Below are 49,311 nucleotides of genomic sequence, written 5' to 3' on the forward strand. Positions count from 1 at the left end.
CGCACGTGGTGAGTGCAGCTCGCCGACGGTCCGACGATGTAGTCGTAGCCCGCGAAATTGCGGGCGAACACGCGCTCGGTGCCGGCCGCGTCGACCTGCGCGCCGCTGTTGCCCATGGGCTGACCGCAGCAGGTCTGGTCCTGCGGATAGTCGACGTCGATGCCGAAACGCTCTAGCAGTTCGAGCGTCGCAATGCCGACTTCCGGGTAGAACGCATCGATGAAACAGGGGATGAACAGCGCGACTTTCATGGGTAAACCAGACGGGTTATAGGGGACGTCGTGCGACGGCGATGCGGAATTCACACACCTGTCGCTATTGGTAAAGTTGGTCTGACCATCAAATATAAAAGGGACGCAAGGCGCTGTCAAACCTCGTCCGCACGCCGACCTGCCGGTATACGATGGCGGTTTTCTGATGGAATTGCGATGACACATACATTGTTGCGGGCGTCGTTCATGGCCGTGTCAGCGGCATGGCTGGCCGGGGTCGCGCCGCTCGCGCACAGCGAGGAAGTCGGGAGCGTCAATACGAACTTCCATCTGACGGGCTCCGATCGCGTGGTGGTCGAGGCGTATGACGATCCGGACGTGGCCGGCATCACCTGCTACGTGTCGCGGGCGCGCACGGGCGGCATCAAGGGGACGCTTGGCATCGCGGAAGATCCGACCGAGGCGTCGATTGCCTGCCGGCAGGTCGGCGCGATCCACTTCAACGGGCCGCTCAGGCAGCAGTCGGACGTGTTTTCCGAACGCATGTCGCTGGTCTTCAAGACGCTGCACGTGGTGCGGGTCGTCGATCCGAAGCGCAATACGCTCGTGTATCTGACGTACAGCGACCGCGTCGCCACGGGCAGCGCGAAAAACAGCGTCACAGCCGTACCGATGCCGGCCGGCACGACAATTCCGGTGAAGTAACAAGTCGGCCCATCGAATGGACGCTCGCGCTAGACTGACGGGTCCAGCTGGACTTTTCCCATGACTTCGACCGGTTCTTCCACCCGCTTTCGCGATTCCCCCCGCTACTGGCGCACGCCGCTCATCCCCGGTGCGGAGATGCTCACGGCCGAGTATTACGATCAGGCGTTCACGCCGCACTGGCACGACGCGTACGCGATTCCGGTGATCGAAGCGGGCGCGGAAACCTACCGTTATCGCGGGTCGACCCATGTCGCCGAGGCCGGCAGCGTGCCGGTCATCAATCCTGGCGAGCTGCACACTGGCTCCCGGGCCGTCGATGCGGGCTGGCGCTACCGCGTGATGTACGCGCCGGTCGACTTCCTCCAGAGAATCGCCGACGACCTCGCCGGCAGGCCGCAACCGTTGCCGTGGTTCGATCCAGGCGTGATTCGCGATCGCGATCTCGCGTACCGCCTGCGGCACGCGCATCAACTGATGGAAGCCGGCGACGACCTGCTCGCGGCCGAAACCGCGATGATCGACGCATTGTCGACGCTGCTCGCCCGCTACGGCAGCACGCAGCCCGAAACGCAAAGAATCGCGGCGAACGATCCGCGCGTCGCGAGGATGCAGGCACAACTGGGCGCCGACCTCGCGGCGCCGGTGCAACTGTCGGATCTGGCGGGCGCCGTCGGGTTGTCGCCCTTTCACGCCGCGCGGCTCTTCGCGCAGGCGACGGGCATGCCGCCCCACGCGTGGCGCAACCAGATCCGCCTGCAACGCGCGCTGGGACCCCTGCGGGCGGGTGCCTCGGTCGCGGACGTCGCCGCCGCCAGCGGCTTCGCCGACCAGAGCCATTTCACACGCCATTTCCGGCGCATGTTCGGCGTGCCGCCGGGGCGCTGGCAGTCGGCATAAGTGGCCCGGATGGCGTCCGGCACGCCTGCCCCCTTGCTCAACGCGGCCTGGAACCCGGAACGCCGCCCGTAGCAAGAACGTACAAGCCCATTTCGCCCAGGACGACTACGCTCCGTGTTCAAAGGAGAAGTCAGATTGAGCCAGTCCAGCCATTTCAGTGAATTCGTCGCGGGGGCCCGCGACACGATCCCCATGATGGTCGGCGCCGCGCCGTTCGGCGTCATTTTCGGCACGCTCGTCACATCGGGGCCGCTGCACCTGTGGCATGGGCAGCTGATGTCGCTCGCCGTGTTCGCCGGGTCGGCGCAGTTCATCGCGGTCGGTCTCATGGCGGGCAATGCGAGCTTCATCGTGCTGTGGGCGACGACGTTCGTCGTGAACCTGCGCCACGTCCTCTACAGCGCGACGCTCGCACCGTACGTCGCGCACCTGCCGCTGCGCTGGCGCGTCGTGCTCGGCGGCCTGCTCACCGACGAAGTGTTCGCCGTCGCGTGGACGCACTACCGGCGTCACGCGCCAGGCGAGATCGGCCCATGGCATTTCCTGGGCTCCGGCGTCTCGATGTACGTCAACTGGCAAATCTGGACGCTCGCGGGCCTGCTGTTCGGCGCGGCGTTTCCCGGCCTGCAGTCCCTCGGGCTCGATTTCGCGATGGTCGCGACGTTCATCGCGATCGTCGTGCCGCAGCTCATCGCGTTCCGCTACATCGCCGCAGCCGCGACCGCGGGCGCGCTCGCCTTTTTCTGGCAGGGCTGGCCGTACAAGCTCGGTCTGCTCGGCGCCGTGATCGCGGGTGTCGCGATCGGCGTGGCGCTGTCGCGGCCGGAAATGCAGCGCGCGCGCCGACGCACCGCGGAGGCCTCGCAATGAGCTACGTCCTGGTCATTCTCGGCATGGCGCTGATCACCTGGCTCATTCGCACGACGGTTTTCATCGTCGGCGACCGGCTGGTGTTTCCGCCGCTCGTGCGCACCGCGCTCGGGTTCGTGCCGGTCACCGTCCTGACCGCCATCATCGTGCCGATGGCGGTGTCGCCTCATGGCGGCGGCGCGGAACTGACATGGCGCAATCCGCAACTGGTCGGCGCATTGGCTGCCGTCCTGGTGAGCGCGCTCACGCGCCGGCCGCTCCTGACGATCGCTGTCGGGCTGGCCGTCTTCTTTTTGTGGCAAGGCGTCGTGCTGAGGTAGCGCCGGCGGCGCGGGCAGTTTCCACGGCCGGGCGCGCGCTGGCTCTTCCCGCCAGCCCGCATCGCTTTTATAACGCCAGTTCCACAGCACTCGCCCGGAGCCCACCTGCGCACCGGGGCCAGACCGCCCCGCCTTGTCTCGTGGCCTTCCTCCATCAATCCGGCTCAAGTTTTGGCGACGTCCGCCGATAAACAGTCGACGTCCCCTTGCCGGACCGGCGCGATCGCCGGTTTCGCCAGAAAACAGGGACCAGCCGCGCAATGTGTCTGGCGGATCGCCCATCGGCGGGCCGCCGGCGACGCCAGACAGACGCAGCGCGGGACGACCACTCGGGACAGAAAGCTATGGGTCACATCACCCTTTCACTGAAAGACGAAACCATTGCGTCATTGCGCAAGGATTTCGACGCGTTTCTGCGCGTATCGCTGAAGCTCGATCCGCAGTTCGCGACGCCTTCGTTCGAGGATTTTCTGCGCGCCAAGCTGCTGGACAATATGGTCCCGCTGACGGAGCACGCGGTGCAGCGCATGTTGCAGGGCGGCCAGTACGCATGGGCCAAGCGCACACTCGACAAGGAATTCCCCGACGTCGTCGCGATCCTGATGCGTCAGGCGAACGAGTTCGGCTTCGGCTTCGCGGCGCGCTCCGAATGGACGCCCGAAGAGCTGGCGAAGCAGTGCCGCGACTGGGCGGCGGCCATCGTCACCGAAGCACAGGGCGACCCGACGCTGGTCGATCCGCTCGCCGCGCAGATCAAGTCGGCGGCGCAGGACATCCAGGCGCTCGAAGAGATAATGCAGACGCCCGCGTGGCGGCTCGCGGAATCGCTGCGCCAGCGCGTGTACGAAGCGAAGATCGGCTGCGAAACGAGCGTCGGCAGCATGGCGCGTGAAAAGCTGGGCGAACTGCGCGGACTGCTGCGGCTCGGCATTTCGCACGGCTCGTTCCAGAAGCAGGAAGCGCAGCAGATCATGGAATACCTGCGCCTCCTGAAGCCGGATATCTTCGTCGAAGAACCGTACGACATGTTCACGCGGCTCGCCGCGTGGCTGCGCAATATCTTCACCCCGCCGCCGCGCACCCAGCAACGGCAGTCGCGCTAAGCGTGACCGCGGTCGGAGCGCCCGTAACTGAGCCGCCGCTGAGCCGTCACTGCGCCGCTGCAGGCCCGCGTCGATCACACGCCCGCGGCGCTGGGCGCATCGCTCAATCCCACATCTTTCTCAGCTTCGCCGCGATCTCGATCTTCGCGTGGGCCGCTGCCGCAAGCCCGGCGGCCGTCGGCGCGGCGGGCACCGGCACATGCGGCCATGCGTGCGCGTCGAAGAGCGGCAGCAGATGCGCCGGAATGAACCGCGTACGCTGCGCCCACACGTGACGGTCGCCGAGTTGCGTCTGGTTGTGCACGTAGAAGCGCTGCGGCACGACGATATGCAGGTCCTCCTTTGCACGCGTCATCGCGACATAGAGCAGGCGCCGTTCTTCATCGAGTTCGGCGTCGTTGCCCGTCGCGAGATCCGACGGAATGCAGCCGTCGACGCCGTTCAGCACGAACACGTTGCGCCACTCCTGCCCTTTCGCAGAATGGATCGTCGACAGGATTAAATAGTCTTCGTCGATCAGCGGCACGCCCGATTCATCGCTGGTGGCGTCGGGCGGATCGAGCGTCAGCTCGGTCAGAAAGCGCTCGCGCGACGCATAGGTGCCCGCGATGCTTTCCATCTGCAGCAGATCGCCCTGACGGATCGAAGCATCTTCGTGATTGCGCTCCAGATGCGGCTCGTACCAGCGGCGGATCAACTCGAACTCCGCCGGCCAGGCCGACTGGCGCCCACACAACTGCGACATCAGTTCGACGAACGGTTGCCAGTCTTGCGCCGCGCGGGCCGGCGGCGTGAACGACGCCAGCGCGCCCGCTGTGTGCTGCGCACCGCGATACAGGCCGACGGCTGTGTCCGTGTCTTCCGGCGGCGTCGCGCCAGCGCGTTCGGCGACCTGATCGAGCACGCGCGCGGCCGTTGCCGGCCCGATGCCCGGCATTAACTGGACGACGCGAAAACCCGCCACCCGGTCGCGCGGATTTTCCGCCCAGCGCAATACGGCGAGGACGTCCTTCACATGGACCGAATCGAGGAATTTGAGGCCGCCGAACTTGACGAACGGAATGTTGCGCCGGGTCAGTTCGATCTCGAGCGTCGCGCTGTGATGGGCGGCCCTGAACAGGATGGCCTGCGATTTCAGCTTCATGCCGTCCTCGCGCGCCTCCAGCACTTTCTCGACCACATAACGCGCCTGATCGACTTCATCGGCGACGGTGACAAGACGCGGACGTTGCGCCGATGCGCGATCGGTCCACAGGTTCTTCGTGAAGCGCTCGGCCGCGAGATCGATGACGGCGTTCGATGCGGCAAGAATCGGCTGTGTCGAACGATAGTTGCGCTCGAGCGTGACCTGTTTCGCCGGCGGATCGAAGTGCGCCGGGAAATCGAGGATGTTGCGCACCGTCGCGCCGCGAAACGAATAGATGGACTGCGCGTCGTCACCGACAACCGTCAGGCCGCGCCCGTCCGGCTTGATGCCGAGCAGGATCGACGCCTGCAGGCGGTTGGTGTCCTGGTATTCGTCGACAAGCACATGATCGAAGCGCCCCGACAGGTCGGCCGCGATCGACGGCTCCGCCGCCATGTGCGACCAGTACAGCAGAAGGTCGTCGTAATCGAGCACGCTCTGCGTCTGCTTGGCCGCGACGTACGCGGCAAAGAGCGCGCGCAGCTCGGCTTCCCATTCGCGACACCACGGAAACGCGGTGTCGAGCACGTCGGCGAGCGTTGCACTCGTGTTCACGACGCGCGAATAGATCGAAAAACAGGTGTTTTTCGACGGGAACCGCTTCTCTTTCGCCGACAACCCGAGTTCGTGACGCACGAGGTTCATCAGGTCGGCGGAGTCTTCGCGATCGTTGATCGTGAAGGTGGGCGACAGACCGATGAGATCGGCGTATTCGCGCAGCAGACGCGCGCCGACGCTGTGAAACGTGCCCGACCAGGTGAGCCCCTGGGCGAACGCCGCCCGCGCGCCGGGCGCGGCGCCCGCGATGCGCGTGACGCGCCGGATCATTTCCTGCGCGGCGCGCCGCGAAAACGTGAGCAGCAGGATGCGGCGCGGGTCGGCGCCCTTCATCACCAGGTGCGCGACGCGATGGGCCAGCGTATTCGTCTTGCCGGAACCCGCGCCGGCAATCACCAGCAGCGCGCCGGATGGTTCTCCAGAATCGTCCGCACCGAATTCGACGGCCTCGCGCTGGGCCTCGTTGAGCTTCGCGAGCCAGGCGGCGGCATTGGAGGGCGGGGAATCGGCGGTGGAGAGCACAGTGGTCGGGAGCATAAGGTGACGGAGGGCGACGCATACTGTATATCCATACAACCCGTGCCGACAAGCGCCCTGTTTGGGGCTCCATGGCGGCGACCGAAGCGATCCGCGCTTTCTTTGGGATTTTCAGCTCACGCAGACAGGAACGGCCCGGACGCGCATAGCGCTCCGGGCCGCTCGTTGCGACACGCCGTTGGCTCGGACGAAACCGTGACGCGGGTCGGGGACGCGAGCGGCGTGCGTGGTTAATCCTGCTTCTTTGCGTCCTTCACGCGAGCGTCGGCCGCTGCCTTGTCGGCATCGGACTGCGCATCGGTCTTCTTCCTGTCCGCCTTTGCCTGAGCGACGGCCGCCTTTTTATCAGCCTTCGACTGTTCCTTCGCGGCCTTGCTGTCTGCATGCGTGACAGGCTCCGATACCGGATCACGCGAAGGCGCGGTTTGCGCGAAAGCGGCGGCCGGCATGCCGGCCGACAGGCAACCTGCGACAAGCGCCGCGATGAGTGTGCTGGTTTTCATGGGATACCTCCTGTTGTGCCGTCTGCATTCTCCGCATGAAACGGTCCCGGCAGGGGAAACGGCTGAAACGGGGCCCGGAAAATGGGCGCGGGCAAGAGACGCGATTACCGACGGGTTACTGGTGTGTATCGGTTCCCGGAGCCGCGCCCTGTCCCTGCGTGCCCTGCATTTGCGCGTTCATTTCGTTGCTCGCGGCGGCCTTGTCAGCCTGCTTGTTGATCTTCGCGTTGCGCACGTCCTGCTTGTATTGCGCCTTCGCATCCTTCTGTTCCTGCTTCATCTGCGCCTTCGAAGCCTTCTTCGACGCGCGGTATTCGGCGTTTGCCTGCGCGTTGGCATCACGCTTCTGGACGAGCGGATCGGCCGAACCCGGCGCGACCAGTCGTTGCGGCGCCGGCGTGACGGGCGTTACACCCTGCGCGGCCGGTGCGGCCGGCGCCATGTCAGCGCCTTGCGCGGCGGGCATCTGCATCTGGGACTGGGGCTGGGCTGTCGCGCCCGGAGCCGGTTGCGCGCCTGTCTGCGCGAACGCAGCGCTCGAAGCAAGGGCGGTCAGGGCGGTACCGATCAGAAGCGAACGAATCTGGGTCATGGCTTTCCTCTCTCAAGTTGTCCGGCCGGGCGTCGAATCTGGCGTGCCGCATTCAATGCGCACCGCGTCCGGTCTGTTGAGCCTCGCTACAAAATGCAGCAGGCTTTTCTACAGACTGCCCTCTGGAGAGTGAAGTTCGACCGCAAACACCGGGTGTTACTCAACGTTTCATTTCCTGACAACTCGATAACATCTGCTTGCAGAGCGGGCCAAAGCAGGCACGCAGAGTGCGTCCATGAGACTTCTGGCTTATGATTCGATGTCGTATCCCGACTGGCGCGCGCCATGCCCAACCTCGATTTCACGCTGACCGGCGACTACGTCGAACTGCACAACCTGCTCAAGATCACGGGCCTCGCCGACAGCGGCGGCTCGGCGAAAGTAATCGTCGCTTCCGGCGCCGTGACCGTCGACGGCCAGATCGAAACGCGCAAGACCTGCAAGATCCGCGCGGGCCAGGTGGTGCTGCTGGGCGACACGCGGATCGCCGTCCACGAAGGTTAGCGAAAGAAATTGCACCAGAAATGTGCTTCGTGATCGACAGCGGCACAGCTTCCCAATAAGCTGTCTCTTTTAGAAGAAAACGGCGTGGACCGCGTTCCGCGCGCCGTTCCTCGTTCATGACCCAACCCGGTTTGCCCCACATAACCGCCGCGCAACCGTCGCTATCGCGGCATGCCGCCGATACCGCCCGCCTCGCCGCCCCGCTCGCCATCGCACAGCTCTCGCAGATGGCGATGGGTGTCACCGATACCGTCCTGCTCGGCTCGCTCGGTCCCGACGCGCTCGCGGCCGGCGGCCTCGGCGCGAACCTGTTCTTCGTCGTCGTGACGCTGCTGCAGGGCGTGCTGACGTCCGTCAGCGTGAGCGTCGCGCATGCGCGCGGCGCGCAGGCGGAAGAGCGCGTGCCGCACATCTACTGGACAGGTCTCCTGCTCTCGATCCTGCTGGCGATACCCGCGTTCGCGCTGCTGTCGTTCGCGAGTCCGATCCTGCTCGCGTTCGGCGAGCCCACGCTGCTCGCCCATAACGTCGGCGAATACTGCGCGATGCTGCGCTGGGGCACGCCTGCGAGTCTGATCGGGATCGGCCTGATGCGCTCGTTCCTGCCCGCGATCGGCGCCGCGAAGCGCCTGCTCTGGGTATCGATTGGCGGCGTGGGCGTCAACGCGTTCCTCAACTACGGCCTGATTCACGGCGCGTATGGCCTGCCGAGGCTCGGCTTTCTCGGCTCGGGCGCGGCGACGACCATCACGGTATGGCTGACGGCGCTCATCCTGATGGCGCTTCTCCACCTGCGTCCGAGATATCGCCATTTCGTGACGGCGACACGTCCGGAGATGCCGCTCATGGGCGAGCTGTTCGGCATCGGCTGGCCCGTTGCGATCACCTACGGCGTCGAGTCGACGCTTTTTCTCGCGACCGGCCTGATGGTCGGCCTGCTCGGCGAATCCCAGCTCGCCGCGCACCAGATCGCGCTCAATGTTGCTTCGGTGGCGTTCATGGTGCCGCTCGCGATCGGCCAGGCAGCGAACGTGCGAGTCGGCTACTGGTCGGGCGCCGGACAACCGCTTGCCGCCCGGCACGCCGGGTTCGTGGCGATCGCGCTCGGCGTCGGCTTCATGGTGCTGTCGGGCACCGTGCTGATCGTGGCACCGCACGCGATCGTCGGTCTGTATCTGCATCTCGACGACCCGGCGAACGCATCGACGGTGTCGCTCGCTGCGTCCCTGCTTGGCGTCGCGGCGATTTTCCAGATCGTCGACGGCATGCAGACGGTCGGCTCCGGCTGCCTGCGCGGCCTGAAAGACACCCGCGTGCCGATGATCGCCGCCGCATTCGGCTACTGGGGCATCGGCTTTCCGACTGGCTACACGCTGGCGTTCCACTTTGGCCTCGGGGCGCGCGGCCTGTGGTGGGGCCTCGCCGCGGGCCTCGCCAGCGTGGCGCTCCTGATGACGCTGCGCTTTCACCACCTGAGCCTGCGACGCGTACCCGCCATCCCGGCCGGTCAGCCGGGCACCAATAGCGCGACCGACCCAGGACTTACCCGGTAAACGCTGAAAACATGGCTGGAAACGCCTGTCTGACTGGAAACCGGCCGGTAAAATAAGCGTCCGCTACATAGCGGCGCCGTATTTACCGTCAATCCAGGCAAACAGGATCTTTTCATGCTCGCCCGCGCTACCCGCCTTTTCCCCCTGTGGGCCGTGCTCGTCTCGTTCGCGGCCTGTTTTTCGCCGACGTCCGTAACACCCATCGCTCCGCACGTCACCACGCTGCTCACGATCATCATGCTGGCCATGGGCGTCACGCTCTCAGTGGCCGATTTCCAGCGTGTGTTCACGCGGCCGGCTCCGGTCGTGGCCGGCATCGTGCTGCATTACCTCGTGATGCCGCTTGCCGCGTGGGCCATCGCGAAGGCATTGCGCATGCCGCCCGACCTCACGGCGGGCATGGTGCTCGTCGGCAGCGTGGCGAGCGGCACGGCGTCGAACGTCATGATCTATCTGGCGCGCGGCGATGTCGCGCTGTCCGTCACCATCAGCGCGCTGTCGACGCTCGTCGGCGTGTTCGCGACCCCGCTGCTCACGCGCCTGTACGTCGACGCCTCGATCGTGGTCGACGTCCACGGCATGCTGATGAGCATCCTGCAGATCGTCGCGCTGCCAATCGTCGTCGGCCTGATCGTGAACCATCTGTTCAGCCGTTTCGTGCGCAGGATCGAGCCCGTGCTGCCGCTCGTTTCGATGGTCGCCATTCTGCTGATCATCGCGGCAGTCGTGGGCGGCACGCAAAAGAGCATCGCGTCCGTCGGCCTCCTGGTGATGCTCGGCGTCGTGCTGCATAACGGGATCGGCCTGCTCGGCGGTTACTGGGGCGGCCGCCTGCTCGGCTTCGACGAGGCCGTGTGCCGCACGCTCGCCATCGAAGTCGGCATGCAGAACTCCGGCCTTGCCGCCACGCTCGGCAAGCTGTACTTCACGCCGATCGCCGCGCTCCCGGGCGCGCTGTTCTCGGTGTGGCACAACCTGTCCGGGTCGCTGCTCGCGGGTTACTGGGCAGGCCGCCCGGCGAAGGGGTCGACGCACCCTGACGGTGCCGCCCCGCTCGCGCCCGGGCGCAGCCAGGGCGCGTCGTAATCCGCCATTCGCGGTCATCGTCCCGATGACCGCGCTCACACGGCGGCGGCTGATCCTCAAGCCTGTTGCCGTGTGTTTGCCGCCGGCGCTGCGTCCTCCGTTACCCTTCGATTCCGCCTGTTCGCCGCACTTCGCGTTACCCTTCCTTTCCCCACGCCTTCCCGTGACGTGCCCGTCACCGCTCGACCACCCCATCCGCCCGACGCGTTCACGCATTCTGAAGCGACGCGCCGGCGCAAACAATCTGCCGAACGGCCAGGTGGGTCTGGCCGCCCGATTCCCCTTAGAATGCTTTTCAGGCTGCGGCGGTGACTCGCGGTACGCCAGTTGCCAGGCGGTAGCAGCCGTTTCACAGGGAGAGCGCCAAGGTGCCGGGATACAACAGCAACAAGAACAGCGTTCGGCTTCACGATATTTACGTCGCTTGGGCCGCCAGCCTGCGCCTCGCATTCGCGTGTGCGTTCCTTGCGTTCGTCAGCGGCTGCGCGACGCGCCCACCGGCAACCGATCTTCATCGCGACATCACGCACGCGCTGCCGGCGTCGGAACCCACCGCGCTCGGCGCGGCGCTCGCCCCGCTCGAACGCACGCATCCCGGCGAATCCGGCTTCCGTGTGCTGGCGAGCGGCACCGACGCGCTGCAGATGCGCATCGCACTCGCCCGCGCCGCGACGAAGACGCTCGACATGCAGTACTACATCGCGAATGAGGACACCACGGGCAAGCTGCTGCTCGCCGCCGCACTCTACGCGGCCGATAACGGCGTGCGGGTGCGCATGCTGGTCGACGACCTGAACTTCAAGGACATCGATCGCGTGATGGCCGCGCTCAATTCCCACGACAACATCGAAATCCGCGTCTTCAATCCGTTCGGTTCGGCGCAGGAAAGCTTCTACGAGCGCACGAGCAACGTGTTGACGCAGCTCGACCATTTCACGCGGCGCATGCACAACAAGGCCATGATCGCGGACAACCAGCTCGCGATCGTCGGCGGCCGCAATCTCGGCGACGAATACTTCAGCGCGAGCGAAACGCTGCAGTTCCGCGACATCGATGTGCTCGCGGCAGGCCCGGTCACGAATGACATTTCGGCAAGCTTCGACGCGTACTGGAACAGCAGTGCCTCGTACCCGCTACGCGCGCTCAACAAGCAGAAATTCGACGCCGCCGATCTCGATGCGATGCGCGACGAACTGCGGGCACACTGGCGCGCCAACGCCGATCCGTATAACGCGAAACCGCTCAACGCCACGCCGCTTGCCTCGCAGATCCAGAAGGACGAACTCGGGCTCACGTGGGCGAAAGCCGAATTCAAGGCCGACACGCCCGACAAGATCACGCATCCTTCGCCCGACTACAAAAGCCCGCCGCTGGAGCGCGTCATCGCGCTCACGAACGCGGCGCAGAAAGAAGTGCTGATCACGTCGCCCTACTTCGTGCCACACGATGCCGGCGTCAAGGCGCTCGGCGAGCTCACGGCGCGTGGCGTGCGGGTTGCCGTGCTGACGAACTCGCTTGCAGCCACCGATGCAGTCGCCGTGCAGGCCGGGTACAGTCCATATCGTGAGCCGTTGCTCGCGCACGGCGTCGAGCTTTACGAATTCATGCCGCAGCAGGAACAGCGTAGATCGCGGGTCAATTTCATCGGTTCGGCCTCGCACTCGAGCCTGCACGCCAAGACATTCGTGATCGACCGGCGGATCCTTGTGATCGGCTCGATGAATCTCGATCCGCGCTCCGCGAATCTCAACACGGAACTGGTGCTCGTGATCCATAGCCGGCCGCTCGCGGAGCAGCTGGCAACGATCTTCGACCATGCAACGGCTCCGTCGGTCAGCTATCGCGTGGAACTTGCCACGCCCGCGCAGCTTGCGCGGCTCAAGGCAACGGATGCGCCGCCGAGCGACCTTGTCTGGACCGGCGAGGTCGAAGGCCAGTTACGCACCTGGAATCTGGATCCGGGCGCCGGTTTTTACAGGAACCTGATGACGGGAATTTTCATGCTGCTGCCAGTCGACAGCCAGCTTTGACGTGCGGTAGTGCCGCGCGCCGCAACACTTTCTCAAGTGGAGTTGAATCATGACTGAAGATGTACGGATGGAGCGCGACACGTTTGGCGAAATCGCCGTGCCGAATGCAAAACTCTGGGGAGCCCAGACGCAGCGCTCGTTGCAGAACTTCAAGATCTCGACTGAAAAGCAGTCGCCCGAACTGATTACCGCGCTCGCCATCATCAAGCGCGCGGCAGCGGAAGTAAATCAGGGCCTCGGCGTACTCGACGAAAAGAAAGCCCGCGCGATTATCGAAGCCGCCGACGAAATCATCGCAGGCAAGCACCCCGACGAATTTCCGCTTGCCGTGTGGCAGACCGGCTCCGGCACGCAAAGCAACATGAACCTCAACGAGGTGATCGCGAACCGGGCAAGCGAACTGCTCGGCGGCGAGCGCGGCGAAGCACGCAAGGTGCATCCGAATGACGACGTGAACCGCGGGCAGTCTTCAAACGACGTGTTCCCGACGGCCATGCACATCGCGGCGGCTGTCGGCATCGTCAAAAATCTGCTGCCGGCGGTGAAGACCTTGCGCGATACCCTCGACTCGAAGGCGAAAGCGTTCGCTGGCATCGTGAAAATTGGCCGCACGCACTTGCAGGATGCGACGCCGCTCACGCTCGGTCAGGAGTTCTCCGGTTACGTCGCGCAACTCGATCAGTGCGCGAAGCATCTCGAATCGGCGCTGCCGCATCTGTATGAACTCGCGCAGGGCGGCACGGCCGTCGGCACCGGCCTCAACGCGCATCCGCAGTTCGCCGGCAAGGTCGCCGCTGCGATCGGCAAGCTGACGGGCGTGCCGTTCGTGTCGGCGCCGAACAAGTTCGAAGTGATGGCTGCGGCGGACGCGCTCGTCTTCGCGCACGGCGCGCTGAAAACGGTGGCCGCAAGCCTGATGAAGATCGCGAACGACATCCGCTGGCTCGCGAGCGGTCCGCGCTGCGGCCTCGGCGAGCTGTCGATTCCGGAGAACGAACCGGGCAGCTCGATCATGCCGGGCAAGGTCAATCCGACGCAGTCCGAAGCGCTCACGATGCTGTGCTGCCAGGTGTTCGGCAACGACGTCGCCGTGAACTTCGGCGGCGCGAGCGGCAATTTCGAGCTCAACGTGTTCCGTCCGATGATCGCCCACAACGTGCTGCAATCGATCCGGCTTCTCGCTGACGGCGCGCTGAGTTTCAACGACAACTGCGCGGTCGGCATCGAACCGAACCACGACCGTATCGAGACGCTGCTGAACGAATCGCTGATGCTCGTCACCGCGCTCAATCCGCACATCGGCTACGACAAGGCCGCGCAGATCGCGAAAAAAGCGCACAAGGAAGGCACGACACTCAAAGCCGCGGCGCTCGCGCTCGGTCACGTGACAGAACAGCAATTCGACGACTGGGTGAAGCCAGCCGACATGGTCGGCACGATCAAGACCTGACGTCCGGCTGGGGTCGATCTTTTGCCGGATCCGATGCCTGATCTCCGGCCCGGATACCGATACGAAAAACGCCGTGCCGGCGTGAACCGGCGCAGCGTTTTTTACTGGTGTCCTTACTGGTGTCTTTACCTGGCAGGCTCAGGCCACGCGCACTCACCCGGCGCGCGCGTTCAGGGCCCGCAGCGACGCCCCATCAAACCGCGCCTTTCACCACCTCTTCAGGCTTCAGTTCGACGATGGCATCGAGCGCGTCCTTGACGTCCATCGCGTACTTCGCAAGGCGTTTCTGCTCGTCGGTTTCCGGCTCGAACGACGGCACGCCAATCGGGTGCCCGTTCTCGTTGACGGCGACCATCACGACGAGGCAATCAGTCGTCTGCAGCAGCTCGCCGCCCTTCGGGTCGCCGGCCTGCACCGACACGTGAATGTGCATGCTGGTCCGGCCCGTCGCGACGACGCGGGCGCGCAGTTCGACCAGATTGCCGACCAGGATCGGACGACGGAAACGGATGTTGCCGACGCTTACCGTCACGCAGTAGCGGCTCGACCAGACCGCCGCGCACGCGTAGGCGGTTTCGTCGATCCACTTCATCAGCGCGCCGCCGTGAACCTTGCCGCCGAAGTTCACCGAGGTCGGCTCGGCGAGAAAGCGGAAGGTGGTTTCGGAACGGTCCATCGGGGCCGCAGGGTTGTGGGTCTTGACTCTACTCATCCTGCACTCCGTTCGGGAATTGAGATTATCGAAAGGAGCCGATTATACGAGTGCCAGAAACAGCGCGGTACACGATCCGGAGATACCACGTTGTGCGCGAAGACAAACGAACAAGCGCACGAACGCACGAGCGCACAAAACGCACCGGCCGCGTGACCTGAACCGTCTGCACACGGGTCACAAGCGGTTCAACGCACCGTGCACGCCGTCAGATACGTCAAAACCCTTCAGGCAGCGGACGCAAACCGCTCGCGATAATCAAGCGGCAACACCCCGAACCTTCGCATGAACGCACGTCTTAAATTCTGTTCACTGCCAAAGCCGCAGTCGAGCGCGATCCGCTTGAGCGGCGCGCGCGAAGCCGCTAGCGACTGTGCCGCCGCTTCGAGTCGCATCGATGAAACGGTTTTCGCGGGCGTACGCCCCACTTCCTCGACGTAGCGTCGCGCGAAGGTACGCGGGCTCATGCGCGCCTGACCGGCCAGCCGCTCGACCGAAAGATCGTCGCGCAGATTGACCGCCATCCAGCTATGCAGCGCGTCGAACGGGCCGCCGGCCGTTGCCTGCGCGGCCAGCGCCGCGCTGAACTGGGACTGCCCGCCGGGACGCTTCATGAAAACCACCAGCCGCCGCGCGGCCTGCATCGCGACCGCGTGACCGACGTCTTCCTCGATCAGCGCCAGCGCGAGGTCGATGCCCGCGGTCACGCCCGCCGAAGTCCAGACCGCGTGCGTCTGCCGCGGGTCGTGCGCTTCATCGTCGCGCGAGGACATGGCCGCGTCCTGCCCGCCGCGCGCATCATCCGCATCGCTCGGATCACCTCCGGAGCGCCGCGCGGACGCGTCGCCTGCAACGCGCAAATCCCGCGCATCGCGGATGAAAATCGGATCCGCATTCACATGCACCTTCGGAAAATGCCGTGCGAGCAGTTCGGCATCGCGCCAGTGCGTCGTCGCGCGGCGTCCGTCGAGAAGGCCCGCCGCCGCCAGATAAAACGCGCCGGTGCACACCGAACACACGCGGCGCACGCGAGGTGCGCGACGCGCGAGCCACGCGACGAGCTCGGGCTGCAGCGCGATCCGCTCGTCGATCGGCACACCGGACACGATCACGGTATCGATGGGTTCGTCATCCAGCGCATCGAGCCGTTGCGTGACGACCGGCAAACCCGGAAACGTCTGCAGGACACCGCCTTCGATCGACGCCACCGTCAGGCGATAGGCAACCGGCTCGTGCGCCGGCATCCCGGTTGCGTCCGGAACGGCCGCTTTTCGCGCAGCCTCGGCGAGCGTCAGCTCGGCTCGCCAGAACGCCTCCAGCGGTCCGCAGGCGTCGAGCAGCACGAGATCGGGCGCCACGGCGATCACGATGTGGCGAACCATTGAAACAGGTGTGACAGAAGCATTCATGTGAGCAGGCTTGTCGTCCAGTCGGAACAGCAATCAGGAAGCCGCAGCCGCGACGACGCGCGAGCGCGACCACGCAAAGGCGAGCGCCGCGAGCGCGGCAACGCCGAGCAACGGCAGGATCGCCGCATTGATCACGGCCCAGCCGAAGTGCGCGAGCAGCTGTCCCGCGAAAAGCGATCCGAGCGCGGAAAACGCGAAGGTCGTGAATTCGCTCGTGGCCTGCGTCTTCGCGCGTTCGGACGGCCGGTACGACTGCGACAGCAGCGTCGAGCCGCCCACGAACATGAAGTTCCAGCCGACGCCAAGACAGGCCAGCGCCGCATAAAAGTGCGGCAGGTCGGTCGAACGAAGCGCGATCACGGCGCACAGCGCCGACAGCACGATGCCCACGCCGATCACACGCAGCACGCCGAAGCGCCGGATCAGTCGCCCAGTGAAGAACGACGGCGCGAACATGCCGACAAGGTGCCATTGAATGATCCGCGCGCCGTCTCCGATCGTGTGTCCGCAGGCGAGTGCCGCGATCGGCGTCGCTGTCATCACGAACATCATCACGGCATAACCGAGCGCGTTGTTCGCCAGCGCGGCAAGGAAAACCGGCTGCAGGACGATGTCCCCGAGAGGTCGCGCCGGCTCGGCGGTCACGGCCGCGCTCGCGTGGGCCGGCACGTGATCCCGGTAGAACAGCGCGAGCAGCACGATCGACAGGAGGCCAAACACGGTCACGAGCGCATACGACCCGGCGAACGCCACCGGCGCGAGCCAGTCGCGGCTCCACGCGGCAAGCGCCGGGCCGGCCACCGCGGCGAAGACGCCGCCCGCCAGCACCGTCGAGATCGCGCGGCCTTTCGCCTCGCCGCCGACGGCGTCAGCGGCGGCAAGCCGGTAGTACTGCGCGAATGCCTGGAACACGCCGACCGTCGCCGTGCCGGCGCAGAACGCCCAGAAACTGTGATGAAAGATCGCATACACGGAGATCGCGCCGCCCGCCGCCCCGACGCCCGCGCCCAGCACGAACCCCGCGCGCCGTCCGACGCGGGCCATGAGGAACGACGCGAAAATCGTGGTGAGCGCGGCGGCGACGGTGATCAGCGAAAAGGGCAGCGTCGCGAGCGCCTTGTCGTCGGCGAGCGTGTAGCCGACCAGCCCTGTCAACGTCAGATCGATGGACACCGACGACGTATAAAGCGCCTGGCATACCGCCAGCACGCGCGCGCCGCGCCGGCCGCTGGCGTCGGACGGGCGCGGATCCGGAACCGTGGATGAAAAAGCAGCAGCGTTGGGCGACATTGGCGAACCTCATGCGGTCAAGGTGACGAAAGTCCTGATCGTCACATGCCCGTCGATGGCAGGAATGCCAATGATGCATCAATTCCAGCCAGACCAGTCGTTTCCACCGGCCACGGCATCGCGGTTGCGATTATTTATGGAAGGTGACGCCTTCGTCGATGGTGCCGTACATCGTGATACCGCTCGAATCCGATTGCGAGGAACTCGCGCCGCCCTGTGCGCAGCCAGCGCAAAGCACCGCAAACGCGGCTGCGGCAATGGCGAAATAGCGTTTCATGACTGCCTTGCTGTCCGGCGAGAAGAGGATCCGATTCTAGCCTGGCGGACGTCCCGCACCCGGTAGCGGCATTGCATTCGACATTTCGCCTCATCGTGAAACATGGAATGCGATGCCGCGCTAAAGTGAGGTCATCGCGCGCCTTATCGGCCGCTACCCATGTGGAGACGCCATGTCCAATCCGTTGCTCGACGAGCGCGGCCAGAGCCATTTCCCAGGTCTGAGCCGGCTCGGCGCGCTGCTTGCCGATCCGGGGCGCGCCGCGATGCTGTGGGCGCTGATGGACGGCAGCGCCAGGCCCGCCGGCGAACTGACGTTGATCGCGGGTCTCTCGCCGTCGGCGGCCAGCGCCCATCTGGCGCGGCTCACCGATGGCGGCCTTCTCGCGCTCGAAGTGCGCGGCAGGCATCGCTATTTCAGGATCGCTTCGCCGGAAATCGCCGCCACGATCGAAGCGCTCGCCAACGTCGCGCAGGCCACGGCGCCGCAGCGTCCGGTGCTGCGTCCCGCACGCACGGTGCCGGTCGACATGCGTTACGCGCGCACGTGCTACGACCACATGGCCGGTGAGCTCGCGGTGCGCGTTTTCGAACGGATGGTCGGCGACGGTCTGCTCACGCAGAACGGCGACACGCTCGACGCGACGCCCGCCGGCACGGCCCGCTTCGCGGGCTGGGGCATCGACGTCGGCGGACAGCAGGCGCGGCGGCGACGCTTCGCCTGCACCTGCCTCGACTGGAGCGAACGCCGGCCGCATCTGGGCGGCGCGCTCGGCGCGGCGCTTCTCGAAGCGTGGAAGACGCACGGCTGGGTCGAACGCACGGAGCGGCCGCGCATCCTGCGAATCACGCCTGCCGGACGGCGCCACTTCGACCAGTTCCTCGCGCAATAAGGCGGCGGGCCGGATTTTCCGCTGCGCGCGACCGTCGATAAATTTTGTTACAGGCCTCCCGGCGAGACTTACAAATGAGCGCGCCTTGATACAGGCACGGCAGGTAGAGTGACTTCACAGGATGCGGCCATGCGGCTGCATCCGATGGAGAGAACACATGAACACACTCACACCACACCTGCTTGCGCTCCGCCGTATCACGGGTTATCTCCTCCTCGCCGCCGTGCCGTTTTCCCTTGCTGCCCAGGCCGCGTTCGCGCAGGCCGCGCCACCGGACGCCCCGCCCGATGCACAGGCGCCGCAGACGGCCCAGAACGATCCGCCGGGACGCGTCGCGCGCCTGAACTACACCGCGGGCACGGTCACCACCCAGCCCGCCGGTGCAACCGACTGGTCGTACGCGCAGATCAACCGGCCGCTCACCACCGGCGACCAGCTCTGGAACGACAAGGGCGCGCGTTCGGAACTGCATCTCGGCTCGACGGCGGTTCGCCTCGGCGAATCGACGAGCCTCGACGTCCTGAATCTCGATGACAGCAACGCCCAGTTGAAGGTCGCGCAGGGCACGCTGTCGACGCGTGTGCGTTCGTTGCCGGCCGGTTCGACGTATGAGATCGACACGCCGAACCTCGCGCTCGGCGTGAGCGCTGCTGGCGATTACCGCGTCGACGTCGCGCCGGACGGCAGCAGTACGACCGTCACCGTGCGCAGCGGCGCGGCAACCGTGTATGGAGACAACGCACAGGTGCCCGTGCAGGCCGGCCAGCAGGTGACGTTCACCGGTACGAACCTGCAACAGACCGCCGACAACGGCGCGCCGCAGCCTGATGCATTCGATCAGTGGGCATCGAGCCGCGACGCGGCCGAAGACCGCTCGGTATCGGCGCGCTACGTATCGCGCGACATTCCCGGCTATCAGGATCTCGATGCCAACGGCACGTGGCGCGACAATCCGCAATACGGCGAAGTGTGGGTACCGAACGCGGTGCCGACGGGCTGGGCGCCGTATCGCGACGGCCACTGGATCTGGCAGGCGCCGTGGGGCTGGACATGGATCGACGACGCGCCGTGGGGTTTCGCGCCGTATCACTATGGCCGCTGGGCTTATGTCGACAATGCGTGGGCGTGGGCGCCGGGGCCGATCGTCGAAGCAGAGCCGCCGGTGTATGCGCCGGCCCTCGTCGCGTTCGTGGGCGGTGGCGACAGTCATTTCAACTGGGGCGTGAATCTGGCGATCGGCGGTGCGGTGGCAGCCGCCGGCGTCGCATGGTTTCCGCTCGGTCCGGGTGAGCCGTGGCATCCGCGCGGCGGCGACTGGAGCCCGCACTATTACGACCGCGTGAACCGGACGGTGGTGGTGAACAATGACAACCGCCAGATGAACGTGACGAACATCAACGTCCACAACACGTATGTCAACTATCGCGCGCCCGGCGGCGTGACCGCCGTCCCGGCGACCGCGTTCGTCCATGGTCAGCCGGTGGGACGTTATGCGCAGAAGGTCGATCCGCGTCAGTGGCGAAATGCGCGGATCAATCCGGGCACCCCGGGCATCGCACCGGTTCGCGAGAGCTTCAACCCCGGCATGCGTAACGCGAACTCCAGGCCGCCTTCGAACGTGACGCAACGGCCCGTCATCGCAACCCGTAGTCCGGTCATGCCGGCGGTGTATCACGACAACCTCGCACAACGTTTCGCGCGAAGCGGCGGACGCGTGCCGAACGCGGGAAATCCGGTGGTGCGCACTTCCGTACCGGCGCATCTGGGCAACCGGCCGCGGCAGGCTGGCTCGGACGCGCCGGCGCAGAACGTGCGTGTGGTACAGGCGCATGGTCCGGGCGCGACGCCAGCGCGCGGTGAAGGTCAGGTGGCGCAGCGTCCGGGTACGGCGCCTCAACGTCCCGGTGCAGTTGCGCGGGCGCCGGGCGCGGCCCCGCAACACCCGGGTCAGCCTCCGCAAATGGCTAACGCACATCCGCAGCCGGCAAACGGCGTGCCGCGTCCGCCACAGGTCTGGGGCAATGTTCCGAACGGGGGGCAACCGCATCCGCAACCAGAAGCAGCGGCCGGTCAGCCACGCCAGCAGCCGGCATGGACGCAGCCTCATGCGCCGATGGCGCAGCAGGCCCCGCGTCCGCAGCAGCCGGGCAGTCCGATGCAGGGCCATCCGGCGCAGACAGATCGCGGCGCGCCACAACCGCCGAATCATGCGGAGAATCCGGCCGTCGCCCAGCAGCCGCGTCAGGAATTCCATCCGCAGGCGCAGCCGCCGCAAGCGCAGCAGATGCATCAACCGCAACAGGCGCAATCAATGCCGCATCCGCAGCCCGCACCTCAACAGGCCGCACAGGCGCCACACACGCCGGAAATGCACGCGCAGCAACAGCCCCGGCCACAGCCGGCACCTCAACCCGTGCAGCAGCCGCCTCGCGAGGCGTTTCATCCGCAGCCGCAACCACGGCAACAGGCCCAGCAGCCGCGGCCAGAACCGCGTCCGCAGCCGCAACCCCAGCCGCGCCCGGAATTTCATCCGCAACAGGCGCAGCAGCCGCGTCCACAACCAGCGCCCCAGCCTCATCCGCAACCGCCGCCGCAGGTCCAGCAGCCGCATGCGCAACCACACCCGGACCAGCACGCCACGGGCGGAGGCGAACATCAGGAACATCAGAGAGGTTGAAACGTTTTTCGTCAACGTCGACTCCATGAAAAAACCCGCATCGGCTCACGCAGCGATGCGGGTTTTTCGTCATGCCCAGCCGGCACGACGTGAAACGGAACAAGAGACTACACGGCCATCGGCGCCGTCAGCGGCTCGTGATGACGGTAGCCGACCAGCGAGAAATCCGACGGCTCGATCTTCTCGAGCCATTCCGGCTCATAGACGCCCGTCTGCGCATACGCCGGCACGCGCTCACTGATCGCGAACGAAGGGCTGTCGAACGGCTCGCGCCTGAGCTGCTGCTGCAGCATGTCGAGCTGGTTTTCGTAGATGTGCGCGTCGCCGATGAAATACGTGAACCAGCGCGGCGTGTAGCCCGTCAGCCGTCCGACCAGATGCAGCAGCGCGGCGCCTTCGGTCAGATTGAACGGCGTACCGAGCCCGACGTCGTTACTGCGGATATACAGGCAGAGTGAAATTTCGCGCTTCGTCGCGTTCGGCAGAAACTGGTACAGCAAATGGCACGCAGGCAGCGCGATTTCGTCGAGCACCGCCGGGTTCCATCCGTGAAACAGGATTCGACGGTCCGACGGGTTGCGCATGATCGTGTCGAGACACTGGCGCAACTGGTCGACCGCCTTGTAGAGCAGCACTTTCTGGCTGCCGCCTTCATCGAATGACGTGACGATACTGAAGCCACGCGAGGTCGCATCCGCGATCCGTGCGGTGGCGCCTGCGTCCAGCACCTTGTAGGCCGGCCACTTGCGCCACTGCACCCCGTACACGTCGCCGAGGTCGTCCGGGCCTTCGCGATACGGGTTCGCGAGCCATTGCGGATTGTCGTTGGCGTTCGCGTCCCAGACCTTGCAGCCGAGCGCGCGGAACTCCGCCGCGCTGCGCGACGCGCGCAGGAAGCCCACCAGTTCGCCCACGGCGGACCTGAACGCCAGTTTCTTCGTGGTGACAGCCGGGAAACCCTGCTGCAGATCGAAGCGCATCATCGCGCCGGGCATGCTGATCGTGCGAATGCCCGTGCGGTTTTCCTGCCACGTGCCGGTATCGAGAATCTGGCGGACGAGGTCGAGGTATTGTTTCATTCGGGTTCCTTCGGCCGGGCGCGGACGCACCCGTTTTTGGCAGCAGAGAATCCCTGATTCTAGCAAGCGCGGCGGACTCCCGTCCGGCCGCGCTGTTTTACTGTCGATCGAGGGGGTCGCGGCGCATGCCGGCGAACTTCCCGATGAGGATGAGGGTGAACGAAGCGCCCGATGCGCTTCAGAGATGCGGGATGGTGGCGGGCAGATCCGCATGCACGGCGATCGGATCGCCATCGATATGTCGCATGCCATGCGAGCACAGCAGCCGGTACAGCGTCACGCGTGAAATGCCGAGTTCCTGCGCCGCGTCGCCGAGGCGCCCGCGATGACGCAGCAGCGCCAGCTCGATGGCCTGACGCTCGGCCGCTTCACGCGCCTGCGCAAGCGAAACCGGCACGATCTCCACGTAATCCGCGAGCTCGAGGTCGCGTGCGGTAATCGCACGCCCCTCGGACATCACGATTGCCCGGCGCACGCGGTTGATCAGCTCGCGCACGTTGCCCGGCCAGCTGTAGTTATGCAGCGCCGCGATCGCATCCGGCGAAAACCCGCGCAGACGGCGGCTCGCATCCTTCCTGAAGCGTTCGAGCATGTGACGCGCGAGCAGTTCGATGTCCTTGCCACGCGCGCGCAGCGGCGGCTCGTCGATCTGCAGCACGCACAGACGGTGATACAGATCGGCACGAAACCGCCCTTCGATCATCGCCGTATGCATGTCGACGTGCGTGGCCGAAATGATCCGGACGTCGACAGACGTCGACGCGTGGCCGCCCAGCCGTTCGACCTTCCCTTCCTGCAGGAAACGCAGCAGGCTGGCCTGGCTTTCCATCGGCAGATCGCCGATTTCATCGAGGAACAGCGTGCCGCCGTTCGCCGACTCGACGCGGCCGATCTTGCGCTGGTTCGCGCCGGTAAAGGCACCGCGCTCATAGCCAAACAGTTCGGATTGCAACAGATGCGGCGGGATCGCGCCGCAGTTGATCGGCACGAACGGCGCGGCGCGACGGCCCGAGCGTTCGTGAATCGCCACCGCCGTCAGTTCCTTGCCCGTGCCGGATTCGCCGGAGATAAACACCGGCGCGTCGGTCATCGCAACCTTGCGGATCGAGCGGAAGAGCGCGAGCATCGCGTCGCACGAACCGACCATTTCACCTTCGGTGCCAGCGGTGGACGTGGCATCGTTCGAGGCGGGTTCGCCAAGCGAAATCATTCCGTAAGCGTGACCGACGGAATCGACGATGCGATCGCCCGCATACGGGACCGTTACGTAATCGAAACAGTAGTCACGCACCAGACGACGCAGTGCTGCATCCTGCAACTGGCCTGGCGTGGTGGCGGCTACCCAGCCGACATTGGGCATCGTCAGGCACGACTCGAACCCGACGATTTCATGCGGCTGAAAACGGCTCGACAGGTCGAGCAGGCCGCCGGCTGCCGTACCGGCACGCACAGCGCGACGAACGTCCCGCGCCGAATTGACCACTTCCACATGCCAGCCGCGCTCGTGAAAGCGCGAATTCAGGTCCGCGCTTGGATCGCGAGTCACGTAAATCAATTGCCGCGGTGCGGATTCCATTATTCAGATCCTCTCGTCAACGAACGTTAAGGATGACGGCACGTACCTGAACAGTTGTTTTCAGACACGCCGGCTCACGTCGGGATTTCGCGTTGGCAAAAAACCGAACGGCCATTCCATTCCGTGCGGACAGCGGATCCCCGAAAAGCGGCGTGTGTGTATTGAGACGTCCCTGGTCCGGACATTTTTAAAATGTGCTGCTGTTTTCCAGAGCTTACTATACGCGCGCCGCCCGGGAAAACATTTATGCAAATTAAATATCTCTTCCGCCACAGGTAAGGCTGAGCGGACGATTCGGGTTGTCTGCATCCTGTTAATAAACCGATTCCATCACACGATTAAACGTTTTCACCCCGTTTCACGTCCCGCCGCTGCTTTCCGGAATCTCCGGTATTTTCTGCCACTCGTTTCAGACCTGAAACATTTTCAGTCGTTTTCTTAATCCATCCATCACGCCAATTAGAAGCTGCCCAGTCCCATCAATGGATTGCGGCAGATGGCACACGTTTCGCTAAATGTCCTGCACCAAGGAGACACACCATGCGACCTGTTTTCCGCATCGACATGAAGTTGTCCACGCTGGGCGCCGCAATCTGCGTCTTGCTGGCCTCGACGGCGCTGCCTGTCGACGCCATTGCCCAGGTGGTTGCTCCCGCATCAGACAGCAGTAGACCTGCCGTTGCATCCGTAACGCCCGTAGTGCTCGCCAGTCTGGACGACAACGCGACGGACACATCGTCGGTCGCCGCACAGACGTCTGCCGATTCCACCGGGGCCGCGGACGTCGCCGCGTCGAACGGCATGGTGCTCGACGACCAGATGCTGTCGCGGCAGCGCGGCGGCGCGGTCGGCATGGTGATGGTGGCGGCGACGCCGCAGATGCGGGGCGGGTCGGTGACGCTGTGGGACGAGATTGCACCGCCCACGCCGCTGCCGGTTCCGGTGGATGCGGCCCGCGCGGCGCAAGGCAACGTGGCGAGCTTCACAAGACAGTAACGCGAATGAACAACGAACACGATCGCCGCTGCCCGGCACCGGCACTTCGGTTCGCTATCGGGGACCCTGACATGACCGCTTCAACCCAGACCACGCGTGCCCGCCGGCCATCCGCGCCGCGCCTTGCAGCCCTGCTGCTCGGCGCCCTGGCCGCCGGTGCCGCGACGCTCGCGAGCGCCGAGCAGGCCGTCAATCCCGGCGACATCATCGTCGAACGTCAGATCACCCCGCGCATCGCCTACGACAACGTGCCGAAGAGCGAGGACCCGGTACTGGTGCGCGCCACGACGTTCCCGGCCAGCAGCTTCAATCCGATGATGGCGACGATGGTCTCCGACGCGGACCTGACGAGCGCGCACGGCTCGACCGGACTGGCCGACGGCAGCGTCGGCGCAGCCGGCCTGCAGGCGGTCACACGCATCCTCAGCGGCAACGCCACCGGCAATAACATCGCGCTGAACAGCGGCAACATCGGCGCGCCGGCGGCGGGTATCGGCGGCACGATTTCCTCATCGGTATCGGGCGCGCTGGCGCCGCTGTCGACCGCCCTCGGCGGTGCGCTGGGAGGCCTGAAATGAGCCGCCTTCCGAACCGCACCCCCGGCATGCGCCGTTCGATCGCCGCGTGCGCGGTACTCGGCGCACTGCTCGTGCCGGTCGCCCATGCGCAGTCCGTCCCGCGCGTCACCGCCGATGCGACGATCGCGAACGGCGCCGCGACCAGCGTGCACGGTGCGATCGCGATGAACGAAACAGCCGGCCTCGACAACGCCCAGGCCAACCAGTTGACGATCACGACAGGCGGCGCGGTGGCGAACGACAACTTCAGCGCCCAGAGCTCGACGGTCGCCGCGAAGGTCAAGGCCGCGCGCGCTTCCATCGAAGGTAATGCATTTTCCAGTACGTCCGGAGCGGTGATGTTGAACCAGTCTGCGGGCGCGGGAAATCTCCAGCAAAACAGTGTGCAGCTTGGCACTGCGGCGCTCGGAGTCGAGACCGTTCCGGATGGGGTGCTATCCGCGACGGCCGCGAAAAACGGTGGTTCGGGTCAATCCATCGGGGTTCAGGGCGTCAGGGAAGCCAGCATTTCCAATGAGGCTTTCAAGAACGTCAGCGGGATCGTCCAGATCAACCAGGCTGCAGGAGCCGGTAATGCAACGGCAAACAGTTTTGTGCTCCGTCCCCCGGCGGGCACTCTTTTCTAAATAGCCACACTCGTATCGGAGCGAAAAAATGAAACGCACAATTATTGCAGCGGCAGTGTTTGCGGCAGCTTCGGGTTCCGCCTTCGCATCGCCGCAGAACCCCTACCTGTTCAACGCCACCATGGTCGGCGAACAGGTCGGCATCGAAGGCTGGGTCACGCTGTTCGGCTGCGTGAACGTGTCCAGCACCGCCGGCGCCGTCGTGAACAACACCCAGAACACCAGCGTCTTTGCATCGCTCGATCCACAGGCACAGAGCTATATAAAGGGCGCCGTCACGACGAGCTATAACAACCGTTCAAGCGGCGTTGTCGGCACGGGCACGAACACCTCGTACGACAACAAGTCGTTCACGGCAAACGAAGCCTCGTTGCACGGCTACACAACGACCACGACGAACGCATCGAACTCGACGACGACGAAGAGTTCGGCCAGCAACTACGCGTACGGCAACACGGCGAGCGCGGGGGAAGCGAGCCAGGCACATAGCGCGAACGACAACGGCTGGTCCAGCAACAGCGCCTCGGCAAGCGACACGTCGAAGACGCACACGAATAATTCTTCGTCGCAGAATGCGAGCTCCAACTACGCGAATGGCAACCATAGCCAGGCGGCGGCAGGCACGGCTTCGGCAGGTATCGCCACCTCGAGCGGCGGCAACATCTTCAATGGCCACGCTGGCGTCTCGGTTTCGGGTTCGGAAAGCACCGCGTCGAACTACAAGAGCAATCACAACAACGGCGGTTCGTCGACGTCCTCGCACGGCTCGAACTCGGAAGACACGTCGAACTCGACGAAGAGCGCCGATGCAAACCACGCTTCGTATGGCGACGCATCCCAAAGCTGGGCGGCAACGGCATCGAACAGCGGCTCGGGCAACAAGTCGAAGGGCTCCACGTCGACTTACGCTCATAACGACTCGTCCACGCATGCGACGGGAAGCGCAAGCTCCTCTTCGTACAGCAAGTCGTCGCAGGCATCGCGCTCTTCGGGCTACAGCGTGAACGACACGCTGGCAACCACCGACGTGAAGACGACCGGCTCCGTCACGCAGGTCTATGACACGCGCGTCGCCGGCACGCTGAACGCCACCACGGGTGCGGGTGCGGGCTCGGGTGTATCGGGCAACCTCGGTATCAACATCGCGGAAGGTATCGACAACGCCCAGAGCAACGACACGTCGCTCGCTTCGGTCGACATCGGTAACGTGTTCGGCAATGCGCAGGTCTTCAACGTGCAGTCGTCTTCCGGCCTCGCGAAGATCAACAACTTCAACCTGAACGCTTCGATCGGCGATAACTCGCTGCAAAACGTCTCGGGCAACGTTGGTGTGAACGTCGCGTCCGGTATCGGCAATGCGCAGAACAACAGCCTTGCCGGCGCGGTCACGACGACGTCGCGGGGTAATGCGCAGACGACGGCCATGGTCGCCACGGACAACAACTCGCAAAGCGCGTCAATGGCGGTGCAGGGTCAGTTCCAGGGTACGGCAATGCTCGGCGCCGGCGCGCTTGCAAACTCAACCGGCAACATCGGCGTGAACATCGCCGGTGGCGCCGGCAACCTGCAGCACAACGGTCTGGCGATCGCCGCCCTCAACAGCGGTCACTGATCGAATCACAGTGGGGAACGCGCCGGCCGCCACGGAAGCGGCCGGCGTGAATCAGCAGGAGACCAGCATGTCCGGGCTTGTCCCACCTCTCGTGTCGCGGCGCGTCGTCAGGCTCGCCGCAGCGCTGGCAAGTTGCACGATGTGTGCGGCAGGCCACGCACAGGCTGTCATCGATACGTCTACCCTGATGGGCGTCCCGCTTCATAAAACGGTGCGCTCGATGAAGGACATTCGTTACGGCCACATCGTCAGCCAGCAGTTCGATTACAGCTGCGGTGCAGCTGCGCTCGCCACACTCCTCAAGTACGGCTACGGCATCGACATCCCCGAGACGGAACTGATCCGCCGCATGATGGTGTTTTCAACGCCCGACGTCGTCGTGAAGAATGGTTTTTCGATGCTCGACATGAAGAAGTTCGTCGAGACGATCGGGCTGCGCGGCAGAGGTTATCGGGTCAATGTCGACGCGTTGTATCACCTGCAGATCCCCGTCATGGTTCTGATGAATATCGGAGGGTATGAGCATTTCGTGATCGTCAAGCATGCGCAGGACGGCCGCATTTTCATCGCGGATCCTGCCCTTGGCAATCGCATCGTGCTCGAAGAGGACTTCGCGAAGACCTGGAACGGTCTCGTGTTCGCTGTCCTCGGAAAACCATTTCTGGAGGATTCACCGCTGTTGCAGGACAACGAGTCGCTGGCCCTGAAGCTGCGCACCAACGCGCTGAACAACGGGACGGCGGCGACTCCTTTTGTCGAATTTGGCTTGACCAAGGCAGACCTGTTCTGACCCGACCATGAAGCTTACATTCACCCGATTCGGCTTCGCGTTGTGCGCATCGACATGCGTCTTCGCAAGTGGGGCTTTTGCCGCCGACGGAACAGGCACTTCACCGGTTCCCGGTTTTCTGTCGACGCGCGATGTTGCCCCTCAGCAACTCAAGTGGCAAATGGTGGACGACGACGTACTCGAGCATCAGACCGGCAAATTCGCCGGTGCCCCGATGATCTCCGGGTTCGTGCTGAGTGTCCTTTCCCAATGGCAGTTGCCCAATGGTGCGGCGGCGATCGCCCAGGGCGCCCTCACCGTCACGAAAAATCTGACTAACCAGATCAACGCGCAGGTGAACACGATGACGAAAGTCATCGAGCAGAACGCGACCAACGCCGCCAACAGCGGCGCCAGTCCGAACGCAACGACCAGCGGCGGACAGGGCGTCTCGGTGAACGGCGTATCGCAGGTCACGCAGGTGGCGGGTGACCACAACATCGGCGTGAACGCGGCAACGATCGATTTCAACAACAACGCTGCACAACTGGCGAACGTACCAGGCGGCACGAATTCGGCGACGTCGAACGCATCGAACGCGTCCGGCACGATCAAGGCTGGCATCGCGTTCGGCACGGGCGGCGTCACCGTCGCACTGCAGACGCCGGCCGGCATCGCGACGCAAACCATCGTCCCGAGCACCGCGCAGCAGGTCAGTTCGATCGCGCAGATGCTACAGATCGCGGGGAATAACCAGCAGGTCGGGAACCAGTTGATGTTGCACCTGCAGACGCAACAGATGACACCGGCAATGCTGCAACAGATCGGCGTCCTGCAGGCTCTGCAGAACTCGAGGAGATAAGGCGGGCCGCCACCCGTGACCTGAGACCGCAGTAAAAAGAGACGCAGGCAGTACCAACGGCAACGCGTTGCGACAAGGAGACCCGCGGCGCGCGGCTGTTTTCCCGGGGGAACAAGAATGAAGAACGATTCAGGAACCAGGGCGCCGCGCAGCGCACTGGCGGCCATTCCAGTCGCGGTGATGCTGTTCGCGCTTTCACAGGGGGCGAGTGCGCAGGCGCTTGCGGGCCAGTCGGTGGACGAACGGCTCAACACACTGATGCGCGTCGTCGACGAACAGCAAAGGCAGATTCACTCGCTGGAGCGGCAGGTCACGAACCTCGAGATGGCGCAGCGCGGACGCGGCGCGCCGGGTTATGGCGGCCCCGCCGGCTCGGAAGCGGTCGCAGAGCAGCCCGGCGCGGACGGCCTGCCCGTGCCGCTTCCGCCGCTCGCCCAGGTCAGCCCGGGGGCACCGGCGCCGGGCGGTTCGACAGGTACGGCGACCGGCGTGCCGGTCAACCCGCCCTCGCCCAGTAACGGCGCGCCGGGCGTGCCCGCGGGTGCCACGCCGGCCACGGCCGGCACGTCGGGACCGGCCGGCTCCGCCGGCACGGACGGCACGGTCGGCCAGACCCAGAAAGCGGCCGAACCCGTCCGTACCCAGGCCGAGGAAGCCGTCGTACAGCGCGAACACGCACCGCTCTTCGACCACAAGCTGACGCTCGACTGGGGTATCAGCGATACCTATTACGACCGCCGCCAGCTGCAACTGTCCGGGTTCCTCGCGCTCGACGCGATTTTCCTCGGCAACATCAACCTCGGTCAGACGAAGTCGCACCAGGTGATGGCCGACCTCGACACGCGCTACGGTCTCACGGACCGCATGAGCGTCGATGTCGACGTGCCGTACATCTATCGTCACAGCGACTTCATCGTGGGCGGCGCGGGCGGCGCGGCCAATTCGCTGTCGGACGCGTCGGTCAATTCCAGTGCGATCGGCGACGTCAACTTCGGGATCTATTACCAGTTCCTGAAGGAAACCAACAACCTGCCCGACGTGGTCGGCAGCCTGCGCGTCAAGGCGCCGACCGGCACGTCGCCGTTCGGCATCAAGGTCGTCCAGCTCACGCCCGACAACACGAATCTGGTCGCGCCGAGCAAGCTGCCCACCGGCACGGGTTTCTGGAACATCACGGCGGGTATGTCGGTATTGAAAACCTATGACCCGGTCGTGCTGTTCGGCAGTGTGTCCTATACCTACAACATCGCCCGTTCGTTTGCGGATATCTCGTCGGTGGCCGGCCAGACACAGCCCGCAACCGTGAAGCTCGGCGACATCGTGCAGTTCGGCGGCGGCGTCGCGCTGGCGTTCTCGGACAAGGATTCCGCAAGCATCTCCTACACGATGGCTATTGAACCGTCATCGAAGACGAAGTCGCCGGGCGGCGGCTACGTCAGTGTGCCGGGCAGCGAAACCACCGCGTCGGTACTGAATTTTGGCTTGAATCACGTAGTGAACAAGCACCTGACGATCAACGGCGTGGTGTCGGTGGGCCTGACGCCCGACGCACCGAATTTCGTCGTCGGCATGCGGTTCCCCTACACTTTCTGACGTGCCACCGATACGAGGTCGATCGTGCGCGAATCACCCCATCTGACTACCGTCACTCCGCTCGCTGGCGCGGGCTCGCGGCTTTCGCTCGCCCGCAGCAAGGAAACCGTCGCGCAGCGCGAGCAGAAGACGGAGCAACGCCTCTCGCTCGCCCGTGAGTCGGGTCCAGGGATCGATGCGGGCGAACGCGCCGGACATCCCGGCACCGAGGCCGCGCGCATGTTGCTGTACGTCGCGCGGGTACCCGACGAGACGCTCGCCGCCCACCTGCGAAGCCGAGGCTGGACCGTCGTGGTCGCACGCTCGGCGCATGAACTCAGCCGGCTCCTGAAGCCGGATCTGGCGTGTGCCGGCATCGTCGATCTGACGAGCTTCGTGCCGCGCGACCTGGCGGGCCTCGAAGCGAGCCTGCGCCAGCAGCAGGTCGGCTGGATCGCGCTCGCGACGGATGAGCGCCTCACCGATCCTGAAACGCGGCGCCTGATCCGCCATTACTGCTTCGACTACGTGAAAACGCCCGTCGCGAGCGCGACGATCGATTATCTCGTGGGCCACGCGTTCGGCATGGTCTCGCTGTGCGATCCCGACCTCGCCGCGAGCGCCGCCGTAACCGGCGACGAAGAAATGGTCGGCACGTGCGAGGCGATGCAGCAACTTTTTCGCACGATCCGCAAGGTCGCCAACACGGACGCGAGCGTGTTCATCTCCGGCGAATCGGGCACGGGCAAGGAACTGACCGCGCTCGCGATTCACGAACGTTCGCCGCGCCGCAAGGCGCCGTTTGTCGCGATCAACTGCGGCTCGATTCCGCATCACTTGCTGCAATCCGAACTGTTCGGCTATGAGCGCGGTGCCTTTACCGGCGCGAACCAGCGCAAGATCGGCCGCGTCGAGGCGGCCGACGGCGGCACGCTGCTGCTCGACGAAATCGGCGATCTGCCGATGGAAAGCCAGGCGAGCCTGCTGCGTTTCCTGCAGGAAGGCAAGATCGAGCGGCTGGGCGGGCGCGAATCGATCACGGTCGACGTGCGCATCATTTCCGCGACCCACATCGACCTCGAACTCGCGATGCGCGACGGACGCTTTCGCGCCGACCTGTTTCACCGTCTGTGCGTGCTGCGCGTCGACGAACCGCCGCTGCGCGCACGTGGCAAGGATATCGAAATCATCGCGCATCACGTCCTGCACAAGTTCAAGACCGACAGCGCGCGGAAGATTCGCGGCTTCACGCCCTCGGCGATCGAGGCGATGTACAACTACAACTGGCCCGGCAACGTGCGCGAGCTGATCAACCGGATCCGGCGCGCGATCGTGATGGCCGAGAACAAGCTGATCTCCGCCGACGACCTCGATCTCGCGCACTTCACCGAGCAACAGACGATGAGCCTTTCGCAGGCCCGCGAAGCCGCGGAAAAACGGGCGATCGAATCGGCGCTGCTGCGCCATCGTCATCGTTTGAACGAAGCGGCGGCCGACCTCGGCATTTCGCGCGTCACGCTGTACCGGTTGATGGGCGCACACGGTCTGCGCGAATGTATCGCGCCGGAGGACAAGGCGGGCCTGCACGGCGACAGCGAGCATCCGGAGTGAGCGCGGCGCGTTCCCCACGCAGCGGACATTGCACGCAAGCGGCCGGTTCCGCGAAAAGAGGCGATGCGCCCGTCAGGTAGAATCAGGACGATTACGTTCACTGACTACTCGATGACGACGCTGACCCTGATCGTCGCTCGCGCCCGCAACGGCGTGATCGGCCGCGACAACCAGTTGCCCTGGCGCCTGCCCGAAGACCTCGCCTTCTTCAAGCGCACGACGATGGGCGCGCCCATCATCATGGGCCGCAAGACCCACGAATCGATCGGTCGCGCGCTGCCGGGACGACGCAATATCGTCGTCACGCACGATGCCACCCGGCGCTTCAACGGCTGCGACACGGTCACGAGTCTCGACGAAGCACTCGCGCTCGCCCAGCAGGATCAGGCGCCCGAAGCATTCCTGATCGGCGGCGCACAGCTTTATCACGAAGGTTTTCACCACGCCGACAAGCTCGTGATGACCGAGATTTCCGCCGACTTCGAAGGCGATGCGACGTTTCCCGCGCCGGACCCTGGGCACTGGGACGAAGTTGCACGCGAGACGCATCGCGCGCATGCGCCGAACGAATTCGACTACGCGTTCGTGACGTATCAGCGCCGGCACGACTGAATCTTCGTGACTGCACGTCGCGCCTTTTGACGGGCGCATGAAAAAACGCCACGGCTGGATTGCGCCGTGGCGTTTTTTTGTGCAGACGGCATGCGTCTCTTCATGCTGACGAGCGCTTACTGCCCGGCAATCGTCATCCGCTCGATCAGCACCGAGCCGGTCTGCTTGGTGCCGCGCACGATCGTATCCGCGCCGATCGCGACGATATGACGGAACATTTCCTGCAATGTGCCCGCGACGGTGATTTCCTCGACCGGGTACTGGATCTTGCCGTTCTCCACCCAGAAGCCCGACGCGCCGCGCGAATAGTCGCCCGTCACGTAGTTGACGCCCTGTCCCATCAGTTCCGTCAGCAGCAGACCCGTGCCGAGCTTCTTCAACATCGCCTCGAAGTCGTCCTCCGGCCGCGTGCTCGAACTGAGCAGCGACAGGTTGTGCGAGCCGCCGGCGTTGCCGGTCGTCTTCATGCCGAGCTTGCGCGCCGAATACGTCGACAGGAAGTAGCCTTCGACCACGCCGTCCTTCACCACCGAACGGCGCTGCGTGCGCACGCCTTCTTCGTCGAACGGCGCGCTGCCCATCGCGCGCGGCGTGTGCGGATCCTCGACCACCTGAACGTGCGGCGCGAACACCGGCTTGCCGAGACTGTCGACGAGAAACGTTGTCTTGCGATACAGCGCGCCGCCGCTCGTGGCCTGCACGAACGCGCCGAGCAGGCCCGCGGCAAGCGGCGCCTCGAACAGCACCGGCACCTTGCGCGTGTCGAGACCGCGCGCGCCCGTGCGCGCAAGCGCGCGATGCGCGGCGTAACGGCCGACGGCTTCCGGATCGGCCAGATCGCCGGCGCTGCGCTTCGACGTGTACCAGTCGTCGCGCTGCATGTTGCGCCCGCTGCCGGCGATCGGCGCGCACGCCACGTAATGCCGCGAATACGGGTAGCCGCCGAGAAAACCGCGCGAGGTGGCGAGCACGAACTGCGAATGCTGTGCGGAGACGCTCGCGCCTTCCGAATTGCGGATCTGCGGGCTGACGGCAAACGCGGCGTCTTCCGCGCGACGGGCGATTTCGACCGCTTCGTCGGCGGACAGATTCCACGGGTGATACAGATCGAGATCCTGCGGGCTGGTTTCCAGCAGTTCCTTTTCGGCGAGACCGGCGCAGTCGTCTTCCGCCGTGAAACGCGCGATGTTGTATGCGGCCGCAACGGTGTCCTTCAGCGCCTGGGATGAAAAATCCGACGTGCTCGCGTTGCCGCGCTTGTTGCCGATAAAGACCGTCACGCCGACCATCTTGTCGCGGTTGTGCTCGATCGTTTCGACTTCGCCGCGCCGCACCGAGACCGACAGGCCGTCGCCCTCGGAGATTTCAGTGGCCGCGTCGCTGCCGCCGATCGCCTTCGCGTGGCGCAGGATGTCTTCGGCGATCTGCTTCAGTTCGTCCTGCGTGTGCGGGAAAAAGCGCTGTTTAACGTCCATGTCGGTGTCTGCTGCCATCGTCGTTACCGTCCGGTTCGGGGCCGGAAACCGGCCCGCCTGTTGTTCGCATCGGTGAAATTCCGCATCTCGCGATCATAGCAAGGTCCGCGCCGCCGTACCTGACCTTCGACCGTCTTCAAGCCAGCGCGTTAGCCATCCGGCATGGGGGTTGGCGGGACACGGCACGTTACAATATGGACATGACACGCAAAACCCGCACTCAACCCATGCAACCCGCTCCGGAAGTCGACGAGAACGGGTATGACCGTCCCAGCAAATCGCAGCTCAAGCGTGACATGCACGCGCTGCAGGAACTGGGCGAGGCGCTGATCGCGCTACCGAAAGACGCGCTCAAGCGCATGCCGATGCCCGAAGCGCTCAACGACGCGGTCCGCGAGGCACGCCGCATTACCGATCACGAAGGCAAGCGCCGTCAGGTGCAGTACGTCGGCCGCGTGATGCGCGGGCTGCTGGATGCGGAAACGGCCGCGCTGCGTACCGCGCTGGACAGCTACAAGGGCATCAACAAGGCCGAAACGGCCCGTCTGCACTGGATCGAGCGCACCCGCGAGAAGCTGCTCGCCGACGACGCGGCGCTGACCGGATTCATCCGCCAGCACCCCGCCGCCGACCCGCAGGAAGGCCGCACGCTGATTCGTAACGCGCGCAAGGAGCAGCAGCAGGCCAGGCCGCCGCGCTACTTCCGCGAACTGTTCCAGTGGATCAAGGACACGAGCAAAACCGGCGACGATGATGACGACAGCGACGAATCCGGTGAACCCCGCGAAGACGACGATGACGAAACTGGCGCGTAACCACCCTGACGAGATCCTGATCGGCCTCGTGTCGATCAGCGACCGGGCGAGCAGCGGCGTCTATGAGGACAAGGGCATTCCCGCGCTCGAGGCGTGGCTGGGCACGGCGCTCGCCTCGCCATGGCGCGTCGAGACCCGGCTGATACAGGACGACGCGGCCACCATTTCGGCCACGCTCGTCGAGCTCACCGACACCGTGGGCTGCGATCTGGTGCTGACAACGGGCGGCACGGGCCCGTCGCGCCGCGACGTCACGCCGGAAGCCACGCTCGCGGTGGGCACAAGGGAAATGCCGGGATTTGGCGAACAGATGCGGCAGATCAGCCTGAATTTCGTCCCGACCGCGATTCTCTCGCGGCAAGTGGCGGTCATCCGCGAAACGGCGGAGCGCGCCGCGCTGATCGTCAATCTGCCGGGTCAGCCAAAGTCGATCAGGGAAACGCTGGAGGGGTTGCGCGATGAAGCCGGTGCGGTCGTCGTTCCAGGCATTTTTGCGGCGGTGCCGTATTGCATCGACCTGATCGGTGGCCCGTACGTGGAAACGAACGCGAGCGTGGTCGCGGCATTTCGCCCGAAGAGCGCGCAGCGCACTCCCCGGTAGCGTTTCAGGCTGCTAACGGGCGCCTGCGATGGCGGCCCGGACCGCAGCGACTCAGATGGCGACCGCGGCAGCGCCGGGCGCGCTGGCCTGCGGAATCAGGAAGTGCTCGCGGTAGTACTTGAGTTCGTCGATCGATTCATGGATGTCGGCCAACGCCGTATGCATCGCGCGCTTCTGAAAGCCCTTGTAGATCGTCGGCTGCCAGCGGCGGCACAGTTCCTTCAGCGTGCTGACGTCGAGGTTGCGATAGTGGAAAAAGCGTTCGAGGTCCGGCATCCAGCGCGCCATGAAACGGCGGTCCTGGCAGATCGAGTTGCCGCACATCGGCGATTTGCCCGGCGGGACGTATTCGCCGAGGAACGCGCGAATCTGTTCGGCCGCTTCGGCTTCACTGACCGTCGACGCGCGCACCCGGTCGATCAGACCCGAGCGGCCGTGCGTGTTCTGGTTCCACTGATCCATTTTAGCCAGCGTTTCGTCGCTTTGATGAATGGCCAGCACCGGGCCTTCCACCAGTTTATCGAGCGTCGAACTGGTCACGACGACAGCGATCTCGATGATGCGGTCCGTGTCCGGTTCGAGGCCCGTCATTTCCATGTCGAGCCAGATGAGATTCATGTCGCTGCGAACGAGCGGGGTCTGGCCAGCGGCGTCGGGGGTGTCAGTCATGAAGGCAACCTTGGTTGTTATCAGGCGGTGGGCGTTGCGTGCGCACGGTGCGCCCGGACGTCACTAAAGCCGCCAAAATAGTTCGTATGAGCGCAACCCGCCAGCCGGCGGGAAGAAACATATAATTCTCGCATAGATACCACGGACCTCCCGGATGCCTACCCTGTACTTCACCGTTCTGTTCGTGATCGCCGTTGTGGCGATGGTCGGAACCAAACTCTGGCTCGCGTCGCGGCAAACCCGCTTCGTGGCGGCGCACCGCAACCAGGTGCCGCCGCAGTTCTCCACCGCCATTCCGCTGCCGGCACACCAGCGCGCCGCCGATTACACCGTCGAGCGCACGCGCCTTACGATGGCGGAAATCGTCGTCAGCGCCGCGGTGCTGATCGGGCTGACGCTGCTGGGCGGTGTCCAGTGGCTCGATCTCAGCCTGACCGACTGGCTCGGCCGCGGCTACAGCGGCCAGATCGCGCTGGTCGCGGCGGTGGTCGCGATCACGAGCGTGATCGATCTGCCGTTCGACTATTACCGTCAGTTCGTGATCGAAGACCGTTTCGGCTTCAACCGGATGAGCCGGCGTATTTTCTTCGTCGACCGTATCAAGGGTGTGCTGCTCGGTGCAGCGTTCGGCCTGCCGCTGCTGTTCGTCGTGCTGTGGCTGATGAACCAGGCGGGCAGCCTGTGGTGGCTGTGGACGTGGATCGTGTGGGTCGCGTTCCAGATGCTCGTGCTGGTGCTGTATCCGACGTTCATCGCCCCGCTCTTCAACAAGTTCGAACCGCTCAAGGACGAAGCGCTGAAAGCCCGCATCGAGGCGCTGATGAAGCGCTGCGGCTTCGCCGCCAAGGGCCTCTTCGTGATGGACGGCAGCCGTCGTTCGGCGCATGGCAACGCGTATTTCACGGGCTTCGGCGCGGCCAAACGCATCGTGTTTTTCGACACGCTGCTCGCGCGCCTGTCGGGCAACGAGATCGAAGCGGTACTGGCGCACGAACTGGGCCACTTCAAGCGTCGTCACGTGGTGAAGCGGATGGTGGTCACGTTCGCGATCAGCCTCGTGATGCTGGCATTGCTCGGCTGGCTGTCGCAGCGCGTGTGGTTCTACGAAGGGCTGGGCGTGCGCCCGTCGCTCATCGGCGGCAATAGCGGGCTTGCGCTCGTGCTGTTCTTCCTCGCCGTCCCTGTGTTCCTGTTCTTCGTGACACCGCTTGGCAGTCTCAGTTCGCGCAAGCACGAGTTCGAGGCCGACGCTTTCGCCGCCACGCAGACGGATGCCAAAGACCTCGTCAACGCACTCGTCAAACTGTACGAGGACAACGCGTCGACGCTCACGCCCGACCCGCTCTACACCGCGTTCTATTATTCGCATCCGCCGGCGTCGCAGCGGATCGACCGCCTGCTGCGGCACGCATGAGCGGCCGTTCGCCGAAAGCGGCCCGCGCCGCGGCCAGCGCGCAAAAGCAGGTACACGGTCTCGTCGTCGCGGCGCATGGCCGCCATTACCTCGTCGTGCCCGATGACGGCGGCGCGCCGCTGCAATGCTTTCCACGCGGCAAGAAGAGCGAGGTCGCCGTCGGCGATCGCGTGACATACGAAGCGGCGTCTGCCGACCAGGGCGTGATCGTCGCCATCGACGAGCGGCGCAACCTGCTCTACCGGTCCGACCAGTACAAGTCGAAGCTCTTTGCGGCGAACCTCGACCAGTTGCTGATCGTGCTCGCCACCGAGCCGCATTTCAGCGAGGACCTGCTCGGCCGCGCGCTGGTCGCGGCCGAAGCCAACGCGCTGAAGCCGCTCATCATGTTGAACAAAACCGACGTCGAGGCCGCGCTCCCGGGCGCGCGCGCGCGGCTCGCACGCTATCGCGAACTCGGGTATCCGGTCGTGGAGGTGTCGGTCAGGACACGGCCCGACGAGGCCCGTGCGGCACTCGGTGAACATCTGACCGGGCATTCGACGCTTCTGCTCGGGCAATCCGGCATGGGTAAATCGACGCTCGTGAACCTTCTGGTCCCGAACGCCGAAGTCGCGACGCGAGAGATCTCGACCGCGTTGAACAGCGGCCGCCATACGACCACGTACACGCGTCTTCATCGATTGCCCGAAGGCGGCTCGCTCACCGACTCGCCCGGTTTTCAGGAATTCGGCCTGCACCATCTCACCGAAGGGCGCCTCGAACGCGCGTTTCCGGAGTTTCGTCCGCTGCTGGCGGATTGCCGCTTCTATAACTGTCATCACCTGCACGAGCCGGGCTGCGCGATCCTCGAAGCCGTCGCCAGCGGTCGCATCGCGCGCGAACGTCATGCGCTCTATGCGCAACTTGTCCACGAAGCCAGCCAGATCGTGCGCTAGGCGCCGACTCCCGCCCCGCCATGATGAAACTGATGCGCGCACCGAACGTGGTGACCGGACAGCACTGGATCAACGTGCTGTCGGCGGCGGGCGTCGCGTGCGAGTTGCATAACCGCTATCTGAACGGCGCGCTGGGCGAAATTCCGGCGGAACAGTGCGCGCCGGAACTGTGGCTCGTCGATGAACGCGACGAAGCGCTTGCGCGCCGGTTGATCGACGCCGCCACGAACGGTCCTGCCGCGGGCGCGCCAGCGTGGCGTTGTGCCGGGTGTGGAGAGACGCTGGAAGCGCAGTTCACGGTGTGCTGGCAATGTGGAACCGCACGGGATCCGCTTGACGGCTGATCGTCACCAGCTCGATTAGCGGATAAAAAAAGAGGCCGGGTTTTCATTCCGGCCTCTTCTGCTTTGCGACTGATGGTTCCGGGCGGTGAGACTCAGGCCAGCCACACGGCGATCGTCAGCATGAGCAGGATGATCATCCACAGGATAACCGCGCGCCACACCAGCCCGACCGCGGATTGCAGCGTGCGCGGCGTGCAGTCGTCGCCGACCTGCATTGGGCCACCGTCGCCGGTCGAAAGCGCATCGAGACTCGACGGCTCGGCAAGCGGCCCGCTCAGACGCGCGCCGAGCGCACCACTGCCCGCGGCAAGCAGGACGCCATCGTTCGTATCGGGCCACTGGCGGGCGTGATTGCGCCACGCGTAGATGGCATCTTCGAAATTGCCGACGATCGCGAAACCCAGCGACGTCAAACGCGCCGGAATCCAGTCGATCACGAAAAACGCCCGCTGCGCGAACGTCGAGAACGCCGGCGTGCGGTCGTCGGCCGGCTTCGACCACGTCCGCGCGAGATATTCAGCGATGCGATACAGCACCGCGCCGGCCGGCCCGACCGGCACGAGAAACCAGAAGAACACGCCGAACACGTGACGATGCGACGCGATCACCGCGTAAATCAGCGTGTGACGCACGATCTCGCTGACCGGCATATCGATGGTCTCAAGGCCAGTCCACTCATTGAGAATTTCACGCGCGCGCGGCACATCGTCGTTATTGAGCGCGAGATGGATGTCGGTGAAATAGTGGCTGAATTGCCGGAAGCCGAGCGTGAAGTACACGATCGCGACGTTCCAGAGGAACGCGAGCACGAAGTTGATCTCATACAACACGTAGTAAACGGCGCCGACGAAGAGCGTCCATGGCAGCACCACGACCAGCCAGGCGAGGATTCCGTGCTTCTGCTTGCCGGCGTCAAAGCCTTGCGCGGCAGACTCCGCATGGTACTGAAGCAGCGCCGACACCGGATTGCCAGGCGACAGCGCGCGTAACTGTTCGATGATGAGAGCCAGCAATACGGAGAAAAATGTCATGCGGTGCGCCGTGCCATTCAGGTTTATGTGATTCTTTTATAACGATAGCACAGGGTCGGATGAGCCTGAGCGTGCAAGGGGTGCAAACGCCTGGGGCGCAAGACTGCCTTTCGGGTCACGCGGCGAGGAAGCGATAGAAATTGCGCAACATGCCCGCCGTTGCACCCCAGATGAAGTGATGACCGTCCGGTTCGCCACGCGGATAAGGCATCGCAAAAAAACGACGCTCCCCACCTTCCCAGCGAAACACGCGGACTTCGTGACGCGCCGGGTCCATCAGAAAGGCGAGCGGCACCTCGAAGATTTCGGCGACTTCGAGCGTATCGGCTTCGACCGTGAACGGCCGATGCACGAGACCGACCACGGGCGTGATGCGAAAACCGGTACCCGTCAGGTAGTCGGGCAGCGAACCCAGCACTTCGACGCGCGCAGGATCCAGCGCGACCTCTTCCTGAGCTTCGCGCAGCGCGGTCGCGGTTGCGTCCGCATCCCAGGATTCCCGGCGGCCGCCCGGAAAACTGATCTGGCCGGCATGGTCGTTGAGATGGTCGGCGCGCTGCGTCAACAGCACGGTGAGCCCTTCGTCGCGCACGATCAGCGGCACCAGCACGGCGGCCAGTCGCGGATCGCCGTCATGCAGACGCGTTTCCACCAGCGGCTCCGGCGCCCACGCGAGCGTTTTTTCAAAACGCGCGCGCAGACCGTCGGGCGTCAGCCGTTCGGGCGCAACGGCAGACAGATCGATACCCGTCGATTCGACAGGCAGGGCTTCGGGTTCAAAAACGGGGCGGGTCAACGGGTTTCCGGGAATCGGGCGATTGAATTGGACAAGGCGCTATTCTGACGCACCAAAGAAAAAAGCACCCGCGAGGGGTGCTTTTTCTTACAGCTCTTACAGGTTTCAAGCCTGCGAAGCAGCACGGCCTTTCGAGACCAGCTTTTCCTTGATCCGGGCCGACTTGCCCGAACGATCGCGCAGGTAGTACAGCTTTGCGCGACGCACGTCACCGCGACGCTTCACGACGATGCTTGCCAGCAGCGGCGAATACGTCTGGAACGTACGCTCGACGCCTTCGCCCGACGAAATCTTGCGGACGATAAACGACGAGTTGAGGCCACGATTGCGCTTGGCAATCACGACGCCTTCATAAGCCTGCACACGCTTGCGCGTGCCTTCTACCACGTTCACGCTGACGATCACCGTATCACCGGGGGCGAATTGGGGGATGGTCTTCTCGCCGAGGGCGCGCGCGATTTCTTCCTGCTCGAGTTTTGCAATCAGATTCATCACTGACTCCTATGTCCATCTTGTCGGCGTTCGTACCTGCCTTGCGCTGGCTTTGTCTGCTGCGCGCGGCTACGGCCCCGATAGAGGATGGGTTCACATCTGGCGCCGCACACGCATGTGCGACACCGCCTGGTGCTCACTCGGAATCGTGAAGGCTTACGCCTTCGACGCTTCTTTCGCGAGACTTGCAAGCCATGCCTCATCGGCACGGCTCAGCATCTTGTTCTTTCTCGCGCGCTCGATCAGATCGGGGCGCTTGACCACTGTGTTGCGCAGCGCTTCGCGCCGACGCCACAACTCGATTTCCGCATGATGGCCGCCGAGCAGCACATCGGGCACGCGCACGCCATCATATTCTTCAGGCCGCGTGTAATGCGGACAGTCCAGTAATACATCGACGAAACTATCCTGCACCGCCGACTGCGAATCGTTCAGTACGCCGGGCAACTGGCGTACGACAGCATCCATTAACGCCATCGCCGGCAACTCTCCACCGGACAGTACGAAATCACCCAGGCTGACTTCTTCATCGACAACCCGGTCGATCAGACGCTGATCGATCGCTTCGTAGCGACCGCACAGCAGGATCAAACCCGGTTGCTGCACGAACTGCATCACGCGATCGTGATTGAGCGTTGCGCCCTGCGGCGACATCATCACGACGCGCGCACCGGTCACACCCTGCTCCGCCTGCGCGGCTTTCGCTGCACCGATCGCATCTTCAAGCGGCTTTGCAAGCATGACCATGCCAGGGCCGCCGCCATACGGGCGATCATCGATAGTACGGTAGTTGTCGGTCGTGAAATCGCGCGGATTCCACGTACGCAAACCGTATCGCTGCTGCTTCGCTGCCCGGCTGGTGATACCCCAATCGGTCAATGCATGAAACATGTCAGGAAAGAGCGTGATGACATCGAACTGCATCGCTCTCCCCATTCAGCGAATCGTGCCCGGTACCGTGATGCCGGCACCGCGATTAATAATCGGCTTCCCAGTCGACGACGATCTTCTTCGCCGCCTGATCCACCGATTTGACGTAGACGCCGACAAACGGAATCAGACGTTCGCCAGTAACCGGCTTGCCGTCTTTCCCCGTGGTCGGATACTCGATGCGCAGAACCGAATGCGCACCGTTGTCGATCATGTCGGCAACCGTGCCCAGCGCGACGCCAGACTCGTTGACGACAGAGAGGCCGAGCAGGTCGACCCAGTAAAATTCGTCGGCATCGAGTGCCGGGAAGTCGCTGCGACGCACGTACACGCTGTGACCGCGCAGCGACAACGCCTCGTCACGGTCGGCCGTGCCGCCCAGATGGGCAACGATACTATCGCTGTGTATCTTCGACTGCAGAACGGTTGCAGAGCGACGCTCGCGGCCTTTCTGCAGCCACCAGCGTTTTGCGCTCAGCAAGGCGTCGCCGCCTCGCCCGGCGTCCGCATGCGCGGCCACCTTCACCCAGCCCTTCAGGCCATACGAGTCGACAATTGCACCGACTTCGACAGCGTCGTCCGGCCAGCTTTCTGCCGGTTCAGCGCGCATTTCTGCTGCAACCGGACCCGCCGCTGCCGGAGCAACCCGCGCTACCGGCTTGCGGACAAAGGCGCCAAATGAAGCTTCGCCACGGTTCGCGGTTTTGCTACGGCCCGAGCCGTCAGAATCACGCGTGGACATGGGTCAACCTCACAGCCTGCTTCGGGCCAACTTCAGACAATACGTGCGCATCCGGCACGCCGCACAGTTCGCGCGACACGCCCGCGATGCGCATGCTGGCTACCATCAGGCAGCCGGCTGCGCCTTTTGGGCTTCCTTCACGAGACGCTGGACGGTCGGCGACAGCTGCGCGCCAACGCCTTGCCAGTACGTCAGGCGGTCCTGAGCGATACGCAGCGACTCACCCTTCGTAGCGACCGGGTTGTAGAAGCCAACGCGTTCGATAAAGCGGCCGTCACGACGGTTACGCGAATCGGTTGCGACGATGTTGTAGAACGGGCGCTTCTTGGAGCCGCCACGAGCCAAGCGGATGATGACCATACTGGAATCCTTGAAATCCGGGGTTCGAAACCACTGAAACGCGAGATTATAGCCCGAAAGCAATGCCATAACAAACACTTACGGGGATAAACTGCAATGCCGGGCCGCTGCGACGAGACATCGCGCCCGACGCAGCGGCAGCGGGCTCGCCCGGTTATCTATGCGGGAGGCACATGAAAACTGCTTTTCTGACGATGCCCGGACTGCGGTCTGGACGCCCGGACAGCCGGCATGACTGGCTGTTCGTCATCGCATTTTTCCTGATGAATCTGACTGCAACCGCCGCCACGGCAGCGTCGTTGCCAATCGGGCGAATCAAGCTGCCGCCCGGATTTCACATCGAAGTTCTGGCGGACAACGTGCCTTCGGCACGCGAAATGGCCTTGTCGCCGAAGGGCATTCTGTATGCGGGCAGCATCGACGGCCACGTTTACGCCCTGGAACTGCGTGCCGGGCGGGTCACCGCCCGGCACGTGATCGCGTCCGGACTCGACATGCCGGCCGGCGTCGCGTGGCGCGACGGGGCGCTGTACGTGTCAGCGGTGTCGAAGATTCTGCGTTTCGATGCGATCGACGACCATCTGGCCGATCCCCCAAAGCCGGCGGTCGTCACGGACAGATTGCCCACCGGGCATCACCACGGCTTGAAATTCATCGCCTTTGGCCCCGACGGCAAGCTGTACGTGCCGCAGGGCGCGCCCTGCAACATCTGCCTGCCGGATCGTGACCATTACGCCATGCTCGGCCGCATGGACGCCGATGGCAGCCACTACGAAACGATCGCGCGTGGCATTCGCAACACGGTCGGCTTCGCGTGGCATCCGGTGACGCACGAGCTGTGGTTCACCGACAACGGCCGCGACATGCTCGGCGACGATCGCCCCGACGACGAGCTCAATCGCGCTCCGCGCAGCGGCATGGATTTCGGCTATCCGTTCTGCCATGCGGGCGACATCGCCGACCCGGAATTCGGCAAGAACCACCCGTGCAGCGAATTCACGCCGCCGGTCGCGAAGCTCGGCGCGCATGTCGCATCGCTCGGGATGCGTTTTTACACCGGTACGATGTTCCCGACCGACTACCGGAACAACATCTTCATCGCCGAGCACGGATCGTGGAATCGCAGCCGGAAAGTCGGATACCGTGTCATGCGGGTGATCGTGAACGCCGACGGCAGCAATCCGCGCCAGGAGGTCTTCGCCCAAGGCTGGCTGATGCCGGATGAAAGCGTGTGGGGTCGCCCCGCCGACGTGCTGCCATTACCCGACGGCTCGCTTCTGATCAGCGACGACTATGCGGGCGCGATCTATCGTGTCACCTGGACGGCGCCTTGACCAGTTCACCCAGCCAGGCGCACGAGGCAAGAACGACACCCGCGCCGGGACTTCCAAAGTGACCCACGGCGCGCGCCAGGCGTAGAATGCGCGTCGGCCCGCGTACCTGCCGCGGCATGCGCGCCTGGCGCGTCCATCCCGTTGTCTGGAAATTCAGTCCTAGCTCATGTCCACCGCTGCCTCGCTTTCCCCGCGCTTCAGATCCAAGACGATAACCGCAGCACTGGCGTTCTTCTTCGGCACGCTGGGTGCGCATCGCTTCTATCTGTATGGATTGCGCGATGTGTATGGCTGGGCGCATCTGCTCGGCACGCTGATCGGTATCCCCGGCTATCTGCTGCTCGCCGCGACCGACCGCGCGTCGACGCTCGGCTGGATGCTCGTTTTTCCGGGTGCGGTCTCGCTGTTCGCGGCGTTCCTCGCTGCGATCGTCTACGGGCTGCGCCCCGATGAAAAATGGGATGCGCAGTTCAACGCGCAAACTGGTAAAGAGAGCCACTCGGGCTGGACCGTGATCTTCATCGTTATCTTCTCGCTGCTGATCGGCGCGTTCCTGCTGATGACAGGGCTCGCGTTCTCGTTTCAGACGTACTTCGAATCGCAGGTTCAGGCGGCGAAAGCGCTTTCTCAGTAAGACCCCGGCGCATCCCGCGACTGTTCTAGAAAAGATCGAGTTGCGGGTTATCCGGTAACGGCGGTTTCACCATTTCGATCCGGCGAAACTGCGACATATCCAGAATGCCGCGTTGCCGCTCGTTCAGACCGAGCCGTCGGGCGGCATTGTGAAAACGCTGCTTGAGCAGATCTGCCCAAAGCCCTTCACCTTTCATCCGCGTCGCGAACGACGCGTCGTAGTCCTTTCCGCCACGCATGTCTCGCACACGACTCATCACGCGATCGGCACGATCCGGAAAATGCGCTGCGAGCCAGTCTTTGAACAACGGCGCGACTTCCCAGGGCAATCGCAGCACGATAAAGCTGGCCGACGACGCCCCCGCCTGGGCGCACGCTTCCAGCACCCGCTCCATGTCCGGCTCCGTGACGAACGGAATCACCGGTGCAATGCTGACGCCCACCGGCACGCCCGCCTCGCTCAACGTTTTGATCGTGCGCAGCCGCCGCGCGGGTGTCGCGGCGCGCGGCTCCAGCGTACGGGCAATATCGGCGTCGAGCGTCGTGATCGTGATGGCCGCCATGACCTGCCCGCGCGCCGCCATGGGCGCGAGCAGGTCAAGATCGCGTTCGATCAGCGACGACTTCGTAATGGCCGCGAACGGGTGCCCACGGTCATGCAGCACCTGGATGACGCTACGGGTCAATCCGAGACCGCGTTCCACCGGCTGCCAGGCATCGGTATTCACGCCCAGCGCAATGGGCTCGGGGACGTAGGATTTCTTCGACAATTCGTGCCCAAGCAATGCCGCTGCATTGATCCTGGCGTAGATACGACTCTCGAAATCCAGCCCCGGCGAAAGCCCCAGATAGCTGTGCGTTGGGCGCGCGAAGCAGTAGATGCAGCCGTGCTCGCACCCCCGATACGGATTGAGCGACACGCTAAACGGAATGTCCGGCGAAGCGTTGCGCGTCAGGATCGATTTCGCCTTCTCTTCGAAAACCTGGGTACGCAATGCAGGCGTTCCGTTTTCTTCATCCGCGGGCGACAGCACCCAGCCGTCGTCGAACGCTTCGCGCTGGTTAATCTCGTAGCGCCCCTGCAGGTTCGTGACCGCACCGCGCCCCTTGAGGGGCGCCGGCGGGGCAATCGGATATTCGTCGTCGGAACGGGTCACGGTATGGAAAGTGGAAAGCAAAACGTCTAAAGCACTGTATAAATATACAGTGTTTTAGACGTTTGTCGAGACCCGTCAGATGGCCAGGCGAACCTCACTCGCCGACGGCGATCGTCAGCGTTTCCTTGATCTCTTCCATGACGACATAGCTCTTCGACTGCACCGCGCCGGGCAGTTGCAGCAGGATGTCGCCGAGCAGTTTCCGGTAGTCGGCCATTTCGCCGATGCGCGCCTTGATCAGATAGTCGAAATCGCCCGATACGAGATGGCACTCCAGCACCTCGGGAATCTTCTGCACTTCGCGCCGGAACTGGTCGAACATGTTGCCGCTCTTGTGATCGAGCGTGATCTCGACGAACACCAGGAGTGCCGCGCCCAGTTCGGCCGGATTCACCCGGGCGTGATAGCCCATGATCACGCTTTCGCGCTCCATGCGTTTGACGCGTTCGATACACGGCGTGACCGAGAGGCCCACCTGTTCGGCGAGGTCCTTCATGGCCATGCGCCCATCCTGCTGGAGCAGTTTCAGGATGCGGCGATCCAGCTTGTCCAGAGCGCGGACCGGTTGACGTTGGGTTCGCATGGTTTTTCCACTGAAAATCCAAAAAATACGATAACAACAGCTACCTGATCATCAATATGATAGCCGTTAACACTGGGTTGACCACGTAATCCGTCATTAATCGAACGTTTCGATGCCGTCAGCCTTTCGACCTTTCTGGAGAAGTCATGCGAGTCGTCATTCTGGGCAGCGGTGTCGTTGGCGTTACGAGCGCGTATTACCTGGCGCGCGCGGGTCACGAAGTGACCGTGATCGACCGTGAGTCCGGTCCGGCACTCGAAACCAGCTTCGCGAACGCGGGGCAGATTTCGCCCGGATACGCCGCGCCGTGGGCGGCGCCTGGTGTGCCGCTGAAGGCCGTCAAATGGATGTTCCAGAAGCACGCGCCGCTCGCCATCCGGCTCGACGGCACGCAGTTCCAGCTGAAGTGGATGTGGCAGATGCTGCAGAACTGCACGACGGAGCGCTACGCCGTCAACAAGGGGCGCATGGTTCGCCTGGCTGAATACAGTCGCGACTGTCTGCAGGCGCTTCGCGCCGACACCGGCATCCAGTACGAAGGCCGCACGGGCGGCACGCTCCAGTTGTTTCGCACGCAACAGCAGCTCGACGGCGCCGCGAAAGACATCGCCGTGCTGAAGGACGCGAACGTCGCGTATGAACTGCTGACGCCCGCTGAACTGGCGCGCGTCGAACCGGCGCTTGCCGCGACGTCGCACAAATTGACGGGCGGCCTGCGCCTGCCGGGTGACGAAACCGGCGACTGCCAGTTGTTCACCACGCGCCTCGCCGCGATGGCCGAAGCGCTCGGCGTCAAGTTCCGCTACAACACGCCGATCGACGCGCTCGCGATGGGCAACGGCCGCATCGCCGGCGTGAAATGTGGCGACGAGATGGTGGTGGCCGACAGCTACGTCGTCGCACTCGGCTCATACTCCACACGCTTTCTGGCGGATGTCGTCAAGATTCCGGTTTATCCGCTGAAGGGCTACTCGATTACCGCGCCGATCGTCGATGCAGCCGCAGCCCCCGTTTCGACGGTGCTCGACGAAACGTACAAGATCGCGATTACACGTTTTGACGACCGGATCCGTGTCGGCGGCATGGCCGAAATCGCGGGCTTCGACAAGTCGCTGCGTCAGGCGCGCCGCGAGACGCTCGAAACATGCGTCAACGACCTGTTCCCGGGCGGTGGCGATACGTCGAAAGCGACCTTCTGGACGGGTCTGCGTCCGATGACGCCGGACGGCACGCCGATCGTCGGGCGTACGCCGGTGTCGAACCTGTTCCTGAACACGGGACACGGCACACTCGGCTGGACGATGTCGTGCGGCTCGGGCCAGTTGCTCGCCGACCTGATCTCCGGCAAGCAGCCGGCAATCCAGTCGGGCGACCTGTCCGTGCATCGCTATCTCGGCGACACGGGCAGCGCGCACCGGCCGGCGTACGCCTGACGAATTCACCAGATTTCCCGATCGCTCGACTGCGATCAGACATACTCAAAACAGAACGGCGCCTCACAAGAGGCGCCGTTCTGTTTTTGATAGACGTTCGGCTGCAATGCCCGCCCGTCCGCGCATCACGCAGTCCTTTCGCGATCAGAACTGATCTGCGTCAAGCGCCAGCACACCCTCATCGCCCTTCGCCGTCACGATCGACGCTTCAAGCGCCGATGCCTGCGCCAGCACGTGTTCCGCGAAGAACTGCGCGGTCGCGATCTTCGCGCCGTAAAACGACGGATCGTCCGCACGCTGCTCCA

The 49,311-nt window shown here is 64.3% G+C and carries 50 protein-coding genes (1 of these 50 only partly in view); 29 read left to right on the forward strand and 21 right to left on the reverse strand.

Annotation, left to right across the window (positions count from 1 at the left end; translation table 11 throughout):
• Window positions 1–251, reverse strand: the 5' end (the start) of a protein-coding gene (locus LPA34_RS05165; RefSeq protein WP_228975605.1) for a (Fe-S)-binding protein. It extends 493 nt beyond the left edge of the window; only the first 251 of its 744 coding nucleotides appear in the window; its start codon is at window positions 249–251; its stop codon lies beyond the left edge, outside the window.
• 177 nt (window positions 252–428) lie between these two features.
• On the opposite strand from LPA34_RS05165, the gene LPA34_RS05170 reads away from it, so the two are divergent.
• The 5 genes from LPA34_RS05170 (at window position 429) to LPA34_RS05190 (ending at window position 4,110) form a co-directional block, all read left to right on the forward strand.
• The gene (locus tag LPA34_RS05170; RefSeq protein WP_407672497.1) at window positions 429–917 is read left to right on the forward strand and encodes a CreA family protein; all 489 of its coding nucleotides are present in this window, start codon (window positions 429–431) and stop codon (window positions 915–917) included.
• Between the two features lie 60 nt (window positions 918–977).
• Window positions 978–1,817 carry an AraC family transcriptional regulator gene (locus LPA34_RS05175; protein WP_228975607.1) on the forward strand — a complete coding sequence of 280 codons (840 nt, stop codon included), beginning with the start codon at window positions 978–980 and terminating at the stop codon, window positions 1,815–1,817.
• Between the two features lie 192 nt (window positions 1,818–2,009).
• Entirely contained in the window at window positions 2,010–2,687 is a 678-nt protein-coding gene (locus LPA34_RS05180) for an AzlC family ABC transporter permease (RefSeq protein WP_228975706.1), read from the forward strand.
• Window positions 2,684–3,007, forward strand: coding sequence for an AzlD domain-containing protein (locus LPA34_RS05185; protein WP_228975610.1), 324 nt, complete (start codon window positions 2,684–2,686; stop codon window positions 3,005–3,007). The genes LPA34_RS05180 and LPA34_RS05185 overlap by 4 nt, the downstream gene beginning before the upstream one ends.
• 344 nt (window positions 3,008–3,351) lie before the next feature.
• Window positions 3,352–4,110: a DUF4088 family protein gene (locus LPA34_RS05190; protein WP_228975612.1), complete on the forward strand. Its 759-nt coding sequence runs from the start codon at window positions 3,352–3,354 to the stop codon at window positions 4,108–4,110.
• Window positions 4,111–4,213: 103 nt separating this feature from the next.
• On the opposite strand, the gene LPA34_RS05195 is transcribed toward LPA34_RS05190, so the two are convergent.
• From LPA34_RS05195 to LPA34_RS05205, 3 genes are all read right to left on the reverse strand, one after another.
• Entirely contained in the window at window positions 4,214–6,391 is a 2,178-nt protein-coding gene (locus LPA34_RS05195; protein ID WP_228975614.1) for an ATP-dependent helicase, read from the reverse strand.
• 230 nt (window positions 6,392–6,621) lie between these two features.
• Window positions 6,622–6,894: a hypothetical protein gene (locus tag LPA34_RS05200; RefSeq protein WP_228975616.1), complete on the reverse strand. Its 273-nt coding sequence runs from the start codon at window positions 6,892–6,894 to the stop codon at window positions 6,622–6,624.
• A gap of 115 nt (window positions 6,895–7,009) precedes the next feature.
• The gene (locus tag LPA34_RS05205) at window positions 7,010–7,486 is read right to left on the reverse strand and encodes a hypothetical protein (protein WP_228975617.1); all 477 of its coding nucleotides are present in this window, start codon (window positions 7,484–7,486) and stop codon (window positions 7,010–7,012) included.
• A gap of 285 nt (window positions 7,487–7,771) precedes the next feature.
• Here LPA34_RS05205 and LPA34_RS05210 point away from each other — a divergent pair, with 285 nt between their 5' ends.
• The 5 genes from LPA34_RS05210 to fumC all read left to right on the forward strand — a co-directional run bounded on the left by LPA34_RS05210 (window position 7,772) and on the right by fumC (window position 14,109).
• Window positions 7,772–7,990 carry an RNA-binding S4 domain-containing protein gene (locus LPA34_RS05210; RefSeq protein WP_228975618.1) on the forward strand — a complete coding sequence of 73 codons (219 nt, stop codon included), beginning with the start codon at window positions 7,772–7,774 and terminating at the stop codon, window positions 7,988–7,990.
• A gap of 116 nt (window positions 7,991–8,106) precedes the next feature.
• Complete coding sequence (locus LPA34_RS05215) at window positions 8,107–9,543, forward strand: MATE family efflux transporter (RefSeq protein WP_228975619.1); 1,437 nt, start codon at window positions 8,107–8,109, stop codon at window positions 9,541–9,543.
• A gap of 114 nt (window positions 9,544–9,657) precedes the next feature.
• Complete coding sequence (panS, locus tag LPA34_RS05220) at window positions 9,658–10,629, forward strand: ketopantoate/pantoate/pantothenate transporter PanS (RefSeq protein ID WP_228975620.1); 972 nt, start codon at window positions 9,658–9,660, stop codon at window positions 10,627–10,629.
• Window positions 10,630–11,042: 413 nt separating this feature from the next.
• A complete protein-coding gene (locus LPA34_RS05225) occupies window positions 11,043–12,659 on the forward strand; it encodes a phospholipase D family protein (RefSeq protein WP_228975708.1) in 1,617 nt (538 codons plus the stop codon).
• A 49-nt stretch (window positions 12,660–12,708) separates the two neighbouring features.
• Window positions 12,709–14,109 carry a class II fumarate hydratase gene (gene fumC / locus LPA34_RS05230; RefSeq protein WP_228975624.1) on the forward strand — a complete coding sequence of 467 codons (1,401 nt, stop codon included), beginning with the start codon at window positions 12,709–12,711 and terminating at the stop codon, window positions 14,107–14,109.
• A 193-nt stretch (window positions 14,110–14,302) separates the two neighbouring features.
• On the opposite strand, the gene LPA34_RS05235 is transcribed toward fumC, so the two are convergent.
• The 4 genes from LPA34_RS05235 to LPA34_RS05250 all read right to left on the reverse strand — a co-directional run bounded on the left by LPA34_RS05235 (window position 14,303) and on the right by LPA34_RS05250 (window position 17,797).
• Window positions 14,303–14,821, reverse strand: coding sequence for an acyl-CoA thioesterase (locus tag LPA34_RS05235; protein ID WP_228975626.1), 519 nt, complete (start codon window positions 14,819–14,821; stop codon window positions 14,303–14,305).
• Window positions 14,822–15,048: 227 nt separating this feature from the next.
• A complete protein-coding gene (locus tag LPA34_RS05240) occupies window positions 15,049–16,230 on the reverse strand; it encodes a GlxA family transcriptional regulator (protein WP_228975630.1) in 1,182 nt (393 codons plus the stop codon).
• Window positions 16,231–16,263: 33 nt separating this feature from the next.
• The gene (locus tag LPA34_RS05245; protein ID WP_228975631.1) at window positions 16,264–17,520 is read right to left on the reverse strand and encodes an MFS transporter; all 1,257 of its coding nucleotides are present in this window, start codon (window positions 17,518–17,520) and stop codon (window positions 16,264–16,266) included.
• A 130-nt stretch (window positions 17,521–17,650) separates the two neighbouring features.
• Window positions 17,651–17,797 carry a hypothetical protein gene (locus LPA34_RS05250; RefSeq protein WP_228975634.1) on the reverse strand — a complete coding sequence of 49 codons (147 nt, stop codon included), beginning with the start codon at window positions 17,795–17,797 and terminating at the stop codon, window positions 17,651–17,653.
• Window positions 17,798–17,969: 172 nt separating this feature from the next.
• Between LPA34_RS05250 and LPA34_RS05255 the strand changes: the two genes are divergently transcribed.
• Window positions 17,970–18,689, forward strand: coding sequence for an ArsR/SmtB family transcription factor (locus LPA34_RS05255; protein WP_228975636.1), 720 nt, complete (start codon window positions 17,970–17,972; stop codon window positions 18,687–18,689).
• A gap of 157 nt (window positions 18,690–18,846) precedes the next feature.
• Entirely contained in the window at window positions 18,847–21,366 is a 2,520-nt protein-coding gene (locus tag LPA34_RS05260; RefSeq protein ID WP_228975638.1) for a DUF6600 domain-containing protein, read from the forward strand.
• Window positions 21,367–21,473: 107 nt separating this feature from the next.
• Here LPA34_RS05260 and LPA34_RS05265 read toward each other — a convergent pair whose 3' ends face one another.
• Together LPA34_RS05265 and LPA34_RS05270 are read right to left on the reverse strand one after the other, a co-directional pair.
• Entirely contained in the window at window positions 21,474–22,445 is a 972-nt protein-coding gene (locus LPA34_RS05265) for a thymidylate synthase (protein ID WP_228975639.1), read from the reverse strand.
• A gap of 178 nt (window positions 22,446–22,623) precedes the next feature.
• Window positions 22,624–24,021: a sigma-54 dependent transcriptional regulator gene (locus tag LPA34_RS05270; protein WP_228975642.1), complete on the reverse strand. Its 1,398-nt coding sequence runs from the start codon at window positions 24,019–24,021 to the stop codon at window positions 22,624–22,626.
• A gap of 540 nt (window positions 24,022–24,561) precedes the next feature.
• On the opposite strand from LPA34_RS05270, the gene LPA34_RS05275 reads away from it, so the two are divergent.
• From LPA34_RS05275 to LPA34_RS05315, 9 genes are all read left to right on the forward strand, one after another.
• Entirely contained in the window at window positions 24,562–25,017 is a 456-nt protein-coding gene (locus tag LPA34_RS05275; protein ID WP_228975644.1) for a hypothetical protein, read from the forward strand.
• Window positions 25,018–25,088: 71 nt separating this feature from the next.
• The gene (locus LPA34_RS05280; protein ID WP_228975709.1) at window positions 25,089–25,595 is read left to right on the forward strand and encodes a hypothetical protein; all 507 of its coding nucleotides are present in this window, start codon (window positions 25,089–25,091) and stop codon (window positions 25,593–25,595) included.
• Between the two features lie 26 nt (window positions 25,596–25,621).
• Window positions 25,622–26,221: a hypothetical protein gene (locus LPA34_RS05285; protein ID WP_228975646.1), complete on the forward strand. Its 600-nt coding sequence runs from the start codon at window positions 25,622–25,624 to the stop codon at window positions 26,219–26,221.
• Window positions 26,222–26,249: 28 nt separating this feature from the next.
• Window positions 26,250–27,833, forward strand: coding sequence for a hypothetical protein (locus LPA34_RS05290; protein ID WP_228975648.1), 1,584 nt, complete (start codon window positions 26,250–26,252; stop codon window positions 27,831–27,833).
• A 67-nt stretch (window positions 27,834–27,900) separates the two neighbouring features.
• Complete coding sequence (locus LPA34_RS05295) at window positions 27,901–28,623, forward strand: C39 family peptidase (RefSeq protein ID WP_407672500.1); 723 nt, start codon at window positions 27,901–27,903, stop codon at window positions 28,621–28,623.
• Between the two features lie 7 nt (window positions 28,624–28,630).
• Entirely contained in the window at window positions 28,631–29,464 is an 834-nt protein-coding gene (locus LPA34_RS05300) for a peptidase C39 (RefSeq protein ID WP_228975650.1), read from the forward strand.
• A gap of 117 nt (window positions 29,465–29,581) precedes the next feature.
• Window positions 29,582–31,057 (forward strand): DUF4813 domain-containing protein, encoded by a 1,476-nt coding sequence (locus LPA34_RS05305; protein WP_228975653.1) that lies wholly within the window; start codon window positions 29,582–29,584, stop codon window positions 31,055–31,057.
• A gap of 219 nt (window positions 31,058–31,276) precedes the next feature.
• Window positions 31,277–32,647 carry a sigma-54 dependent transcriptional regulator gene (locus LPA34_RS05310; protein WP_228975712.1) on the forward strand — a complete coding sequence of 457 codons (1,371 nt, stop codon included), beginning with the start codon at window positions 31,277–31,279 and terminating at the stop codon, window positions 32,645–32,647.
• Between the two features lie 111 nt (window positions 32,648–32,758).
• Window positions 32,759–33,259, forward strand: a complete 501-nt coding sequence (locus tag LPA34_RS05315) for a dihydrofolate reductase (protein ID WP_228975655.1) — start codon at window positions 32,759–32,761, stop codon at window positions 33,257–33,259.
• A gap of 116 nt (window positions 33,260–33,375) precedes the next feature.
• Here the strand turns inward: LPA34_RS05315 and pmbA are convergent, their stop codons facing one another.
• Complete coding sequence (gene pmbA, locus LPA34_RS05320; RefSeq protein ID WP_228975657.1) at window positions 33,376–34,752, reverse strand: metalloprotease PmbA; 1,377 nt, start codon at window positions 34,750–34,752, stop codon at window positions 33,376–33,378.
• Between the two features lie 182 nt (window positions 34,753–34,934).
• On the opposite strand from pmbA, the gene yjgA reads away from it, so the two are divergent.
• Together yjgA and mog are read left to right on the forward strand one after the other, a co-directional pair.
• Window positions 34,935–35,549 (forward strand): ribosome biogenesis factor YjgA, encoded by a 615-nt coding sequence (gene yjgA / locus LPA34_RS05325; RefSeq protein ID WP_228975659.1) that lies wholly within the window; start codon window positions 34,935–34,937, stop codon window positions 35,547–35,549.
• Complete coding sequence (mog, locus tag LPA34_RS05330) at window positions 35,488–36,150, forward strand: molybdopterin adenylyltransferase (RefSeq protein WP_228975714.1); 663 nt, start codon at window positions 35,488–35,490, stop codon at window positions 36,148–36,150. Before yjgA ends, mog begins: the two co-directional genes overlap by 62 nt.
• 51 nt (window positions 36,151–36,201) lie before the next feature.
• Here mog and orn read toward each other — a convergent pair whose 3' ends face one another.
• Window positions 36,202–36,819: an oligoribonuclease gene (gene orn, locus LPA34_RS05335; RefSeq protein WP_228975661.1), complete on the reverse strand. Its 618-nt coding sequence runs from the start codon at window positions 36,817–36,819 to the stop codon at window positions 36,202–36,204.
• 154 nt (window positions 36,820–36,973) lie between these two features.
• On the opposite strand from orn, the gene LPA34_RS05340 reads away from it, so the two are divergent.
• Genes LPA34_RS05340 through LPA34_RS05350 form a run of 3 tightly spaced genes read left to right on the forward strand, consistent with a single transcriptional unit; the run spans window position 36,974 to window position 39,515 of the window.
• Window positions 36,974–38,233 carry a M48 family metallopeptidase gene (locus LPA34_RS05340; RefSeq protein ID WP_228975663.1) on the forward strand — a complete coding sequence of 420 codons (1,260 nt, stop codon included), beginning with the start codon at window positions 36,974–36,976 and terminating at the stop codon, window positions 38,231–38,233.
• Entirely contained in the window at window positions 38,230–39,171 is a 942-nt protein-coding gene (gene rsgA / locus LPA34_RS05345) for a ribosome small subunit-dependent GTPase A (RefSeq protein WP_228975664.1), read from the forward strand. The genes LPA34_RS05340 and rsgA overlap by 4 nt, the downstream gene beginning before the upstream one ends.
• A 23-nt stretch (window positions 39,172–39,194) precedes the next feature.
• A complete protein-coding gene (locus LPA34_RS05350) occupies window positions 39,195–39,515 on the forward strand; it encodes a putative signal transducing protein (RefSeq protein WP_228975716.1) in 321 nt (106 codons plus the stop codon).
• 92 nt (window positions 39,516–39,607) lie between these two features.
• Here LPA34_RS05350 and LPA34_RS05355 read toward each other — a convergent pair whose 3' ends face one another.
• The 6 genes from LPA34_RS05355 to rpsP all read right to left on the reverse strand — a co-directional run bounded on the left by LPA34_RS05355 (window position 39,608) and on the right by rpsP (window position 43,866).
• Window positions 39,608–40,546 carry a CobD/CbiB family protein gene (locus LPA34_RS05355; RefSeq protein ID WP_228975666.1) on the reverse strand — a complete coding sequence of 313 codons (939 nt, stop codon included), beginning with the start codon at window positions 40,544–40,546 and terminating at the stop codon, window positions 39,608–39,610.
• A gap of 115 nt (window positions 40,547–40,661) precedes the next feature.
• On the reverse strand, window positions 40,662–41,342 hold the full coding sequence (locus LPA34_RS05360) for a CoA pyrophosphatase (RefSeq protein ID WP_228975668.1): 681 nt from the start codon (window positions 41,340–41,342) through the stop codon (window positions 40,662–40,664).
• A 105-nt stretch (window positions 41,343–41,447) separates the two neighbouring features.
• The gene (rplS, locus tag LPA34_RS05365; RefSeq protein WP_228975670.1) at window positions 41,448–41,834 is read right to left on the reverse strand and encodes a 50S ribosomal protein L19; all 387 of its coding nucleotides are present in this window, start codon (window positions 41,832–41,834) and stop codon (window positions 41,448–41,450) included.
• A gap of 156 nt (window positions 41,835–41,990) precedes the next feature.
• Window positions 41,991–42,758 carry a tRNA (guanosine(37)-N1)-methyltransferase TrmD gene (trmD, locus tag LPA34_RS05370; RefSeq protein WP_228975673.1) on the reverse strand — a complete coding sequence of 256 codons (768 nt, stop codon included), beginning with the start codon at window positions 42,756–42,758 and terminating at the stop codon, window positions 41,991–41,993.
• A 52-nt stretch (window positions 42,759–42,810) separates the two neighbouring features.
• Entirely contained in the window at window positions 42,811–43,506 is a 696-nt protein-coding gene (gene rimM, locus LPA34_RS05375; protein ID WP_228975675.1) for a ribosome maturation factor RimM, read from the reverse strand.
• A gap of 105 nt (window positions 43,507–43,611) precedes the next feature.
• Window positions 43,612–43,866, reverse strand: a complete 255-nt coding sequence (rpsP, locus tag LPA34_RS05380) for a 30S ribosomal protein S16 (RefSeq protein ID WP_006476550.1) — start codon at window positions 43,864–43,866, stop codon at window positions 43,612–43,614.
• A gap of 263 nt (window positions 43,867–44,129) precedes the next feature.
• Here rpsP and LPA34_RS05385 point away from each other — a divergent pair, with 263 nt between their 5' ends.
• Both LPA34_RS05385 and LPA34_RS05390 read left to right on the forward strand, forming a co-directional pair.
• Entirely contained in the window at window positions 44,130–45,200 is a 1,071-nt protein-coding gene (locus LPA34_RS05385; protein WP_228975718.1) for a PQQ-dependent sugar dehydrogenase, read from the forward strand.
• Between the two features lie 166 nt (window positions 45,201–45,366).
• Window positions 45,367–45,834: an NINE protein gene (locus LPA34_RS05390; protein ID WP_228975677.1), complete on the forward strand. Its 468-nt coding sequence runs from the start codon at window positions 45,367–45,369 to the stop codon at window positions 45,832–45,834.
• 25 nt (window positions 45,835–45,859) lie between these two features.
• Here LPA34_RS05390 and LPA34_RS05395 read toward each other — a convergent pair whose 3' ends face one another.
• The gene (locus tag LPA34_RS05395) at window positions 45,860–46,990 is read right to left on the reverse strand and encodes a PA0069 family radical SAM protein (protein ID WP_228975679.1); all 1,131 of its coding nucleotides are present in this window, start codon (window positions 46,988–46,990) and stop codon (window positions 45,860–45,862) included.
• A 94-nt stretch (window positions 46,991–47,084) separates the two neighbouring features.
• The gene (locus tag LPA34_RS05400) at window positions 47,085–47,573 is read right to left on the reverse strand and encodes an Lrp/AsnC ligand binding domain-containing protein (protein WP_228975681.1); all 489 of its coding nucleotides are present in this window, start codon (window positions 47,571–47,573) and stop codon (window positions 47,085–47,087) included.
• Window positions 47,574–47,719: 146 nt separating this feature from the next.
• Here LPA34_RS05400 and LPA34_RS05405 point away from each other — a divergent pair, with 146 nt between their 5' ends.
• Window positions 47,720–49,006: a D-amino acid dehydrogenase gene (locus LPA34_RS05405; RefSeq protein WP_228975683.1), complete on the forward strand. Its 1,287-nt coding sequence runs from the start codon at window positions 47,720–47,722 to the stop codon at window positions 49,004–49,006.
• Between the two features lie 144 nt (window positions 49,007–49,150).
• Here LPA34_RS05405 and LPA34_RS05410 read toward each other — a convergent pair.
• The coding region (locus tag LPA34_RS05410) for an acyl-CoA dehydrogenase C-terminal domain-containing protein (RefSeq protein WP_228975719.1) at window positions 49,151–49,311 on the reverse strand (161 nt) is incomplete at its 5' end.

The organism is Paraburkholderia gardini (assembly GCF_907164575.1).
Classification (GTDB): domain Bacteria; phylum Pseudomonadota; class Gammaproteobacteria; order Burkholderiales; family Burkholderiaceae; genus Paraburkholderia; species Paraburkholderia gardini.

Excerpts from the sequence above, each read along its gene's own strand:
- LPA34_RS05170 (WP_407672497.1), top strand. The coding sequence starts at position 429 with ATGACACATACATTGTTGCGGGCGTCGTTCATGGCCGTGTCAGCGGCA.
- LPA34_RS05175 (WP_228975607.1), top strand. The coding sequence starts at position 978 with ATGACTTCGACCGGTTCTTCCACCCGCTTTCGCGATTCCCCCCGCTAC.
- LPA34_RS05180 (WP_228975706.1), top strand. The coding sequence starts at position 2,010 with ATGATGGTCGGCGCCGCGCCGTTCGGCGTCATTTTCGGCACGCTCGTC.
- LPA34_RS05185 (WP_228975610.1), top strand. The coding sequence starts at position 2,684 with ATGAGCTACGTCCTGGTCATTCTCGGCATGGCGCTGATCACCTGGCTC.
- LPA34_RS05190 (WP_228975612.1), top strand. The coding sequence starts at position 3,352 with ATGGGTCACATCACCCTTTCACTGAAAGACGAAACCATTGCGTCATTG.
- LPA34_RS05195 (WP_228975614.1), bottom strand. The coding sequence starts at position 6,391 with ATGCTCCCGACCACTGTGCTCTCCACCGCCGATTCCCCGCCCTCCAAT.
- LPA34_RS05200 (WP_228975616.1), bottom strand. The coding sequence starts at position 6,894 with ATGAAAACCAGCACACTCATCGCGGCGCTTGTCGCAGGTTGCCTGTCG.
- LPA34_RS05205 (WP_228975617.1), bottom strand. The coding sequence starts at position 7,486 with ATGACCCAGATTCGTTCGCTTCTGATCGGTACCGCCCTGACCGCCCTT.
- LPA34_RS05210 (WP_228975618.1), top strand. The coding sequence starts at position 7,772 with ATGCCCAACCTCGATTTCACGCTGACCGGCGACTACGTCGAACTGCAC.
- LPA34_RS05215 (WP_228975619.1), top strand. The coding sequence starts at position 8,107 with ATGACCCAACCCGGTTTGCCCCACATAACCGCCGCGCAACCGTCGCTA.
- panS (WP_228975620.1), top strand. The coding sequence starts at position 9,658 with ATGCTCGCCCGCGCTACCCGCCTTTTCCCCCTGTGGGCCGTGCTCGTC.
- fumC (WP_228975624.1), top strand. The coding sequence starts at position 12,709 with ATGACTGAAGATGTACGGATGGAGCGCGACACGTTTGGCGAAATCGCC.
- LPA34_RS05235 (WP_228975626.1), bottom strand. The coding sequence starts at position 14,821 with ATGAGTAGAGTCAAGACCCACAACCCTGCGGCCCCGATGGACCGTTCC.
- LPA34_RS05240 (WP_228975630.1), bottom strand. The coding sequence starts at position 16,230 with ATGAATGCTTCTGTCACACCTGTTTCAATGGTTCGCCACATCGTGATC.
- LPA34_RS05245 (WP_228975631.1), bottom strand. The coding sequence starts at position 17,520 with ATGTCGCCCAACGCTGCTGCTTTTTCATCCACGGTTCCGGATCCGCGC.
- LPA34_RS05250 (WP_228975634.1), bottom strand. The coding sequence starts at position 17,797 with ATGAAACGCTATTTCGCCATTGCCGCAGCCGCGTTTGCGGTGCTTTGC.
- LPA34_RS05255 (WP_228975636.1), top strand. The coding sequence starts at position 17,970 with ATGTCCAATCCGTTGCTCGACGAGCGCGGCCAGAGCCATTTCCCAGGT.
- LPA34_RS05260 (WP_228975638.1), top strand. The coding sequence starts at position 18,847 with ATGAACACACTCACACCACACCTGCTTGCGCTCCGCCGTATCACGGGT.
- LPA34_RS05265 (WP_228975639.1), bottom strand. The coding sequence starts at position 22,445 with ATGAAACAATACCTCGACCTCGTCCGCCAGATTCTCGATACCGGCACG.
- LPA34_RS05270 (WP_228975642.1), bottom strand. The coding sequence starts at position 24,021 with ATGGAATCCGCACCGCGGCAATTGATTTACGTGACTCGCGATCCAAGC.
- LPA34_RS05275 (WP_228975644.1), top strand. The coding sequence starts at position 24,562 with ATGCGACCTGTTTTCCGCATCGACATGAAGTTGTCCACGCTGGGCGCC.
- LPA34_RS05280 (WP_228975709.1), top strand. The coding sequence starts at position 25,089 with ATGACCGCTTCAACCCAGACCACGCGTGCCCGCCGGCCATCCGCGCCG.
- LPA34_RS05285 (WP_228975646.1), top strand. The coding sequence starts at position 25,622 with ATGCGCCGTTCGATCGCCGCGTGCGCGGTACTCGGCGCACTGCTCGTG.
- LPA34_RS05290 (WP_228975648.1), top strand. The coding sequence starts at position 26,250 with ATGAAACGCACAATTATTGCAGCGGCAGTGTTTGCGGCAGCTTCGGGT.
- LPA34_RS05295 (WP_407672500.1), top strand. The coding sequence starts at position 27,901 with ATGTCCGGGCTTGTCCCACCTCTCGTGTCGCGGCGCGTCGTCAGGCTC.
- LPA34_RS05300 (WP_228975650.1), top strand. The coding sequence starts at position 28,631 with ATGAAGCTTACATTCACCCGATTCGGCTTCGCGTTGTGCGCATCGACA.
- LPA34_RS05305 (WP_228975653.1), top strand. The coding sequence starts at position 29,582 with ATGAAGAACGATTCAGGAACCAGGGCGCCGCGCAGCGCACTGGCGGCC.
- LPA34_RS05310 (WP_228975712.1), top strand. The coding sequence starts at position 31,277 with ATGTTGCTGTACGTCGCGCGGGTACCCGACGAGACGCTCGCCGCCCAC.
- LPA34_RS05315 (WP_228975655.1), top strand. The coding sequence starts at position 32,759 with ATGACGACGCTGACCCTGATCGTCGCTCGCGCCCGCAACGGCGTGATC.
- pmbA (WP_228975657.1), bottom strand. The coding sequence starts at position 34,752 with ATGGCAGCAGACACCGACATGGACGTTAAACAGCGCTTTTTCCCGCAC.
- yjgA (WP_228975659.1), top strand. The coding sequence starts at position 34,935 with ATGACACGCAAAACCCGCACTCAACCCATGCAACCCGCTCCGGAAGTC.
- mog (WP_228975714.1), top strand. The coding sequence starts at position 35,488 with ATGACGACAGCGACGAATCCGGTGAACCCCGCGAAGACGACGATGACG.
- orn (WP_228975661.1), bottom strand. The coding sequence starts at position 36,819 with ATGACTGACACCCCCGACGCCGCTGGCCAGACCCCGCTCGTTCGCAGC.
- LPA34_RS05340 (WP_228975663.1), top strand. The coding sequence starts at position 36,974 with ATGCCTACCCTGTACTTCACCGTTCTGTTCGTGATCGCCGTTGTGGCG.
- rsgA (WP_228975664.1), top strand. The coding sequence starts at position 38,230 with ATGAGCGGCCGTTCGCCGAAAGCGGCCCGCGCCGCGGCCAGCGCGCAA.
- LPA34_RS05350 (WP_228975716.1), top strand. The coding sequence starts at position 39,195 with ATGAAACTGATGCGCGCACCGAACGTGGTGACCGGACAGCACTGGATC.
- LPA34_RS05355 (WP_228975666.1), bottom strand. The coding sequence starts at position 40,546 with ATGACATTTTTCTCCGTATTGCTGGCTCTCATCATCGAACAGTTACGC.
- rplS (WP_228975670.1), bottom strand. The coding sequence starts at position 41,834 with ATGAATCTGATTGCAAAACTCGAGCAGGAAGAAATCGCGCGCGCCCTC.
- trmD (WP_228975673.1), bottom strand. The coding sequence starts at position 42,758 with ATGCAGTTCGATGTCATCACGCTCTTTCCTGACATGTTTCATGCATTG.
- rimM (WP_228975675.1), bottom strand. The coding sequence starts at position 43,506 with ATGTCCACGCGTGATTCTGACGGCTCGGGCCGTAGCAAAACCGCGAAC.
- rpsP (WP_006476550.1), bottom strand. The coding sequence starts at position 43,866 with ATGGTCATCATCCGCTTGGCTCGTGGCGGCTCCAAGAAGCGCCCGTTC.
- LPA34_RS05385 (WP_228975718.1), top strand. The coding sequence starts at position 44,130 with ATGAATCTGACTGCAACCGCCGCCACGGCAGCGTCGTTGCCAATCGGG.
- LPA34_RS05390 (WP_228975677.1), top strand. The coding sequence starts at position 45,367 with ATGTCCACCGCTGCCTCGCTTTCCCCGCGCTTCAGATCCAAGACGATA.
- LPA34_RS05400 (WP_228975681.1), bottom strand. The coding sequence starts at position 47,573 with ATGCGAACCCAACGTCAACCGGTCCGCGCTCTGGACAAGCTGGATCGC.
- LPA34_RS05405 (WP_228975683.1), top strand. The coding sequence starts at position 47,720 with ATGCGAGTCGTCATTCTGGGCAGCGGTGTCGTTGGCGTTACGAGCGCG.